Annotated in this window: 48 protein-coding genes (2 of these 48 only partly in view); 22 read left to right on the top strand and 26 right to left on the bottom strand. The window is 67.6% G+C overall.

All coding sequences use genetic code 11. The annotated features are described in order from the left end of the window. On the bottom strand, window positions 1-227 hold the 5' portion of the coding sequence (locus tag QTI45_RS20105) for a bestrophin-like domain (protein ID WP_286655638.1). It extends 625 nt beyond the left edge of the window; the window shows 227 of its 852 coding nt (coding positions 1-227); the start codon lies at window positions 225-227; its stop codon lies off the left edge, out of view. Window positions 228-611: 384 nt separating this feature from the next. Here QTI45_RS20105 and QTI45_RS20110 point away from each other — a divergent pair, with 384 nt between their 5' ends. After that, window positions 612-2,453, top strand: a complete 1,842-nt coding sequence (locus tag QTI45_RS20110; RefSeq protein ID WP_286655639.1) for a putative nucleotidyltransferase substrate binding domain-containing protein — start codon at window positions 612-614, stop codon at window positions 2,451-2,453. Further along, on the top strand, window positions 2,450-3,079 hold the full coding sequence (locus QTI45_RS20115) for a 3'-5' exonuclease (RefSeq protein WP_286655640.1): 630 nt from the start codon (window positions 2,450-2,452) through the stop codon (window positions 3,077-3,079). The genes QTI45_RS20110 and QTI45_RS20115 overlap by 4 nt, the downstream gene beginning before the upstream one ends. 2 nt (window positions 3,080-3,081) lie before the next feature. Here the strand turns inward: QTI45_RS20115 and QTI45_RS20120 are convergent, their stop codons facing one another. From QTI45_RS20120 to QTI45_RS20135, 4 genes are all read right to left on the bottom strand, one after another. After that, the gene (locus QTI45_RS20120; protein ID WP_286371761.1) at window positions 3,082-4,806 is read right to left on the bottom strand and encodes a cation acetate symporter; all 1,725 of its coding nucleotides are present in this window, start codon (window positions 4,804-4,806) and stop codon (window positions 3,082-3,084) included. Then, entirely contained in the window at window positions 4,803-5,111 is a 309-nt protein-coding gene (locus QTI45_RS20125) for a DUF485 domain-containing protein (RefSeq protein ID WP_286371762.1), read from the bottom strand. The genes QTI45_RS20120 and QTI45_RS20125 overlap by 4 nt, the downstream gene beginning before the upstream one ends. 133 nt (window positions 5,112-5,244) lie before the next feature. Then, a complete protein-coding gene (locus QTI45_RS20130) occupies window positions 5,245-5,994 on the bottom strand; it encodes a response regulator transcription factor (protein ID WP_286655641.1) in 750 nt (249 codons plus the stop codon). Next, complete coding sequence (locus QTI45_RS20135) at window positions 5,991-7,958, bottom strand: hybrid sensor histidine kinase/response regulator (RefSeq protein WP_286655642.1); 1,968 nt, start codon at window positions 7,956-7,958, stop codon at window positions 5,991-5,993. The genes QTI45_RS20130 and QTI45_RS20135 overlap by 4 nt, the downstream gene beginning before the upstream one ends. Window positions 7,959-8,107: 149 nt before the next feature. On the opposite strand from QTI45_RS20135, the gene acs reads away from it, so the two are divergent. After that, on the top strand, window positions 8,108-10,093 hold the full coding sequence (acs, locus tag QTI45_RS20140) for an acetate--CoA ligase (protein ID WP_444813299.1): 1,986 nt from the start codon (window positions 8,108-8,110) through the stop codon (window positions 10,091-10,093). 6 nt (window positions 10,094-10,099) lie between these two features. On the opposite strand, the gene QTI45_RS20145 is transcribed toward acs, so the two are convergent. The 5 genes from QTI45_RS20145 to mdeB are packed head-to-tail and all read right to left on the bottom strand — an operon-like array spanning window position 10,100 to window position 16,188. After that, window positions 10,100-10,558, bottom strand: coding sequence for a RidA family protein (locus QTI45_RS20145; protein WP_286371765.1), 459 nt, complete (start codon window positions 10,556-10,558; stop codon window positions 10,100-10,102). After that, window positions 10,555-11,745, bottom strand: coding sequence for an amidohydrolase family protein (locus QTI45_RS20150; protein WP_286655643.1), 1,191 nt, complete (start codon window positions 11,743-11,745; stop codon window positions 10,555-10,557). Before QTI45_RS20150 ends, QTI45_RS20145 begins: the two co-directional genes overlap by 4 nt. Beyond that, window positions 11,742-12,566 carry a 2-oxo-tetronate isomerase gene (otnI, locus tag QTI45_RS20155; RefSeq protein WP_286371767.1) on the bottom strand — a complete coding sequence of 275 codons (825 nt, stop codon included), beginning with the start codon at window positions 12,564-12,566 and terminating at the stop codon, window positions 11,742-11,744. The genes QTI45_RS20150 and otnI overlap by 4 nt, the downstream gene beginning before the upstream one ends. An 18-nt stretch (window positions 12,567-12,584) precedes the next feature. Next, window positions 12,585-13,481: an L-threonate dehydrogenase gene (gene ltnD / locus QTI45_RS20160; protein WP_286655644.1), complete on the bottom strand. Its 897-nt coding sequence runs from the start codon at window positions 13,479-13,481 to the stop codon at window positions 12,585-12,587. A 49-nt stretch (window positions 13,482-13,530) separates the two neighbouring features. Beyond that, window positions 13,531-16,188 (bottom strand): alpha-ketoglutarate dehydrogenase, encoded by a 2,658-nt coding sequence (gene mdeB, locus QTI45_RS20165; RefSeq protein WP_286655645.1) that lies wholly within the window; start codon window positions 16,186-16,188, stop codon window positions 13,531-13,533. A 105-nt stretch (window positions 16,189-16,293) separates the two neighbouring features. Here mdeB and QTI45_RS20170 point away from each other — a divergent pair, with 105 nt between their 5' ends. Then, window positions 16,294-16,782 (top strand): Lrp/AsnC family transcriptional regulator, encoded by a 489-nt coding sequence (locus tag QTI45_RS20170; RefSeq protein WP_286371770.1) that lies wholly within the window; start codon window positions 16,294-16,296, stop codon window positions 16,780-16,782. A gap of 47 nt (window positions 16,783-16,829) precedes the next feature. Then, complete coding sequence (locus tag QTI45_RS20175) at window positions 16,830-16,982, top strand: hypothetical protein (RefSeq protein ID WP_286371771.1); 153 nt, start codon at window positions 16,830-16,832, stop codon at window positions 16,980-16,982. 16 nt (window positions 16,983-16,998) lie between these two features. On the opposite strand, the gene mltA is transcribed toward QTI45_RS20175, so the two are convergent. Next, window positions 16,999-18,135, bottom strand: a complete 1,137-nt coding sequence (gene mltA, locus QTI45_RS20180) for a murein transglycosylase A (RefSeq protein WP_286655646.1) — start codon at window positions 18,133-18,135, stop codon at window positions 16,999-17,001. Between mltA and QTI45_RS20185 the strand changes: the two genes are divergently transcribed. After that, window positions 18,134-18,271 carry a hypothetical protein gene (locus QTI45_RS20185; protein WP_286655647.1) on the top strand — a complete coding sequence of 46 codons (138 nt, stop codon included), beginning with the start codon at window positions 18,134-18,136 and terminating at the stop codon, window positions 18,269-18,271. The two genes, mltA and QTI45_RS20185, sit on opposite strands and share 2 nt — an antisense overlap. Window positions 18,272-18,476: 205 nt before the next feature. Continuing rightward, a complete protein-coding gene (locus QTI45_RS20190) occupies window positions 18,477-19,127 on the top strand; it encodes a YiaD family glycine zipper/OmpA-like lipoprotein (RefSeq protein ID WP_286371774.1) in 651 nt (216 codons plus the stop codon). Window positions 19,128-19,131: 4 nt separating this feature from the next. Here QTI45_RS20190 and QTI45_RS20195 read toward each other — a convergent pair whose 3' ends face one another. The 4 genes from QTI45_RS20195 to QTI45_RS20210 are packed head-to-tail and all read right to left on the bottom strand — an operon-like array spanning window position 19,132 to window position 26,758. Continuing rightward, complete coding sequence (locus QTI45_RS20195) at window positions 19,132-19,758, bottom strand: response regulator transcription factor (protein WP_286371775.1); 627 nt, start codon at window positions 19,756-19,758, stop codon at window positions 19,132-19,134. Window positions 19,759-19,768: 10 nt separating this feature from the next. Beyond that, window positions 19,769-21,814, bottom strand: a complete 2,046-nt coding sequence (locus tag QTI45_RS20200) for a two-component system sensor histidine kinase NtrB (protein ID WP_286371776.1) — start codon at window positions 21,812-21,814, stop codon at window positions 19,769-19,771. 5 nt (window positions 21,815-21,819) lie between these two features. After that, window positions 21,820-22,635 (bottom strand): carbon-nitrogen hydrolase family protein, encoded by an 816-nt coding sequence (locus QTI45_RS20205; RefSeq protein ID WP_286371777.1) that lies wholly within the window; start codon window positions 22,633-22,635, stop codon window positions 21,820-21,822. A gap of 22 nt (window positions 22,636-22,657) precedes the next feature. After that, on the bottom strand, window positions 22,658-26,758 hold the full coding sequence (locus QTI45_RS20210) for a YhdP family protein (protein ID WP_286655648.1): 4,101 nt from the start codon (window positions 26,756-26,758) through the stop codon (window positions 22,658-22,660). Between the two features lie 25 nt (window positions 26,759-26,783). Between QTI45_RS20210 and glnE the strand changes: the two genes are divergently transcribed. Together glnE and QTI45_RS20220 are read left to right on the top strand one after the other, a co-directional pair. Next, entirely contained in the window at window positions 26,784-29,567 is a 2,784-nt protein-coding gene (glnE, locus tag QTI45_RS20215; RefSeq protein WP_286655649.1) for a bifunctional [glutamate--ammonia ligase]-adenylyl-L-tyrosine phosphorylase/[glutamate--ammonia-ligase] adenylyltransferase, read from the top strand. Further along, window positions 29,560-30,585 carry a septal ring lytic transglycosylase RlpA family protein gene (locus QTI45_RS20220; RefSeq protein ID WP_444813296.1) on the top strand — a complete coding sequence of 342 codons (1,026 nt, stop codon included), beginning with the start codon at window positions 29,560-29,562 and terminating at the stop codon, window positions 30,583-30,585. Before glnE ends, QTI45_RS20220 begins: the two co-directional genes overlap by 8 nt. Before the next feature lie 36 nt (window positions 30,586-30,621). Here QTI45_RS20220 and QTI45_RS20225 read toward each other — a convergent pair whose 3' ends face one another. After that, window positions 30,622-31,479, bottom strand: coding sequence for a ferritin family protein (locus QTI45_RS20225; protein WP_286371780.1), 858 nt, complete (start codon window positions 31,477-31,479; stop codon window positions 30,622-30,624). A gap of 129 nt (window positions 31,480-31,608) precedes the next feature. On the opposite strand from QTI45_RS20225, the gene QTI45_RS20230 reads away from it, so the two are divergent. Beyond that, window positions 31,609-32,232: a glutathione peroxidase gene (locus tag QTI45_RS20230; protein ID WP_286371781.1), complete on the top strand. Its 624-nt coding sequence runs from the start codon at window positions 31,609-31,611 to the stop codon at window positions 32,230-32,232. 286 nt (window positions 32,233-32,518) lie between these two features. On the opposite strand, the gene QTI45_RS20235 is transcribed toward QTI45_RS20230, so the two are convergent. Next, window positions 32,519-33,130: a glutathione S-transferase N-terminal domain-containing protein gene (locus QTI45_RS20235; protein WP_286371782.1), complete on the bottom strand. Its 612-nt coding sequence runs from the start codon at window positions 33,128-33,130 to the stop codon at window positions 32,519-32,521. 122 nt (window positions 33,131-33,252) lie between these two features. Here QTI45_RS20235 and purB point away from each other — a divergent pair, with 122 nt between their 5' ends. Both purB and QTI45_RS20245 read left to right on the top strand, forming a co-directional pair. Further along, entirely contained in the window at window positions 33,253-34,632 is a 1,380-nt protein-coding gene (gene purB, locus QTI45_RS20240; protein ID WP_286655650.1) for an adenylosuccinate lyase, read from the top strand. Window positions 34,633-34,795: 163 nt separating this feature from the next. Next, entirely contained in the window at window positions 34,796-35,356 is a 561-nt protein-coding gene (locus tag QTI45_RS20245) for a YaeQ family protein (RefSeq protein ID WP_286655651.1), read from the top strand. A gap of 8 nt (window positions 35,357-35,364) precedes the next feature. Here QTI45_RS20245 and QTI45_RS20250 read toward each other — a convergent pair whose 3' ends face one another. Both QTI45_RS20250 and QTI45_RS20255 read right to left on the bottom strand, forming a co-directional pair. Further along, window positions 35,365-35,664 (bottom strand): DUF2007 domain-containing protein, encoded by a 300-nt coding sequence (locus QTI45_RS20250; RefSeq protein WP_286371785.1) that lies wholly within the window; start codon window positions 35,662-35,664, stop codon window positions 35,365-35,367. A gap of 5 nt (window positions 35,665-35,669) precedes the next feature. Then, window positions 35,670-36,119: a DUF3717 domain-containing protein gene (locus tag QTI45_RS20255; protein WP_286655652.1), complete on the bottom strand. Its 450-nt coding sequence runs from the start codon at window positions 36,117-36,119 to the stop codon at window positions 35,670-35,672. 415 nt (window positions 36,120-36,534) lie between these two features. Here QTI45_RS20255 and QTI45_RS20260 point away from each other — a divergent pair, with 415 nt between their 5' ends. The 3 genes from QTI45_RS20260 to QTI45_RS20270 are packed head-to-tail and all read left to right on the top strand — an operon-like array spanning window position 36,535 to window position 38,167. After that, on the top strand, window positions 36,535-37,272 hold the full coding sequence (locus QTI45_RS20260) for a TerC family protein (RefSeq protein ID WP_286371787.1): 738 nt from the start codon (window positions 36,535-36,537) through the stop codon (window positions 37,270-37,272). A 55-nt stretch (window positions 37,273-37,327) separates the two neighbouring features. Beyond that, window positions 37,328-37,792, top strand: a complete 465-nt coding sequence (locus QTI45_RS20265) for a hypothetical protein (RefSeq protein ID WP_286371788.1) — start codon at window positions 37,328-37,330, stop codon at window positions 37,790-37,792. Between the two features lie 18 nt (window positions 37,793-37,810). Then, on the top strand, window positions 37,811-38,167 hold the full coding sequence (locus QTI45_RS20270) for a phage holin family protein (protein WP_286371789.1): 357 nt from the start codon (window positions 37,811-37,813) through the stop codon (window positions 38,165-38,167). Window positions 38,168-38,188: 21 nt separating this feature from the next. On the opposite strand, the gene QTI45_RS20275 is transcribed toward QTI45_RS20270, so the two are convergent. Further along, window positions 38,189-39,760 carry a M48 family metalloprotease gene (locus QTI45_RS20275; protein ID WP_286655653.1) on the bottom strand — a complete coding sequence of 524 codons (1,572 nt, stop codon included), beginning with the start codon at window positions 39,758-39,760 and terminating at the stop codon, window positions 38,189-38,191. A gap of 66 nt (window positions 39,761-39,826) precedes the next feature. On the opposite strand from QTI45_RS20275, the gene moaC reads away from it, so the two are divergent. Then, window positions 39,827-40,315, top strand: a complete 489-nt coding sequence (moaC, locus tag QTI45_RS20280; RefSeq protein ID WP_286655654.1) for a cyclic pyranopterin monophosphate synthase MoaC — start codon at window positions 39,827-39,829, stop codon at window positions 40,313-40,315. On the opposite strand, the gene QTI45_RS20285 is transcribed toward moaC, so the two are convergent. After that, entirely contained in the window at window positions 40,316-41,224 is a 909-nt protein-coding gene (locus tag QTI45_RS20285) for a hypothetical protein (RefSeq protein WP_286655655.1), read from the bottom strand. A gap of 238 nt (window positions 41,225-41,462) precedes the next feature. Between QTI45_RS20285 and pilV the strand changes: the two genes are divergently transcribed. From pilV to QTI45_RS20315, 6 genes are read left to right on the top strand one after another with little or no spacing between them, the layout of a single operon-like run. Continuing rightward, window positions 41,463-42,068 (top strand): type IV pilus modification protein PilV, encoded by a 606-nt coding sequence (pilV, locus tag QTI45_RS20290; RefSeq protein ID WP_286655718.1) that lies wholly within the window; start codon window positions 41,463-41,465, stop codon window positions 42,066-42,068. Further along, window positions 42,065-43,129 carry a PilW family protein gene (locus QTI45_RS20295; RefSeq protein ID WP_286655656.1) on the top strand — a complete coding sequence of 355 codons (1,065 nt, stop codon included), beginning with the start codon at window positions 42,065-42,067 and terminating at the stop codon, window positions 43,127-43,129. The genes pilV and QTI45_RS20295 overlap by 4 nt, the downstream gene beginning before the upstream one ends. Further along, complete coding sequence (locus QTI45_RS20300) at window positions 43,113-43,733, top strand: pilus assembly PilX family protein (protein ID WP_286655657.1); 621 nt, start codon at window positions 43,113-43,115, stop codon at window positions 43,731-43,733. The genes QTI45_RS20295 and QTI45_RS20300 overlap by 17 nt, the downstream gene beginning before the upstream one ends. Before the next feature lie 15 nt (window positions 43,734-43,748). Then, entirely contained in the window at window positions 43,749-48,140 is a 4,392-nt protein-coding gene (locus QTI45_RS20305; RefSeq protein ID WP_286655658.1) for a pilus assembly protein, read from the top strand. Beyond that, the gene (locus tag QTI45_RS20310) at window positions 48,137-48,613 is read left to right on the top strand and encodes a type IV pilin protein (RefSeq protein WP_286655659.1); all 477 of its coding nucleotides are present in this window, start codon (window positions 48,137-48,139) and stop codon (window positions 48,611-48,613) included. The genes QTI45_RS20305 and QTI45_RS20310 overlap by 4 nt, the downstream gene beginning before the upstream one ends. Next, entirely contained in the window at window positions 48,610-49,194 is a 585-nt protein-coding gene (locus QTI45_RS20315) for a GspH/FimT family pseudopilin (protein ID WP_286655660.1), read from the top strand. Before QTI45_RS20310 ends, QTI45_RS20315 begins: the two co-directional genes overlap by 4 nt. Window positions 49,195-49,727: 533 nt before the next feature. Here the strand turns inward: QTI45_RS20315 and QTI45_RS20320 are convergent. The 5 genes from QTI45_RS20320 to QTI45_RS20340 all read right to left on the bottom strand — a co-directional run. Further along, window positions 49,728-53,453, bottom strand: coding sequence for a fused MFS/spermidine synthase (locus tag QTI45_RS20320; protein WP_286655661.1), 3,726 nt, complete (start codon window positions 53,451-53,453; stop codon window positions 49,728-49,730). A gap of 111 nt (window positions 53,454-53,564) precedes the next feature. Continuing rightward, entirely contained in the window at window positions 53,565-54,077 is a 513-nt protein-coding gene (locus tag QTI45_RS20325) for a pilin (protein ID WP_286655662.1), read from the bottom strand. 203 nt (window positions 54,078-54,280) lie between these two features. Next, a complete protein-coding gene (locus QTI45_RS20330) occupies window positions 54,281-55,093 on the bottom strand; it encodes a 3',5'-cyclic-nucleotide phosphodiesterase (RefSeq protein WP_286655663.1) in 813 nt (270 codons plus the stop codon). A gap of 35 nt (window positions 55,094-55,128) precedes the next feature. Next, complete coding sequence (locus QTI45_RS20335) at window positions 55,129-57,396, bottom strand: CHASE2 domain-containing protein (RefSeq protein WP_286655664.1); 2,268 nt, start codon at window positions 57,394-57,396, stop codon at window positions 55,129-55,131. 69 nt (window positions 57,397-57,465) lie between these two features. After that, a protein-coding gene (locus tag QTI45_RS20340) for an FHA domain-containing protein (RefSeq protein WP_286371818.1) crosses the window boundary here: on the bottom strand, window positions 57,466-57,671 show its final stretch. 451 nt of this gene lie beyond the right edge of the window; only the last 206 of its 657 coding nucleotides appear in the window; the start codon falls outside the window, past its right edge; the stop codon is at window positions 57,466-57,468.

Consider the following 57,671-nt stretch of genomic DNA (forward strand, 5'->3'; position numbering starts at 1 on the left):
CCGATGATGAGGCCGAGCAGCGACAGCGTGGCCCCGAGGATCATCCGGAAATCCTCTCCGCCTTCCGCGCCGGCCGGCGTCCTCCTGCCCAGAATCCGCGCACCGAACTGGGTCGACAGCCACAAGAGGCAGAAACAGCTCAGAAAGAGCGCCAGCGACGCGGCGGTGATGCCGTCGAGCGCCTGGGCAAGGGAAGCACCGAAGGTCTTGAGTTCAGTCGGGAACATACGAAGATCAGGAAATTGCGAAGGCCGCGCGGCGCGCGGACGATCCGGCCGCTCCGGCCATGTCAGGCGGACGCAGCCGACGGACGCGCACACAAGGCATGCGCTTCACGCCACCGCGAGGGTTGTGGATGGGGACGGAGGCTGCCGCGCAGGATCGGCAGCATGGCGAACCGATCCCGGGAGATCGGTGCCGCGCGCGCCGCGCGGGGCGATTCGGGGTTCCGCCCGCAAGGAGCGCCGGAGTATACGAACGCCTGCCGGGCAGCCCCGCGCGTCGACCGGCCCAAGTGTGCGAAATTCAACGAAAGGGCCGACTGGCACGCTCCGCGCGAAAGCTTGACGCCACAGGGTGGTGCCGCGGCAGGCTTTGTTCGATCATCGGCCATGCCGAGCTCTTTCGATTTCGAGCATTCGCCCTTTGACTGCCTCACGGCCGAGGAGCGCGAGCGGGTGCGCGCCCAGGTCGACATCGCCTACTTTCGCGAGGGCGAAGCGATCCTCGAGGCCGGCATGGCGCCGACCCACCTGTTCGTCGTGATCAAGGGCTTCGTGCGTCAGTTCGCGCCGGGCGACAGCGAGCCAGTCGCCAGCTTCGGCCCGCACGACACCTTCGACGGCCGGAGCCTGGTGGCCGGGCAGGTCAGCGGCCGCTTCGTCGCCGCCGAGGAGGTGCTCGCCTACCAGCTCGCGCGCGAGGCGGTGAACGAGCTGATCGCGCGCAACGCGACCTTCGGCGCCCTGCTGTTCTCCGACCTGTCGAACAAGCTGGCCGCGATCGCGGGGCGCCGCGGGGAGCACGAACTGCAGTCGCTGGCACTGGCCCGTGTCGATGCGATTCCGATCCGGGCGCCGCGCTTCGTCGATGCTGATTGCGACGTGCTCTCGGCGGTGCGGCTCCTGCAGGCCGAGCGCAGCACCAACGTGCTGGTGCGAGATCTGTCCGGACCCACACCGCGCCTGGGCATCTTCACCGTCACGGCGCTGCAGCGCGCGGTGCTGCACGGCACGCCGCTCGACCGGCTGCCGGTGCGCGAGGTCAGCAGCTTCGGGCTGATCACTGTCGCGGCGACCGACCCGGTGGGCGACGCGCTGACCGTCATGGTGCGGCACAAGGTGCACCGCGTGGTCGTTGTGGCCGGCGACGGCGGCGCGGACATCCTGGGCGTGCTGGAGGCGCTCGACCTGTTCAGCTTCCTCTCCAACCACTCCTACCTGATCAACCGCGAGATCGCCGAGGCCCAGGACCTCGAAGCCCTGGCCCGGGCCAGCCGCCACGTCACGCAGCTGGTCGGCCTGCTGCACGGCGGCGGCACCCGGGTCGGCCAGATCGCCGCGCTGGTGCAGGCGCTCAACGCCCAGCTGTTCCAGCGTGCCTGGGAGCTGATCGCGCCGCCCGAACTGGTCGCCAACAGCTGCCTGTTCGTGATGGGCAGCGAGGGCCGCGGCGAGCAACTGCAGAAGACCGACCAGGACAACGGCCTGCTGCTGCGCGACGGCTATGCGCCGCCGGCCGATCTCGATGCGCTCTGCGCCCGCCTGACGCGCGCGCTGATCGATTTCGGCTGGCCCGAGTGTCCCGGCGGCATCATGGTCTCGAACCCGCAGTGGCGCGGCAGCCAAGCCGAGTTCGCCGAGCGCGCCTGCCAGTGGCTGCTGCAGGCCGACGGCGAGCAGCTGATGGCGCTGGCGATCTTCCTCGACGCCCATGCGGTGTGCGGCGATGCCGCGCTGCTGGCCGGCGTGCGGGCCCGGCTGTTCTCGCTGGCGACCGACAACGACGCCATGCTGGCGCGCTTCGCCGCGGCGATCGACGCCTTCGCCGAAGATCCGCGCTGGTGGCAGCGCCTGCTGAGCCTCGGCGAGCAGCCCGGCCAGCGCTTCGACATCAAGAAGCAGGGGCTGTTCCCTATCGTGCATGGCGTGCGCAGCCTGGCCCTGCGCGCCGGCCTCGGCGCCAGTTCCACCGCAGCCCGCCTGGAGGCCCTGGCCGCCGACGGCCACATCGAGCGCGGACTGGCGACCGATGTGCTGGAGAGCCTCTACTTCTTCATGGGCCTGCGGCTCAAGGCCGGCCTGGAAGAACAGGAAGCGGGCCACGAGGTGACGGGCCAGGTCGACCCGGCCCGCATGAGCAGCCTCGAGCGCGACCTGCTCAAGGACACGCTCGAGGTGGTCAAGCGCTTGCGCCGCATGCTGCGCATGAGTTTCCGGCTGGACGCGCTGTGACCCGCTGGCTCTCGGCCCTCAAGCGCGGGTGGCAGCTGCAGCACCTGGCCGATCCGCGCTTTGCCTTCATGTGGGACCCGCCGCCGGCCGACGAGTGGGTGGCGCTCGACTGCGAAACCACCGGGCTCGATCCGCGGCGCGACGAGATCGTGGCGATCGCCGCGGTGCGCATCCGCGGCAACCGCGTGATGTGCAGCGAGCGGCTCGAGCTGCTGGTGCGGCCCGAGCGCCGCAGCGTCGCGACCGGCAGCGTGCGCGTGCACCAGTTGCGCGAGCGCGATCTTTCGCAGGGCCTGGCGGCCGAGGCCGCGGTGCAGTCCCTGCTGCACTTCATCGGCAGCCGGCCGCTGGTCGGCTACTACCTCGAGTTCGACGTCGCGATGATCGACCGCGTCCTGTTCCCGATGCTGGGCCTGGGGCTTCCGCAACCGAAGATCGAGGTCTCGGCGCTCTACTACGACCACGTCAACCGGCGCCGCTCGCCGCATCTTCGCAACGGCGACATCGACCTGCGCTTCGCCGCCATCATGACGGCGCTGGACCTGCCGCAGCGCCCCGCGCACGATGCGCTGGACGATGCGGTGATGGCGGCGCTCGCCTTCGTCAAGCTGCGCGCACTGGACTGAAATCAGTGTCCCGATGCGCCCGAGGCTCCCAGCCCGGTCTCCGAGCGCACCTGCTGCGCCGGGAAGGCGGCCCGCTCCTGCTGCGCCTGACGGCTGCGGTCGGTGATCGAGAACAGCCAGATGCCGACGAACGCCAGCGTCATCGAGAACAGCGCCGGCGAGGCATAGGGGAACCAGGCCGAGCCGGCCGGATGACCCAGCGTGGCTTCCCAGACCGAGGGCGAGACGATGGTCAACGCCACCGACGACACCAGGCCGAGCGAGCCGCCGACGACCGCTCCGCGCGTCGTGCAATCCTTCCAGAGCACCGACATGAACAGCACCGGGAAATTGGCCGAGGCCGCCACCGCGAAGGCCAGCGACACCATGAAGGCGATGTTCTGCTTCTCGAAGGCGATGCCCAGCAGCACCGCCACCACGCCCAGCGTCAAGGTGGTGATGCGCGACACCTTGAGCTCGGCACGGCTGTCGGCCTTGCCCTTCTTGATCAGCGTCGCATAGAGGTCGTGCGACACCGCCGAGGCACCCGACAGCGTGAGCCCCGCCACCACCGCCAGGATGGTCGCGAAGGCCACCGCCGAGATGAAGCCATAGAAGACATTGCCGCCGACCGACTTGGCCACCAGCACCGCCGCCATGTTGGCCGCGCCGCCGCCGCCCTTGATGGTGCCGGTGGCGACGTCGGCGAACTCGGGATTGGTCAGCACCAGCGTGATGGCGCCGAAGCCGATGATGAAGATCAGCAGGTAGAAGTAGCCGATCCAGGTGGTGGCCCAGAACACCGACTTGCGGGCCTGCTTGGCATCGGGCACCGTGAAGAAGCGCATCAGGATGTGCGGCAGCCCGGCGGTGCCGAACATCAGCGCGATGCCGAACGAGATCGCCGAGATCGGGTCCTTCACGAAGCCGCCCGGGCCCATGATGCCCAAGCCGATGGCCGCAGCCTCGGCCGGGCTCTTGCCGCCGTTGGCCGCGATCTGCGTGCGCACCTCGACCGACCTGGCGAACAGCGCCTCGGGGCTGAAGTTGAAGGCCGCCATCACCATCAGCGCCATGAAGCTCACGCCGGCCAGCAGCAGCACCGCCTTGATGATCTGCACCCAGGTGGTCGCCGTCATGCCGCCGAACAGCACGTAGACCATCATCAGCGCGCCGACGATCACCACCGCCATCCAGTAGTCGAGCCCGAACAGCAGCTTGATCAGCTGGCCCGCGCCCACCATCTGCGCGATCAGGTAGAAGGCCACCACCACCAGCGTGCCCGAGGCCGCGAAGGCGCGGATCGGGCCGGGCCGGAAGCGGTAGCCGGCGACATCGGCGAAGGTGAACTTGCCGAGATTGCGCAGCCGCTCGGCCATCAGGAAGGTGATCACCGGCCAGCCGACCAGGAAGCCGATCGAATAGATCAGGCCGTCGTAGCCGGTGGCCATCACCGCAGCCGAGATGCCGAGGAACGAGGCCGCCGACATGTAGTCGCCGGCGATCGCCAGGCCGTTCTGGAAGCCGGTGATGCCGCCGCCCGCGGTGTAGAAGTCGGCCGCCGACTTGGTCTTCGAGGCGGCCCACTTGGTGATCCACAAGGTCAGCAGCACGAAGCCCGAGAACATCGCGATCGCGATCCAGTTGGTCGGCTGCTTGGCGGCCTGGCCGACATCGGCGCCGGCCGCCGCGGCGAGGGTAGAGGCGCCGCCCAGCAGCGCCGCCAGGGCGAGGTGACGCGCTTTCATCGCGTGGCCTCGCGGATGATCTCGGCCGTGAGCCGGTCGAACTCGCCGTTGGCGCGGCGAATGTAGAAGGCCGTGATCAGGATGGTGAAGACGATCACGCCGAGGCCGATCGGGATGCCGATGGTGGTCACGCCGCCGCCGATCGGCTGCGCCAGAAATGGCTTGTTGAACGCGATCAGTGCGATGTAGCCGTAGTACACCAGCATCATCAACGCGGTGAGCCACCAGCCGAAGCGGTTTCGCTTGCGTCGCAGCTCGAGGTACTTGGGATTGGACTGGATCTTGTCCACCACGGGGTCGCTCATGATTCGTCTCCTGGACTTCGGTCGGGACGATTCTGGGATGCGGCCTGCACGCGCGGGGCGCGCTGCAATCATTCGTCACATTGCGATGCAATGCGCGGATCTTTCGAGGCCGGATCGAGACCGATCGGCGGGCCTACTCCCACTGCACGTTCGCGGCGAACAGATAGCCGGCGCCGTACACGGTCTTGATGATGGCCGGCTCGTGCGGATCCCGTTCGATCTTCCTGCGCAGGCGCGAGATGCGCACGTCGATGCTGCGGTCGGTCGGCAGCAGGTCGCGCGCGCCCATGAGCTGTTCGCGCGTGAGGATCTGGTGCGGACGCTCGACGAAGCAGCGCAGGACCTGGGTCTCTGCGGTGCCCAGCAGATGCTCGCTGCCGTCGGGCGCGCGCAGCACGTTGGCGGCGCAGTCGATGCGCCAGCCCAGGAACGACGCATAGCGCCGCTGCCCCGTGGCCTGGCCCGGCGCCAGCCTGCGCCGGCGCAGGATGCTGCGCACCCGCGCCACCAGCTCGCGCGCCTCGAAGGGCTTGGTGACGTAGTCGTCGCCACCGAGCTCGAGCCCCATCACGCGGTCGGCCGGATGACCGCGGCCGGTGAGGATCAGCACGCCGGCGTTCGATGCCGCGGTGATGCGCCGCATGAGGTCGATGCCGTCCATGTCGGGCAGGCCGAGGTCGACGATGCAGAGGTCGGGCTTCTCGACCTGCAGCCGCCGCAGCACGCTGGCGCCGGTCGGGAAGCCTTCGCAGTTGAAGCCGAACTCGCCGAGCGTGGCGAGCACCAGCCGGGCCACGGCCGGGTCGTCCTCGATCACGAAGATCAGCGAGGGCGGGTGCGCCTCCTCGCCCGCCGCGCGGTGGGTGACGCCGGTGGTGCTCATGCTTCGCCCTCCTCGATCGCCTGCGCCAGCTGGGCGGTGTCGAAAGGCTTGGTCAGCATCGGGAAGTCGGCCTGCAGCGACAGGTCTCCCGGCGCATAGCCGCTCATGAGCACCACCGACCGGGCGCGGCCGCCATCGCGCGCCGCCCGCGCCACGGCACGGCCATCGACGCCGCCCGCCATCACGACGTCGGACAGCAGCAGTGCGATGTCCGGCGTGTGTTCGAGCAGGTTCAGCGCGCCGCTGCCGTCGTCGGCCTCGAGCACCGAGTAGCCCAGTTCGAGCAGGCTGCGCCGGATCACCCGCCGCACCTGCGCATCGTCGTCCACCAGCAGCGCCAGCCCCCTGGACACGGCCTGGGTCCCGGCGGCCTGGCCGCCGGCATCGTCGATGCCGTCGTCCGGCGCCGGGTCGGCCGCGGGCAGCCACAGCGACACCGTGGTTCCGCAGCCGGGCGCGCTGCGCACGTCGATCGCGCCGCCCGACTGCTTGATGAAGCCGTAGACCACCGCCATGCCGAGCCCGGTGCCGCGGCCCGGACGCTTGGTGGTGAAGAAGGGCTCGAACAGGTGCGCGAGGGTGTCGGCGTCCATGCCGGCGCCGTCGTCCTCGACCTCGATGCATACGCAGTCGCCCGCCGACAGCTGCAGCGGCGTGGCCACCGCGGCGTCGATGCGCGCGCGGCGCGCCCGCAGCACGATGCGGCCTTCGGCACCGGTGGCGTCGCGGGCATTGAGCACCAGGTTGAGCATCGCCTGCTCGAGCAGCGTGGCGTCGATCCAGGTCCACAGGTCCGGCGCGCCGACCTCGATGTCGAGCCGCAGGGTCTCGGGCAGCGAGCGCCGCACCAGCCGCGCCACGGTGTCGAGCAGCGCCCCCACATGCACCGCCGCGGCCTGCAGCGGCTGGCGCCGCGCGAAGCTCAGCAGGCCGCGCACCAGGCTGGCACCGCGCCGCGCCGCCTCGAGGGCGGGCTGCACATACTCGACCAGCGCCGGATCGGCGGGACGGGCCTGCTCCAGCGCCGCGAGGTTGCCGATGACCACCGTCAGGATGTTGTTGAAGTCGTGCGCCAGGCCGCCGGTCAGGTGGCCCAGCGACTCCAGCTTCTGGGCCCGCGCCAGCAGCGCCTGCGAACGGCGCTGCTCCGTGATGTCGAAGGTCAGCTCGAAGCAGCCGACCACGGCGCCCTCGGCGCTGCGCTGCGGAACCAGCGAGGTGCGCACCCACAGGCGCCGGGCATCGCTGGTCTGGAGCTCGTACTCGAGGCTCTGCGAATCGCCGGCCAGTGCGCGCAGCACCTGCGGCTTGACCCGGGCATAGACCGCATCGCCGAGGAAGGCCCTGGCGCTGACGGATTCGGGCCGGCTGGTGTCGACCCGGAACCAGTCGTGGTACCCGCGGTTGAGGTACCGGTAGACGCGCCGGTGGTCGAAGTAGGCCACCAGTGCGGGGATCGAATCCATGATCAGCCGCACCCGCTCTTCGCTGCCCTGCAGTTCGGCAGTGCGCGCCGCCACCCGGCTTTCGAGCTCGGCGTTGTGGCGGCGGATGATCTCCTCGGCGCGGCGCTGCTCGGTGATGTCGGAGTAGAGCGTGACGAAGCCATGGCCCGGCACCGGCTCGCCATGGATGCGCAGCACCCGGCCGTCGGGCCGCACCCGCTCGATCTCGTGCGGCGCGAAGTGGCGCGCCGCCGCCACGCGTTCGGCCACCAGCCGGTCGGGGTCGCCCGGGCCGTATTCGCCGCGCCGGGCGTTGAAGCCGATGAAGCTCTCGAACGGCGCGCCCAGGTAGGCCATGTCGTCGGTGAAGCCGAGCAGGCGGACGTAGGCCCGGTTCCATGCCACCAGCCGCAGGTCGGCATCGAAGATCGACAGGCCCTGGTCCAGCAGGTCGAGCCCGGTCTGCAGCGTCAGGTAGCGCTCCAAGGGGGCCGGCGCAGGCGCCGGCGTGCGGCTCACCGCAGCCTCCCGCAGAGCTTGCAAACATTCGTCATCTTTGAATGTGTCTCCTGCAACGTTCGTCGGACATCCTGTGGCCCTCATTGTTGACCACCCCGACGGAGACGAACATGACACGCGTCAACCCGCACCCGAATCAGGAGCCCGCCATGGACCCGACCGCTTCCCCCTCCGTGCCCGCCACGATGTACCAGCCCTCCGAGGCCACCGTGGGCCGCGCCCGGATCGCGGGCCGCGCCGCCTACGACCGGCTGGTCGCCGAGGCCGAGGCCGATCCCGGCGCCTACTGGGGCCGGCTGGCGCGCGAACTGCTCGCCTGGAAGCAGCCCTTCACGCAGGCGCTCGATGCGCGACGGGCGCCCTTCTTCGAATGGTTCGCCGACGGCACGCTCAACGCGTCGTACAACTGCCTGGACCGTCAGGTCGAGAACGGCCTGGGCGAGAAGACCGCGATCATCTTCGAGGCCGACGACGGCGCCGTCACGCGCATCAGCTACCAGGACCTGCTGGCGCGCGTCTGCCGCGCCGCCAACGTGCTGAAGTCGCTGGGCGTCGGCCGCGGCGACCGGGTCGTGATCTACATGGCGATGTCGATCGACGGCGTGGTCGCGATGCAGGCCTGCGCGCGCATCGGCGCCATCCATTCGGTGGTCTTCGGCGGCTTCTCGGCGCAGTCCCTGCGCGACCGCATCGCCGACACCGGCGCCGTGATGGTGCTCACCGCCGACCAGCAGGTGCGCGGCGGCAAGCAGCTGCCGCTGAAGGCGATCGTCGACGAGGCGCTCGGCCTCGGCGGCTGCGACAGCGTGCGCCATGTGCTGGTGACGCGGCGCACCGGCGGGGCGGTGCCCTTCCAGGCGCCGCGCGACCTGTGGATGGCCGATCTCGCGGCGGCCCAGGAGCCGGTCTGCAAACCCGAATGGGTCGATGCCGAGCACCCGCTGTTCCTGCTCTACACCTCGGGCTCCACCGGCAAGCCCAAGGGCGTGCAGCACGCCACCGGCGGCTACCTGCTGCACGCGGCCCTGACCTGCCAATGGACCTTCGACCTCGGGCCCGACGACGTCTTCTGGTGCACCGCCGACATCGGCTGGGTCACCGGCCATACCTACATCGCCTACGGACCGCTGGCGATCGGCGCGACCCAGGTGGTGTTCGAGGGCGTACCCACCTACCCGGACGCCGGCCGCTTCTGGAAGATGATCCAGGACCACAAGGTCAGCGTGTTCTATACCGCGCCGACCGCGATCCGCTCGCTGATCAAGATGGCCGAGGGCAACGACGCGGTGCACCCGCGCAACTACGACCTGGCGAGCCTGCGCATCCTCGGATCGGTCGGCGAACCAATCAACCCGGCGGCCTGGGAGTGGTACCACCGCCATGTGGGCGGCGGCCGCTGCCCGGTGCTCGACACCTTCTGGCAGACCGAGACCGGCGGCCACATGATCACGCCGCTGCCGGGTGTCACGCCGCTGGTGCCGGGCTCTTGCACCTTGCCCTTCCCGGGCATCGACGCCGCCGTGGTGGACGAGGCCGGCAACGAGCTGCCCTGGGGCCAGGGCGGCATCCTGGTCGTTCGCAAGCCCTGGCCCTCGATGATCCGCACGATCTGGGGCGACCCGGAGCGCTTCAAGGCCAGCTACTACCCGGAGGAATTCCAGGGCCGCTACTACCTGGCCGGGGACGGCGCCATGCGCGACAAGACGACCGGCTACTTCACGATCACCGGGCGCATCGACGACGTGCTGAACGTCAGCGGCCACCGCATGGGCACGATGGAGATCGAGTCGGCGCTGGTGGCGATGACCGACCTGGTGGCCGAGGCCGCGGTGGTCGGCAGGCCCGACGACACCACGGGCGAGGCGGTCTGCGCCTTCGTGGTGCTGAAGCGGCCGCTGCCCAGCGGCGACGAGGCGCGGCGCATCGCCGAGCAGCTGCGCAACTGGGTCGGCAAGGAGATCGGCCCGATCGCCAAGCCGCGCGACATCCGCTTCGGCGACAACCTGCCGAAGACCCGCAGCGGCAAGATCATGCGCCGGTTGCTGCGCACGCTGGCCAAGGGCGAGGTGGTGACGCAGGACGTCAGCACGCTCGAGAACCCGGCTGTTCTCGAGCAGCTGGGCCAGCCCTACTGAAGGGCCTCAGCGCTGCGGCAGGTACATCGTGCCCTCGACCTCCACCAGCACCTCGTCCCCGGGCAGGAAGCGCGACACCTCGACCACCGTGCTGACCGGCGGCTGGCCCGGGTAGAACAGGCCGCGCACGCGGTTGTAGGGCGCGTAGTCGGGCAGGCGGCGGAAGTACTGCACCAGCTTCACCACGTCGTCCATCGTGCCGCCGTGCTCGGCCGCGATCTGGCGGATGCGCTCGAGCACGAACCAGCTCTGGGCCACGATCGGCGCCTCGAAGACGTCGACCGACATCTGGCCGGTGGCGTAGCCCAGCGTGCGCAAGGCGGCGCGCGCCGCGTCGGGGATGTCGTCGTAGCCGGCCACCGCGCGCCGGGTCGACGGATCGACCGCGACCACGCCGCTCATGAAGACGAAATCGCCGACCCGTTTCGCGGCCGCGTAGTTGGCCATCGGCTTGCCCATGCTCATCGTTCGTTCTCCAGGGTGCGGCCGGCGCGGATGACGGTGCGCCGTCGGCCGCGCGGGTCCAGCAGTTCGTATTCGTCGGTCGCGGCCAGCAGCACCAGGTCGGCCGGGCTGCCCGGGGCGATGCGTCCGTCCCAGGCCAGGCCCAGCGCGCGCGCCGGGCTCACGGTGATGGCGTCGAGCCAGTCGGCGGCCGGCGCCAGGTGCGCCATCTGCACGCCGAGCCCGAAGGTCTCGACCAGGTCGTAGCCGCCGTAGGGATAGAAGGCGTCCTGCACGTTGTCGGTGGCAAGGCTCGGCCGCAGCCCCTCTGCCGCCGCTTCGCGCAGCCGCGTGATGCCGCGCTGCACCGGCGTGCGGTCCCAGGCGCCCTGCAGGTAGAGGTTGGTGCTCGGCAGGGCGATCAGGTGGATGCCGGCCTGCGCGCACAGCGCCAGCGTGTCGCGCGCAGCGGCGTCGTCCTGCACCGACAGCGAGCAGGCATGGCCGCAGCTGACGCGCCCCTGCAGGCCGCGCGCCAGCGTGAGCTGGGCGATGGTGCGCAGCCCGGTGGCGTCGGCGTCGAGCCCCTCGTCGACATGGAAGTCCAGCGCCAGGCCGTGCTCCTGCGCCTGATCGAACACCCGTCCGAGCTTGTGGGCGATGCCGTCGTTGCGATAGACGAAGGCGCCGAGCACGCCCCCGGCGCGTCGCACCGACCGCGCGATGCGCTCGCCGGCATCGCCCTCGGCGAACAGGTCGAGCGGCGTCAGCGCCACGAACTGCAGCTCGACGCGCCCGCGCCATTCGTCGCGCAACTGCTCGAACACCGCCAGCGAGACCGGCGCCTCGGCGCCGCCCCAGTCGAGGTGGCTGCGCAGCGCGCGCGTGCCGGCCAGCCAGGCCTCGGTGACGGCGCGCTGCATGCGCGGTCGCAGCGATTCGGCGGTCCAGGCCGCGCGGTGCGCCGCCATGCGCTCGATCGCCGCGAACAGGTTGCCCTCGGCCGCTCCGGCCTCGCGCACCGTGTAGTTCTTGTCGATATGGGCATGGGCATCGACCAGCGCGCTGAGCAAGGTGCCGCGTGCCGGCCGCGGGCTCGGGGCGATGGTCTCGATCCGGTCGCCGGCCAGCGTCACATCGAACACCTCGGCGCCGCCCGCCGCGAAGCCCCGCAGGCGCGGCGGGATGCGGACTGACTCCAGCCTCATGCGCGTGAGGTGCGTGGCAAGGCACGCAGCCAGCCGAGCCCGGCCGAGGTGCCGTCGGCAACCGCGCCGCGCCGCGGCCGGTACTCGCAGCCGACCCAGCCCTGCCAGCCGCATTCGGCCGACACCTCGTCGATGACGTCGAACAGGTAGGGATGGTTGAGCTCGCCGATGTCGGGCTCGTTGCGGTCGGGCACGCCGGCGATCTGGAAGTGGCCGACGCGGCCGGTCGGCAGGTACTTGCGGATCTTCATGGCCACGTCGCCCTCGACGATCTGGCAGTGGTAGAGGTCCATCTGCACCTGCAGGTTGAGCGCGCCGACCGCCTCGACGATCTCGTGCGCGTGATCCTGGCGGTTCAGGAAGAAGCGCGGGATGTCGCGCGTGTTGATCGGCTCGATCAGCAGGTCGCGACCGGCCTTGGCCGCTTCCACCGCGGCCCATCGCAGGTTCTCGAGGTAGGTCGGCTGCACCGTCTCGCGTTCCACGCCTTCGGGCACCAGGCCGGCCATGACGTGGATGCGCGGGCAGTCGAGCGCCGCCGCGTAGTCGATCGCCTTCAGGATGCCCTCGCGGAACTCGGCTTCGCGTCCGGGCAGGCAGGCCAGGCCGCGCTCACCGCGCTCCCAGTTCCCCGGCGGGCCATTGAACAGCACCTGCTTGAGCCCGTTGGCCGACAGGCGCGACGCGAGTTCGCGCTGCTCGTGCGCATAGGGGAAGAGGTACTCGACGGCGCCGAAGCCGTCCCTGGCTGCGGCCTCGAAGCGGTCGAGAAAGTCGAGCTCCGGATAGAGCATGGAGAGGTTGGCGGCGAAGCGGGGCATGGTTCGATGATAGGCAAGTCAGGCGGACTCGCCGCCGCGCGGCAGCTCGATGCCCGGGAAGATCTTGATCACGGCGCTGTCGTCCTCCTTCGCGAAGCCGGCGGTCGACGCCTGCATGAACATCTGGTGCGCGGTCGACGCCAGCGGCAGTGGAAACTTGCTGGCCCGCGCGGTGTCGAGCACCAGGCCGAGGTCCTTGACGAAGATGTCGACCGCCGACAGCGGCGTGTAGTCGCCGGCCAGCACATGCGCCATGCGGTTCTCGAACATCCAGCTGTTGCCCGCGCTGTGGGTGATGACCTCGTACAGCGCCTCGGCCGCCACGCCTTCGCGCAGGCCCAGCGCCATCGCCTCGGCGGCCGCCGCGATGTGCACGCCGGCCAGCAGCTGGTTGATGATCTTGACCTTGCTGCCCGCGCCGGCACGGTCGCCGAGCCGGTAGACCTTGCCGGCCATGGCGTCGAGCACCGCATCGGCGCGCGCATAGGCCTCGGGCCGGGCCGAGCTCATCATGGTCATCTGGCCGCTCGCGGCCTTGGCGGCACCGCCCGAGATCGGCGCGTCGATGTAGAGGATGCCCAGCGCGGCCAGCCGCTCCTCGAGCGCGATCGACCAGTTCGGGTCGACGGTGGAGCACATCACGAAGACGCTGCCGGGCTTCATCGCGGCGGCGGCGCCGTTCTCGCCGAACAGCACGTCCTCGGTCTGGGCGGCGTTGACCACGACCGAGATCACGACCTCCGAGCGGTGCGCGACCTGCGCCGGCGTGGCCCAGGCGACGCCGCCTGCTTCGGCGAAGCGCACCGCGGCGCCGGGGCGCGCGTCGCAGACGTGCATCTCGTAGCCGCGGTCCCGCAGCGTGGCCGCAATGCCCGCGCCCATGGCGCCCAGGCCGATGAGTCCTGCTTTGTTCATGAGGTGTCCTGGAAGGGTTCGCGCTTCGCGCGCGCCCATCATAGGGCCCTCAGCGCGATCCGAGCAGATGCCGCGCCGCGCGCACGATGCTCTCTGCATCGACGCCGAAGAAGTTGCGCAACGCGGCGCGCGTGTCGCTGCGGCCGAAGCCGTCGGTGCCGAGCGTGAGGAAGCGCCGGCCCTCCGGCAGGAAGGCGCGGACGCTCTCGGGCACGCTGCGCACGTAGTCGGTGGCGGCGATGATCGGCCCGCCGCCGGCGCCAAGCTGCCGCGCAATGAACGGCGTGCCCGGCTCGGCCTCGCCCGCCAGTGCCCGCGCCTCGCAGGCACGGCCGTCGCGGGCCAGCTCGCTCCAGCTCGTGACGCTGAAGACCTCGGCAGTGATGCCCTCTTCGGCCAGCATCTGCGCCGCCTTGACGACCTCGGTCAGGATCGCGCCGGAACCGAGCAGCGTGACCTTCGCCTCGGCGGATGCCGGCTGCGCGCCCTTCCAGCCGTCGAAGCGATAGCAGCCGCGCAGCACATCGGCCTCGGCGCCCGCCGGCAGGTCGGGCTGCGCGTAGTTCTCGTTCATCAGCGTGACGTAGTAGAAGACGTCCTTCTGCTCGACCGTCATCTCGCGGATGCCGGCGTCGACGATCACCGCCATCTCGCCCGCGAAGGCCGGGTCGTAGGCCTTGCAGTTCGGGATCGTCGCGGCAATGAGGTGGCTCGATCCGTCCTGGTGCTGCAGCCCTTCGCCGCCGAGCGTGGTGCGGCCCGAGGTGGCGCCCAGCAGGAAGCCGCGCGGCCGCTGGTCGGCGGCGGCCCAGATCTGGTCGCCCACGCGCTGGAAGCCGAACATCGAGTAGTAGATGTAGAAGGGCAGCATCGCCAGGCCGTGCACGCTGTAGCTGGTGGCCGCGGCGGTCCAGCTGGCGATGGCGCCGGCTTCGCTGATGCCTTCCTCGAGGATCTGGCCGTCGGTCGCCTCGCGGTACGAGAGCACCGAGCCGATGTCCTCGGGTGCATAGCGCTGGCCCACGCTCGAATAGATGCCGACCTGCTTGAACAGATTGGCCATGCCGAAGGTGCGCGCCTCGTCGGCCACGATCGGCACCACGCGCGGGCCGAGCGCCTGGTCCTTCATGAGATTGCCCAGCATGCGCACGAAGGCCATCGTGGTGCTCATCTCCTTGCCGGCGGGGCTGACCGCGAACTGCGCATAGGCACCGATGTCGGGCTTGGCGACCACCTCGCAGCCGGTCTCGCGGCGCGGCATGCTGCCGCCGAGCGCGGCCCGCCTGGCCAGCAGGTAGCGCATCTCGGCGCTGTCCTCGGCCGGCTTGTAGAAGGCCGCGGTGGTGGCCTGCTCGTCGGTCAGCGGCAGCTTGAAGCGGTCGCGGAAAGCGAGCAGGTCGGTGTCGTCGAACTTCTTCTGCGAGTGCGTGGTCATCTTGCCCTGCCCCGCGCTGCCCATGCCGTAGCCCTTCTTGGTGTGGGCCAGGATCACGGTCGGCCGGCCACGGTGAGCCGCCGCCGCGGCATAGGCGGCGTGGATCTTCACCAGGTCGTGGCCGCCGCGCTTCAGGTGGTCGATCTGCTCGTCGGTCATGCCTTCGGCGAGCCGGGCCAGCTGCTCGTCCTGGCCGAAGAAGGTGTCGCGGTTGTAGCGGCCGTCCTTGGCGGCGAAGGTCTGCATCTGGCCGTCGACCGTGTTGGCGAAGGCGCGCACCAGCGCACCCGTGAGGTCGCGCGCGAACAGGCCGTCCCAGTCGCTGCCCCAGACCAGCTTGATGACGTTCCAGCCGGCGCCCGCGAACAGCTTCTCGAGCTCGTCGATGATGCGGCCGTTGCCGCGCACCGGGCCGTCCAGGCGCTGCAGGTTGCAGTTGACCACCCACACCAGGTTGTCGAGCTTCTCGCGCGCGGCGAGGGTCAGCGCGCTCATCGATTCGGGCTCGTCCATCTCGCCGTCGCCGAACACGCCCCAGACCTTGCGCCCCTCGCAGTTCAGGAGGTTGCGGTGCGTGAGATAGCGCATGAAGCGCGCGTGGTAGATCGAGCTGATCGGCCCGATGCCCATCGAGCCGGTCGGGAACTGCCAGAAGTCCGGCATCAGGTACGGGTGCGGGTAGCTGCTGAGGCCGCGGGCGCCCTTGCCTTCGGTGAAGGCGGGCGCCGTGAGCTCCTGCCGGTAGTGGGTCAGGTCGTCTTCGCCGAGCCGGCCTTCGAGGAAGGCGCGCGCATACACGCCCGGCGCGCTGTGCGGCTGGAAGAAGACGAGATCGCCGCGGTGGGCGTCCGTGCGCGCATGGAAGAAGTGGTTGAAGCCGGTCTCGAACAGGTCGGCCGCGCTGGCATAGCTCGCGATATGGCCGCCGAGCTCGCCGTAGGCCTGGTTGGCGCGCACCACCATCGCGAGCGCGTTCCAGCGCATCAGCGAGGCCAGGCGCTCCTCCATCGCGAGGTCGCCGGGGAAGGCCGGCTGGGCCTCGACGGCGATCGTGTTGACGTACGGGGTCGACAGCTCGGGCTCCCAGCCGATGCGCTGGGCCCGCGCCAGCCGCGCGAGTTCGTCGAGCATCCAGCGCGCGCGCTCGGGACCGTGCGCCTCGGCCAGCGCGACGAAGGCGGCTCGCCACTCGGCGGTTTCGACGGGATCGGGGTCGTGCAGGGGCATATCGATCAGGGCGCGCAGCTGGTCGGGAGAAATCGGGGCGTTCATGGCCGCAATTTAGGCCGGGAGGCCTGAAATGAGGTGCTGTTTCAGGGCCTTCGACACCATTGCAGTGGCATAGAATTCTGCATTTTCGTCATTCGACGGCACTTCATGCAACTCGACGCGATCGACCTGCGCATCCTCGACGAACTCCAGCGCGACGGCGCCTTGTCCAACGTGGAGCTGGCGCGCCGCATCCACCTGTCGCCCTCGCCCTGCCTGGCGCGGGTGAAGGCGCTCGAGGCCGGCGGCGTCATCCAGCGCTACGTGGCGCTGGTCAACGCCGGAGCGCTGGGCCTGGGCCTCAACGTCTTCATCTCGATCAGCCTGAAGACGCAGAGCAAGCAGTCGCTGGCCGACTTCGAGCAACGCATCGCGGAGCATGACGAGGTGATGGAGTGCTATCTGATGACCGGCGACAGCGACTACCTGATCCGGGTCGCGGTGGCCGACATCGCGGCGCTCGAGCGCTTCATCCTCGAGCAGCTGACGCCGATCGCCGGCATCGAGAAGATCCGCTCCAGCTTCGCACTCAAGCAGGTGCGCTACAAGACCGCGCTGCCGCTGCCAGGAGCGCCGGAAGCCGTTCGCGCTCACTGATAATCCGGTCTCGTGCAGGCCGGTGCGCCAGCAAGGACGTCGGCTCTGTGGACATTTCTTTCGATCTCGTGTTCGGCTCGCTGACGCTGCTCGTCGCCGGCGCCGCCCTGCTCATCGCACCGCGCGAGCGACGGCTCGAATTCCTGCTTCACATCACGATCGTCACGACGCTGACCATCTTCGTGGTGAAGATGAACTGACCGCAGCGCGGAGACGCTACTTCGGCCAGAGGGCCCACAAGCGCAGCGGCTGGTTCACGCGCGCCGCCACCCGCCCCGCCTCCGCGCCGGTGCCCGCGAAGTAGTCGGCGCGCACCGCGCCGACGATCGCGCTGCCGGTGTCCTGCGCGATCACCAGGCGGGCCAGCGGCAGGGTCGGCCCCGGCGATGCGAGCCAGACCGGGGTGCCGTAGGGGATGCTGTCGCGGTCGACCGCGATCGAGCGCCCGGCCGTCAGCGGCACGCCCTGCGCCCCCACTGGACCCGACGCGGCATCGACCTCGTTCAGCGCCTCCTCGCGGAAGAACACGTAGCGCGGATTGCTCCACAGCAGCTGCGACACCCGCTGCGGGTTCTGCGCCACCCACATCTTGGTGTCGTCGGGCCACAGGCTGACCTTGGTCGCGCCCTGGCTCACCAGCCATTGCTGCACGCTGCGATAGGGCTGTTCGTTGGTGGCCGCGAAGGCCACGCGCACGGTTCGCTGCGAGCCGTCGGGCTCGGTGATGCGCAGCCGCCCCGAACCCTGGATGTGCAGCATCAGCACGTCGATCGGATCGGCCATCCAGGCGATCTCGCGGCCGCGCAGCGCGGCCTGGGCCTGCGGCAGCGTGTCGATCTCCTGGCGCGTGTACCAGGGCCGCTTGGCGACCAGGCCGGCGGGCACCTGGTAGAGCGGCACGGTATGGGTCGCGGTCGGGCGGCGGGAGGCGTCGAAGACCGGCTCGTAGTAGCTCGTGAGCTTGCCTTCGGTCGGCCCCACCAGCGGCTCGATGCGGAACGGCTGCAGCCGCTGCATCATCCATTCGCGCTGCTGGTCGGGCTCGGCCAGCGCGAGCTGGCGGACCTCGCGGCACAGCGGCGCGATGACGGCATTCGGCCGCGCGCAGTTGGCGACCATCGCCACCCAGCCCTCATGCAGCGCGTCCTCGTTGAAGCCCGGCAGTTCGGACCACGCCACCGGTGTCCAGCGGCTCTTGGGATGAGTCAGCGATCCGGTCAGGGGACCGAGATCGCGCGAGGGAGCCGGAGCCGGCGTCGCTGCCGGAAAATCGGGCTGTCGTGTGCTGACGCTGCAACCGGCGAGCGTTGCTACGATCGCGAGTCCCACCAGCCACCGGAGTCCTTTGTTCATGGGTCTGATTTTGCTTGAAGCCCTGGCGGCCGGAATCGTGCTGGTGCTGATCGTCTGGTGGACCATGTTCTCGGGCCGCAAGGGCGGCGAGCTCGACGACACGCGAGACAGCGACGGGCCTTCCAAGGGCGACTGATCCGAGGTAGTCCCGGGCCGCGTCGGGCTGTCGGCCGGCGCATTACAAGCTATGAAAACAATAGCGTCACAGCGATACTGGACGCCGCTTCCAAGCGAGCACCATGCCGTGAAGCGTTACATGCCGACACCGGCTTGACGGCGAATTGTCAAGTTTCGCTCGGGATAATGGTTCTCTTCGATTTGGATCACAAGAAGGGACCGACATGAAAAAATTCGTACTCGCCAGCTGCGCCGCAGCGCTCGTTCTCACCGGTTGCGCCGGCACCGGATTGACCGACACGCAACGCAACACCGGTGTCGGGGCCGGGGTGGGCGCGCTCGCCGGCGCGGCGATCGGCTCGGCGACCGGCGGCCGTGCGGGCACCGGCGCCGCGGTGGGTGCGCTCGCCGGCGCGGCGGGTGGCTACCTGTGGTCGCAGCGCATGGAAAACCAGAAGCGCCAGATGGAAGCCGCCACCAAGGGCACCGGCGTGGCCGTGACCCAGACCGCCAACAACGAGCTCAAGCTCGCGATCCCGAGCGACATCTCCTTCGACGTCGGCCGCTCGGCGATCAAGCCGAACTTCTCGCCGGTGCTCGACCAGTTCGCGAGCGGCCTGCGCAACAACCCGAATGCCGACGTGCGCATCATCGGCCACACCGACAGCACCGGCACCGACGCGATCAACAACCCGCTGTCGATCGAGCGTGCCGCCAGCACGCGCGACTACCTGGTGGCGCGCGGCGTACCGGCCGGCTCGATCCGCACCGAAGGCCGCGGCTCGCGCGAGCCGATCGCCGACAACAACACCGATGCCGGCCGGGCGCAGAACCGCCGCGTCGAGATCTACGTCGGCGAACGCCCGCAGGGCTGAGGCCCTAGACCCCTCGCAACAGGTTGGCCAGCTCCACGGCCGACTTGACCTCCATCTTCTCGAACACGCGCGCACGGTGGACCTCCACCGTGCGCACGCTGATCGCCAGCTGATCGGCGATCAGCTTGTTCGGCAGTCCCTCGACCACGCAGCGCATCACGTCGCGCTCGCGCTCGGTCAGCTCGTCGATGCGGCGCTTGAGCAGTTGGCGCGTGCGCCGGGCCTCGATGGCGCGCAACGAGGCGCCGAGCGCATGCTCGATGCGATCGACCAGGGCGTTGTCCGAAAAGGGCTTCTCGCAGAAGTCGAAGGCGCCGCGCTTGACCGCATCGACCGCAGTCGGCACATCGGCATGGCCGGTGAGGAAGATCACCGGCATGGTGTCGAGCAGGCCGCGTTCGGCCAGCCGGTCGAACAGCACCAGCCCGCTGGTGCCGGGCATGCGGACGTCGAGCAGCAGGCAATGCGGATGGTCGGTCAGCGGCTGTTCGGCCAGGCGGGCCTCGAAAGCCTCGGCGCTGGGGAAATGCTCGCTCACCAGCCGCCTCGAACGCAGCAGCCAGGCCAGCGCCTCGCGCACGCTGGCGTCGTCGTCGACGATGAAGATCAGTGAATCGATCAGGGGTTGCATGAGGTGAGAGTCAGCTGGCGGTCGCCAGGGTAAAACGAAAGATGGTGCCGCGCGGCCGCTGCGGCTCGTGCATCAGCACGCCGCCGTGCTGCTCGACCACCGTGCGGCACAGGCTCAAGCCCAGGCCCATGCCGTCGGGGCGGGTCGTGAAAAAGGGCGTGAAGAGGCGCGACGCCACTTCGTCGCTGATGCCGCAGCCCACGTCGGCGACCGAGAACTCGAGCCAGCGGCGCGCATCGGGGCCCGGGCTGCCGCTGGCGCGCACCACCCGCAGCCGCAGCACGCGCTCGCTCAGCTCGGGCATGTCCATCGCCTGCATGCCGTTGCGCGCCAGGTTCAACAGCACCTGCTCGACCAGGGTGCGGTCGCAGACCACGGCCGGCAGGTGATCCTCGAACGCAAGCTCGACGCGCACGCCCAGCTTGCGCGCCTGCAGCCGCACCAGCGGCAGCACCGCGTCGACCAGCGCCTGCGGCGTCACCGACTCGCGCGTGCGGTCGCGACGGCGCACGAAGTCGTGCACGCTGCGGATCACCTGGCCGGCACGATCGGCCTGCTCGGCGATGCGGCGCACCGCCATCGCGACCTCCTGGTGCTCGCCGGCCTGCGGTGCGCCGTCAGCGCTAAGCAGGTTGAGCGAACCGCTGGCGTAGCTGGCGATCGCCGCCAGCGGCTGCGTCAGTTCATGGCTCAGCAGCGAGGCCATCTCGCCGACGGTGGCCAGCCGCGCGCTGGCCTGCAGCCGCTCCTGGCTGGCACGCGAGAGCTCCTCGATGCGGCGCTGCTCGCTGATGTCGATGAAGGCGCTCATCCAGCCGGTCTGCGAACCCTGGGCGTTGATCAGCGGTGCCTCGAAGATCAGCACCGGGAAACGGCTGCCGTCCTTGCGCATGAAGACCGACTCGAAGCCTTCGCGCGGCGGCGTCGCGCCGGCCAGGCGGACCGCCTGCCGGCGCTGGTACTCGTGCGCCAGCTCGGTCGGCCAGTAGGGCACCTCCACATCGCTGTGCATCAGCTCCTCGGCGCTGAAGCCCACCATCTCGCAGAAGGCCGGGTTGACATAGGTGATGCGGCCCTGCAGGTCGCGCGCGCGCAGGCCCGTGATGACCGAGTCTTCCATCGCCTTGCGGAAGGCCAGCGCATCGGCAAGGTCGCGCTCGGCCCGCAGGCGCCGCCGCGTATCGCGCGCCAGCAGCACCAGCACCGACACCAGCGCGATCGAGATCGCAGTGACCAGCGCGGTCAGCATGTTGGGGAATAGGTCGGGCACGGCGCGCCAGCCGTCGATGCGCAGCATCAGGGTCACGCCCGGCAGGTCGATCAGCTGCTGCGAGGTGAACACCCGCGTGCCGATGCGCCGCGGCGCTCCGATCGCCACCAGCCGGGTTCCGTCGGCCTCGGTGAAGGCGACTTCCTGGCCGCGGCTGAGCATCGGCGCCAGCAGCTCCGTGAGCGTGTCGCGCAGCGAGTAGGCGGCCACCAGGTAGCCACCGCCTTCGACCGGCACGCACAGTTCGAGCACTTCGAGGCCGCTGCCCTGCAGCGCGGCCACGTAGTGGCTCGGCGAGTAGGCCGGCGCACCCAGCTTGCGGGCGGTCGAGCAGGCCAGCTCGACGTCCATCTGGTCGGGGCCGCGCTCGTTGTCGCTGAACACCCGCCGGCGATAGGGCGAGTCGACCGCGGCGAGCGGACGCAGCGCCGGGTCGCGCCATTCGAGGCGCAGCCACTCGCGATGGTCCCGCAGCAGGCCCGCGGCCCGGGTCTCCCACTGCTCGCGGTCGGCGCCGCCGGCCAGCGAGGCACGCAGCGTCTGCACGTTGCGCTGCAGGCCGTCGCGCAAGTCGGACACCGCATCGGCCGTGTCGCGGTCCAGCACGGTCTGGGTCTGCTCGACCTCGTGCCGGCCGGCCAGCCAGACCACCGTGACCAGCAGCGCCAGCACCAGGATCGCCAGCAGCACCCAGAGGAACCAGCGCCGCCAGACCGAGCGCAGGAATCGCAGCCGCGCGAACGCAGGACGCAGGACGCGGGCGACGGGCAATGCAGGCGTGGACACCGGCTTCAGATCACGCTGTGGGCCAGCGCGGGCAGCTGTGCGCGCGCAGCCTCGAGCCGGGCGGCGTCGATGTCGAACATGACCACGGCCTCGCCCTCGGCCTCTTGCGCCGCGATCGAACCCCAGGGATCGACCACCATCGACTGGCCCCAGGTCTGGCGGCCGTTCTCGTGGGTGCCGCCCTGCGCCGGCGCGACCACCCAGGCGAGGTTCTCGATGGCCCGCGCGCGCAGCAGCACCTCCCAGTGGGCGGCGCCGGTGGTGCGCGTGAAGGCGCTGGGCACGAGCAGCAGCTCGGCGCCCTGGCGGGACAGCGCGCGATAGAGCTCCGGGAAGCGCAGGTCGTAGCAGACGCTCATGCCGATGCGCCAGGCGTGGCCGTCGCGCGAGGGCAGGTCGAAGCACACCGGCTGCGTGCCGGGCGCGATCACGCGGCTCTCGTCGTAGCGCTCGCGGCCGTTGTCGAAGGAAAACAGGTGGATCTTGTCGTAGCGCGCGACGCGGGCACCGTCCGGCCCGTAGACCAGCGAGCTGTTGAACACGTGCTGGTCGTCGTCGGTCTCGATCGGCAGCGTGCCGCCGACGATCCAGAGGCCGAACTCGCGTGCCGCGTCGGCCAGGAAGCTCTGCACCGTGCCGGCGCCGGCGGTCTCGCGCAGCGCCAGCTTGTCGGTGTCGCGCCGTCCCATCATGCAGAAGTACTCGGGCAGCACCGCGAGCTCGGCGCCCGCCTCCGCCGCCTCGGCCAACAGGTCGTGGGCGCGCGCCAGGTTGGCCTCGCGGGCGATGGCCGACACCATCTGGATGGCTGCGACTTTCATGGCGTCTCCTGTTTGCCTGTTCTCAACGAGGGACCGTCGGCTCGGCCGGCGCACCCAGGGCCGCCGGCGACGAACGCCGCGGCACACGGGTGATCTTGGGGTCGGTCCAGGTGCCGTCGATCTGGAACTCCTGCGTGGCGGCGGCGATCAGCGGCCGGCTGAGCACCATCTGTGCCAGGAAGGTGCCGAGTCCGATCGCCGGGTTGATCGCGGTCGCCACCAGCGCCGCGGTGCCGGCGCTGATCTCGGGCACCACCACCACGCGGATGCTCTGGGTCTCGCGCGCGATGTCGGCCGAGCCATCCATCAGCACGGCGGCGTTGACGCCCTTCATCTGGAGATTGTTGGTGGAGGCCACGCCGCTGACGATCTTGGCGTCGCCGCGCAGGAAATCGAAGGCGAAGCCGGCACTGAAGACGTCGCGGAAGTCGAGCGTGAGGCGCCGCGGCAGGGCCTGCAGGCTCAGCACGCCGAGCAGCTTGGCGATGCCCGGGTCGGCCTTCAGGAACTGCCCCGATTCGACGTCGATCTTCAGCTGGCCGCCGAGGCTGGGGTAGTCGATCGAGAACGGGGAGCCGGTCCAGCTCACCTCGCCCTCGAGCCGGCCGCGGCCGCGCCGCACCACGTCCTTCATGCCGAAGCGGTTCAGCAGCGCCCCGGCATCCGCGATGTCGAGCTTGAAGTCCATGGCGGTGCGGCGCTGCTCGCGTGCGCCGCCGGCGCCGGACGGCGGCGCCGACCAGCTGCCCTGGGCATTGAAGGTGGCATCCGGGTTGCTGAGCGCGAGCTTGTTCAGCATCCAGTCGCGCCCGGCCCCGCCGCGGTTCACGGCGTCGATCTCCGCCCGCCCGAGCCGGCGACCGAAGAGTTCGAAATCGTCGACCACGATGTCGAGTGCCGGCAGGGTGCTCGGCTGCTCGTCGAGCAGCGACTCGACCGCGGTGGCTTCGCTGCGGGCGATCTTGAGCCGGGCCAGGCGCGCGTAGAGGCGCCCGGCCTGGGCATGGCGGTACTCGGCATAGCCGCTGAGCTCGACCGCATCGACGTTGGCGCGCCAGAGCTGGCCGTCGCGCGTGCCGCCGAGCACCACGTCGTGCAGCGTGCGGCCGCCGAACGCGAGCTCCTGCGCCCGCAGCGCGATCACCGTCGGCAGGTAGGCCAGCGCGTCGTCGGCGTTCTCGACATTCGCCACCGCCTCGGGCGCCTTGCCGGTGGCGGCGCTGAACAGCGACTGCCAGGCGCCCAGGTCGAGCCGTGCGAAGCGCATGTTGGCGAACACGCCGCGCTCGGGCGGCGGCGCGCTTTCGCCCGGCTCCAGCCCGATGCCGATGGCGCCGCGCAGCACGCGCGCCTCGCGGCCCGAGATGTCGCGCACGTAGCTGGCCGATCCGACCTTGCCGAGTTCGAGCGAGATCTGGTCGTGCACCAGCGGTGCGGCACCGGCCGCGCGGGCCTCGCGCAGCACCACCTTCTTCTCGACCCGCAGCGGCATCGCGTCCTCGGCCGCCTTGGCCATCGGCGCCGGCAATTGAAGTCCCAGGCCCTGCAGGCTGCTGGTCAGCAGGAACTCGGACGCGCCGTCATTCACCGAGAAGTTGGCCGAATAAGGCGTGCTGCCGCTCGCGTTCTTCGTCAGCCGGGCCAGCCAGTCGACCTCTTGGGCCGCGCGCAGCCCCTCGGCGGTCGCGGTGCCCTGGACGCGGATGTCCAGCGCCTGCTTGCCGACGAAGCGGCCGCTGCCGTCGATGCGCATCGCGCCGCCGAGCCCGCGGGCCTGCACGCCGGCCAGCGAGAACCCGCTCTCGGTGAAGTTCAGCGTGCCGCGCGCCTGGGTCAGGGCTGGCGCAGAGGCCGCGAGCTGCAGCTCGTTGTCGGCCAGCACGATGCTGGCCTGTACCTTGGTCTTGTCCATCGCCTCCAGCGGCAGCTCGAGGCGCAGCTTGTAGTCGGCGTTGCCGGTGGCGCGCATCTCCGCCAGGGTGCCGCCGACTTCGCCGGCGAGCGGCCCGCCGGCGCGCAGCAGTTCGCCGAGCGGGCCCCGGGCCTGCGCATCGACCTTGAGCAGCGGCGCATGGTGCGACATGTCGGCGATCTGGGCCTCGGCCCGGGTGACTTCGATCCCCTGGGCGCCGGCGATGCGGCCGCGGGCATTGCGCACCACCATGCCGGCGCGCTCGAACACCAGCTCGCCCGACAGGCCGGTGAGGGCCGGCCAGTGGGCGGTCGAACCCGGCATCGGCGGCGCGTAGGCATAGCTGACGTCGGCGACCTTCGCGGCGATGCGGAAGTCGCCGTGCTTCGGGTCCATGAAGGGCATGTCCCAGAGGTCGCCCCGGACCTTGAAATCGACCGAGCTGGCCGTGCCCTTGGTGATCGCGTCGCGCACGTAGTCGCGCGTGTGCTTCGGAATGTGCAGTGGCAGGTAGCGCCAGACGCGGGTTCCGTCGGCCCGCGTCAGCCGGCCCTGCAGGTCGAGCACGCCCGGATAGCGATCGGCGCCGCGCGAGGCCGCCGGGTCGCTGGTGCGCCAGCTGGCCTGGGCCTCGCCCTCGGCGTCGACGTTCGCGAAGCGCAGGTTCGACACCTGCATCTGCATCGCGCCGCGATCGACCTTCCATTGCAGCTGGGTCGACAGCCGTTCGAGCGGCACCACCGGGTCCTCGAACACGCCGGGCAGGTCGAGCGCGCCGTTGGCGATCGTCAGGCTGGCACTGCCGCCAGCTTGGCTGGCATCGAAGTCGACCGTGGCGCCGCGCACGCCGGGCCGGCCGGCCGGCTCGTGCGGCGTCGGCGCGGTCGTGCCGGCAGGCACTGGCGCCGCCGCGACCGCCTCGCCAGGTTGCGAGGCCACGCTGAACGCGCTCACGCGCCCCTTGGCTTGGTAGCTGGTGGGCTCGCCGGCCGCACCCTGCCAACTGGCCTCGATGCGCTCGACCAGGCCACGCGGCCGGTAGGCCTCGATCTGCTTGCGGATCGTGTCGCCCAGCGGCAGGCGGTCGGCGATCAGCGCCAGCGCCCCGAGATCGAGCCGGTCGGCACGCAGGGCGCTGCGCTCGGCGGTCCGGCCCTTGGCGTCCGTGCGCTGGAACCACAGGTTGCCGCCGGGCCAGCGCAAGTTGTCGGCGGTATCGAACTGCAGCCGGCTGGTGGCGAACTCCAGCAAGCCGTCGCCGCGCTTGCCGCTCAGGCGTCCGGTCACGTCGCGCAGCACCAGCGGCTCGAGCGCCTTGCCGAGCGAGGCATCGATGCGGGTCAGCGCCAGGTCGGCCGCGCCGCCCGTGAACTCGCCGTCGTTGACGTCGGCCCAGATGCGCAGGCCGCCCGAGGCTTCCCGGATCCGGGCATCGAGGTCGACATGGCGGCCCAGGCGCGTCATATCCATATAGGGCAGGTCGGCATAGATCTGGCCGTCCCAGGTGCGCCAGTTGCCGCTGCGCACCGACAGCAGCGGCTGGCGGAACTGGCCGCGCAGCGTGAAGCGCTCGCCCCAGCCGGCGGGCGGCGTGGCGTCCAGGCGCATCGCGTGGCGCCGGGAGCCGTTGCGGGCCACGAACTGGACGTCGGTCAGCAGCAGCGGCGCCGTCTTGCGCTGCTCGTCGGTCCAGCGCACGGTGCCGCCCTGCACCACCACCTCGCGCTGGGCGAAGAACCAGTCGGCGCCGTCGCCGCCGCCGCTGGTGTCGTTCGACATGTCGAGCCCGGCGATATGGAGCTTGCCGAGCGCGTCGCGCCGCACCTCGACCTGGGGCCGCTCGATGTAGAGCTGCTCGAAACTGAGGTTCCAGAGCGAGCGCGGCGACACGCTCGCCACCACCCGCTCGAGCCGCAGCGCCGCCTGGCTGCGCTCGTCCATGAGCACCACGTCGCGCACTTCGACAGTCGGAAAGAGGCTTCCCGAACGGGCGGCGATCGCGCCGATGCGAACGGGTACGCCGATGGCGCGTGAGGCCTGCGCCTCGAGCGCGCCACGGTAGTCGCCGATTCGCGGCACAATCCAGAAATGTAGGACAGCGACTGACAGCGCAAGCAGGAGCCATGCACCGATCAGCAAACCCAACAACCAGCGCGCCGTCGCAGCGGTGATCTTGAGCAGACGTGAAGGGGAAGACGTCGTGTCGTTCATTGAGGATCGCGCTGTGTCAGGAATTATGACCGCCAGCTCCCAGCCGGGTTCCACCGGCGCCGAAGCCGCCGCGCATCGGTCGCCATCATCATCCGAATCACCGCCGTTGTCGGACTCTTCGCGTTTCGTTCAGCGATTGCGCCGACGCTACGCGGGCGAGCTCTCGCTGCTGCCGCCGGGCGAGCCGCGGCGCACCCACATGACGGAGGCCTACCGCGCGCTGCGCGAGCGCGGCGATCCCGCCGCCGACGCGCTGCGCATCGTGCGCCAGCTGGTCATGGAGCGGCTGGTCACCCTGGACTGCGACCGGCAGGCCCCGCTGGCGGTGGTGACGACCGCAGTCACCGAGCTGGCCGAGTTCGCGCTCGACGTCGCCTGCCGCGAAGCCTGCGCCGAGCTCGACGAGGCGCACGGGGAGCCGCTCGCGGCCGATGGCCGGCGCGCGCAGCTGTGGGTGGTCGGCATGGGCAAGCTCGGCGCCCGCGAACTCAACGTGTCGAGCGACATCGACCTGATCTACCTCTACGACCACGACGGCGAGACCGGCGGCAACGCCGAGGGCCGTTCGCGGCTGGCCAATCAGGAGTACTTCGCCCGCGCGGTCAAGCGGATCTACGCGCTGGTCGGGGACACCACGGAGCACGGCTTCGTGTTCCGGGTCGACCTGGCCTTGCGTCCCAACGGCAATTCCGGGCCCAGCGTGGTCTCTCTCGACGCCCTGGAAGAGTATTTCCAGGTCCAGGGCCGCGAATGGGAGCGTTTCGCCTGGCTCAAGAGCCGGGTCGTCGCACCCGCGGCGGTGGTGGCGGACGGCTCGGCGCAGGCGCTGCGCGGTGTCGTGCTGCCCTTCGTCTTCCGGCGCTACCTCGACTACAGCGTGTTCGATTCGCTGCGCACGCTGCACCGCCAGATCCGCGAGCAGGCGGCGCGGCGCAGCGCCGGCCGGCCCGAGCGCGCCAACGACGTCAAGCTGTCGCGCGGCGGCATCCGCGAAATCGAGTTCACGGTGCAGCTGCTGCAAGTGGTGCGCGGCGGCCAGTTCCCTGAACTGCGCACCCGGCCCACTCTCGACGCGCTGCAGCGCCTGGCGCGCGCCGGCCTGATGCCGCAGGATACGGCCGATGCGCTGGCTGCGGCCTACGAGTTCCTGCGCCGGGTCGAGCACCGCATCCAGTACCTGGACGACCAGCAGACCCATGTGCTGCCGGTCAACGACGACGACCTGCGCTGGATCGCGCAGACCCTCGGCTATCCCGACTGCTGCGCCTTCCTGGCCCAGCTCGACACCCACCGCGAATTCGTCGCCCAGGAGTTCGACACCCTGCTGGGCGGCAAGAAGCCGTGCTCCGGCTGCAAGGGCGGAGCGCAGGCCGCTTCCCCGGTCGATCTGGCCGACCTGATCGAATCGCTGCCCGAGGCCTTCGCCGAGCGCATCAAGGCCTGGGCCGAGAACCCGCGGGTGCTGGCGCTGCGCGACGACACCCGGGCCCGCCTGCGCCAGCTGGTGCAGCGCACCGGCCAGTGGCTGCGCGAGCCCGACAGCGACGCCCAGGGCAAGATCAGCCGCCATGTCGACGCCGCGCTGCGCTGGGCCGACTGGATCGAGCCTCTGCTGCGCCGCGACAGCTACATCGCGCTGCTGGTCGAGCGTCCCGCGGTGCAGGAGCGGCTGCTGCGCCTGCTCGGTTCGGCCAAGTGGCCGGCGCGCTACCTGATGCAGCATCCCGGCGTGATCGACGAACTGGCCAGCAGCGCCATGCTGTCGGGGCGCTTCGTCGCGGCCGACTTCGAGCGCGAACTCGAAGACCGCCACCGTTCGCTGACGCAGACCGGCGAGGCCGACGAGGAGCGCCTGCTGAACCTGCTGCGCCACGCCCACCATGCCGAGCTGTTCCGCACCCTGGCGCGCGACGTCGACGGCCGCATCACGGTCGAGCAGGTGGCCGACGACCTGAGCGCGCTGGCCGATGCGGTGCTGCGCGTCACGTCGCGCTGGTGCTGGCCGCAGGTGCGCAATCCGCACCGCGAGCAGCCGCGCTTCGCGATCATCGGCTACGGCAAGCTCGGAGGGAAGGAGCTGGGCTACGGCAGCGACCTCGACATCGTGTTCGTCTACGACGACGAGGACGAGCGTGCCGGCGAGGTCTACGCGGCCTATGTGCGCAAGCTGATCAACTGGCTCACGGTCAAGACCCGCGAGGGCGACCTCTTCGAGATCGACACCGCGCTGCGCCCGAATGGCAACTCGGGCATGCTGACCACCAGCTTCGAGGCCTACGAGAAGTACCAGCTCGGCCGCGGCAGCAACACCGCCTGGACCTGGGAGCACCAGGCCATGACCCGCGCGCGCTTCGTGCTCGGTGCGCCGGCGCTCGCCGAGCGCTTCGACCGCGTGCGCGAGGCGGTCATCACGGCACCGCGCGACCGCGAGGCCCTCAAGGCCGAAATCGTCGCGATGCGCGAGAAGGTGCGCACCGCGCGCCCGGTCAAGGCCGAGCGCTTCGATGTCAAGCACAGCCCGGGCGGCATGGTCGATGCCGAATTCGCGGTGCAGTTCCTGGTGCTGTCGGAATCCAAGGCGCATCCCGAACTGGTGCCCAATGTGGGCAACATCGCGCTGCTGCAGCGGGCGGAGGCCGCCGGCCTGCTGCCGGCAGGCGTCGGCCAGGCGGCCGCATCCGCCTACCGGGAGCTGCGGCGCGTGCAGCACCGGGCCCGCCTCAACGAGGAACCGACCCAGGTGCCGATGAGCGCGCTGGTGGCCGAGCGCGAAGCCATGCTGGCCTTGTGGAGGGCCGTGTTTGGCTGAACCTGGCCCCCACGTCGTGGCGTCGCGGATCGCCGTCTGGATTTCGGCTGCGGCGCTGGTCCTCGTCGCCGGCTGCGCGAGCGGACCGCGCGGCGGGCGCGACGGCGCCGCCGCCAATCCGCCCTCCGGCCTCGGCCAGGTGCCCGACGCCGAACCCCGCGTGGAGGCGATCCGCAGCAGCGGCGGCACCAGCAAGCCCTACGTGGTGCTCGGCCGGTCGTACACGCCCATCGTCGACGACCGGCCGTTTCGCGAAAGCGGCCTTGCGTCCTGGTACGGCACCAAGTTCCACGCCCAGTCGACCGCCAGCGGCGAGCCCTACGACATGTACGCCATGACGGCAGCGCACAAGACGCTGCCGCTGCCCAGCTACGTGCGGGTGCGCAATCCGGCCAACGGACGCGAGGTGATCGTGCGCGTGAACGACCGCGGTCCGTTCCACGAAGACCGGGTGATCGACCTGAGCTACACCGCCGCGCTCAAGCTCGACCTGCTGCGCGGCGTCGCACCGGTGGAGATCGAGCGCCTCACCAACGAGGACATCCGCACCGGGGCCTGGCGGCGCGGCGATGCGCCGGCGGTGGCGCAGCGCACGCAGCCGCCGGTCGCCGGCGCCGCGGAGCCGGTCGCCGTGCCATCGACGATGACCACGCCGGTGGTCGCCAGTTCCCGCTTCGACGCCATGGAGATCAGCGCGCTGCCGCCGATGGCTCCGCTGGCGCTGCCGCCCGCCGCACCGGCGCCGGAAGCCGCGCCGCGCGCGTCAGGCAGCGCCGGCCCGGGGCCGGGCTACTGGGTGCAGCTGGGCGCCTTCAGCCAGCGCGACGGCGCGCAGCGCTTCCAGCAGCAGGTCGTGCGCGACATGCCGCTGCTGACCGGCACGCTCAACGTCTTCAGCGAAAACGGCACGCACCGCCTGCAGTCGGGGCCCTTCGCATCGCGTGAACTCGCGCGCGACACCGCCGAGCAGATCCGCAACGGATTGCAGCTGGCCCCGGTGATCGTCGAGCGGAGATAGAGGCGGCCGGCGCAACCGGGCAACCCGGGGGCGAGCTCAGGCCCCCTGGTATTCGGGCTTGGGACCCAGTGAAGCCGCCAGTTCCTTGCGGTAGCGGTTGAGCTCCTGCACGGTCTTGAAGCTGCGGTTCATCAGCAGGCTCAGGTTGTGCAGGATGCGGTCGCCGACCTTGTTCTCCCAGACGGCGTCGAACTTGATCTGCTTGTCGAGCCAGTGCTCGAGCCAGTCGGGATCGGGCACGCGGCTCTGGATGGTGTCGTTCGGGAACAGCGCCTTGTTGACGTGCAGGTTGGTCGGATGCAGCGCCTGCGCGGTGCGGCGCGCGCTGGCCATCAGCACGCCGACCTTGGTGAAGGCCGAGCGAGCCTCGTCGCCGAACTTCTCCATTGCGCGCTTCATGTAGCGCAGGTAGGCGCCCCCATGGCGCGCCTCGTCCTGGCTCAGCGTGGTGTAGATGTGCTTGATGACCGGCTCGGTGTGCCACTCGGCGGCACGGCGATACCAGTGGTTCAGGCGGATCTCGCCGCAGAAATGCAGCATCAGGGTTTCGAGCGGCGGCGCCGGATCGAAGTCGAAGCGCACCTCGTGCAGTTCCTGCTCGGTCGGCGCATGCTGGGGGCTGAAGCGCTTGAGGTATTCCATCAGCACGAGCGAGTGCTTCTGCTCCTCGAAGAACCAGATCGACATGAAGGCCGAGAAGTCGCTGTCATGACGGTTGTCGCGCAGGAACATCTCGGTGGCCGGCAGTGCCGCCCATTCCGTGATCGCGTTCATCTTGATGGTCTGGGCCTGCTCGTCGGTGAGCCGGGTTGCGTCGAAAGACTGCCAAGGAATATCCTTGTCCATGTCCCAGCGGACAGATTCGAGTTGTCTGAAGAGTTCCGGATAGAGCATCAATGTCTTTCTTAAGCCGACGGATTTTAGTCGGCCGGCCCGACAAGCACGTGACAGGCGCGCGATGATGCGAATCCGCACGTCCAATCTCGGCGAATTCGAGATCCATTTCACTCGGGGAAGACAGCCATGCGAATACCCTTCGGATCTTTACTGCCTTTATGCGCCGCCGCGGCACTGGCGGCGGTCCTGCCGTTGCGGGCCGGCGCCCAGGCGGCCGCCGCGCCCGGCTGCCCGGCCATCCTGCAACACACTTTCCCCCGGCTCCAGGATGAAAAGCCGCAGTCCTTGTGCCAGTACGCGGGCAAGGTCGTGCTGGTGGTCAACACCGCGAGCTTCTGCGGCTTCACCCCCCAGTACAAGGGCCTCGAGGCACTCGACAGCAAATACCGGGCGCGCGGGCTCGTGGTGCTGGGCTTCCCGTCGAACGATTTCGCCCAAGAGGCCGGCTCGAACAAGGAAATCGCCGATTTCTGCGAAAGCACCTTCGGCGTCAAATTCCCGATGTTCGCGAAATCCTCGGTCCGGGGGCCCGATGCCAGTCCGCTCTTCAAGCAGCTGGCCCAAATCTCCGGGACCACGCCGAAATGGAATTTCTACAAGTACCTGATCGGCCGCGATGGCAAGGTCGTGGACTCCTATTCGAGCATGACCGCACCGGACGACCGCGCCTTCGTCCGGGAGATCGAGAAGCAGCTCGGCGCAGCGCCGGTGGCGGCGGCGAAGCCTTCTTTTGAAACACGTTCGAACTAGTCACAAACGCTTACTTCTCTCTGGGAACCGGCCCACCGACCTCGCGCTCATACCGATTCCGGGCGCGATGGCCCGGTCGGTTTTCATGTTGCGAGGTCTTCCGGGCGCCTGTCGTCTGGTTGAAATCCCGAGGCGATTCTTCTCCTCCTCCCTCCCTCCCTCCTTCGCGTCGGGGCGCCTCGTAACATTTTTATGCCTGCCTTCACGAACGGGCTTGGCTGCGCCGGCCTCGGGAAGCAAAAAGCCCCGCGTGCGGGGCTTTTTCATTGGGCCGCTGGGGGCTCGGTCAGGGCTTGGTATCGGCGAAGCTGGGGCGCAGCATGAGCTTGTCGAACAGCTTGGCCAGATTGGCGTGGTCGGCACGCCAGTCGATCTCGGGAAACCGGAAATCGAGCCAGCCCAGCACGCAGCCCACGGCGATGTCCGACAGGCTCAGATGGATGCCACTGCAGAAGGGCTTGTCGCCCAGGCCCTTGGCCATCGCCGCGATGCCGTTGTCGATCTTGCCGCGCTGGCGGTCCATCCAGGCCTGGCTGCGCTCGCTGTCCGCGCGGTGCACCCAGGTGGCCTCCATGCGCAGCAGCAGGCCGGCGTCCATCACGCCATCGGCCAGCGCCTCCCAGGTCTTGACCTCGGCGCGCTCACGGCTCTGCTGCGGGATGAGCTTGCCGACCGGCGACATCGTGTCGAGGTATTCGACGATCACGCGCGAGTCGAACATCGCCTCGCTGCCGTCCATGATCAGGCAGGGCACCTTGCCGAGCGGGTTGGAACTGGAAATCGTGGTATCGGCAGACCAGACGTCTTCGATCACGAACTGGTAATCGAGCCGCTTCTCGGCCATGACCACGCGCACCTTGCGCACGTACGGGCTGGCAGCGGATCCGATCAGTTTCATGCAGGCACTCCCCCATCAGGGTCATCGTTGTAGCGCTTTGATTCTAGGGGAATGCGCGTCACGGAATGCTGAGCGAAGCCCTGCGAAATTGCTTCGGCCCTGCCGCAACCTAAAATTCGCCCATGAGTTTCTCCACCGTCTCCGCCCTTTCCCCCCTCGACGGCCGTTATGCGGCCAAGCTCTCGACGCTGCGTCCGCTGATGAGCGAACAGGGCTACATGCACCGCCGCGTGCAGGTCGAGGTGGCATGGTTCATCGCCCTCTCGGATTGCGGCTTCGCCGAATTCAAGCCGCTCACGGGCGGCGCCCGCAAGTACCTGCTCGGCCTAGTCTCCAATTTTTCCGAGGCCGACGCGATCGCGATCAAGCAGATCGAGAAGACCACCAACCACGACGTGAAGGCGGTCGAATACTGGATCAAGTCGAAATTCGAGGCCCGGCCGGAACTGCTGGCAGCCTCCGAATTCGTCCACTTCGCCTGCACCAGCGAGGACATCAACAACACCAGCCACGCGCTGCAGATCCAGGCCGCCCGCGAGAAGGTCATGCTGCCGGCCATCGACGGCCTGATCGCCACCCTGCGCGACATGGCGGCCAAGTTCGCCGACGTCTCCATGCTCTCGCGCACCCACGGCCAGACCGCCAGCCCGACCACCGTGGGCAAGGAGCTGGCGAACGTCGCGGTGCGCCTGTCCAAGGCGCGCGAGCAGATCGCCGCGGTCCAGTTGCTGGGCAAGATGAACGGCGCGGTCGGCAACTACAACGCCCACCTGGCCGCCTGGCCCGAGTTCGACTGGGAAGGCTTCAGCCGCAAGGTGGTCGAGACGCCCGCGCCGCTGGGACTGGGCCTGAGCTTCCAGCCCTACAGCATCCAGATCGAGCCGCACGACTACATGGCCGAGCTGTTCGATGCCGTGGCGCGCGCCAACACCATCCTGGTCGATTTCTCGCGCGACATCTGGGGCTACGTCAGCCTGGGCTATTTCAAGCAGCGGCTGAAGCCGGGCGAGATCGGCTCCTCGACGATGCCACACAAGGTCAACCCGATCGACTTCGAGAACGCCGAAGGCAACCTGGGCCTGGCCAATGCGGTGCTGCGCCACCTGAGCGAAAAGCTGCCGATCAGCCGCTGGCAGCGCGACCTGACCGACAGCACCGTGCTGCGCAACATCGGCGTCGCTTTCGGCTACGCGACGCTGGCCTATGCCAGCCTGGCGACCGGCCTGGGCAAGCTCGAGCTCAACGAGGAAGCGCTGGCCGACGACCTCGATGCCGCCTGGGAAGTGCTGGCCGAGCCGATCCAGACCGTGATGCGCCGCTTCGGCGTGCAGGGCGCCTACGAGCAGCTCAAGGAAGTCACGCGCGGCAAGACCGTGACCGCCGAGGCGCTGCATGGGCTGATCCGCTCGCTCGAGATTCCGCAGGACGAGAAAGACCGCTTGCTGGCGATGACCCCAGCCAGCTACACCGGCAAGGCCGCCGAACTGGCCCGGCGGGCATGAGGGCCCCCACGTTCGGCACTTCGTGTCCTCGCTGCCCCCCGAGGGGGCTGATTCGCCTTGGGGCGGCCCGGCGGCGAATCGACGCCCCCACGCTCGGCACTTCGTGTCCTCGCTGCCCCCCGAGGGGGCTGATTCGCCTTGGGGCGGCCCGGCGGCGAATCTGATGGCACTCAAATCCACGATCTTCAAGGCCAGTCTCGCGGTCGCCGACATCGACCACAACTACTACGCCGACCACGCGCTGACGCTGGCGCGCCACCCGAGCGAGACCGACGAGCGGATGATGATCCGCCTGGTCGCGCTGGCACTCAACGCCCACAAGCTGCAGGATGTGTGCAACGGCGACGGCACGCTGGCCTTCGGCGCCGGCCTCTCGAACCCGGACGAGCCCGATGTCTGGCTGCGTGATTTCACCGGCCAGGTGAAGCTCTGGATCGAGGTCGGGCAACCCGAGGACAAGCCGGTGATCAAGGCCTGCGGCAAGGCCGACGACGTGATCGTCTACTGCTTCAACCACGCGGCCGAGATCTGGTGGCGCGGGATCGAGAACAAGCTGACCCGGCCGCAGAACCTCAGCGTGTTCAGGGTGCCGACCGCGGCCTCGCAGTCGTTGGCCGCCCTGGCCCAGCGCTCGATGCAGTTGCAGGCGACGATCCAGGAAGGCGCGCTGATGCTGGGCGACGGCAGCCGCAGCATCGACATCGAGCCGGTGCGGCTGCGCTGAAGGGCCGGCTACGGCATCGGCGCGCCGCAGCGCCAGCACTGCTCGAAACCGCCTTCGACCAGTTCGCCGCAAGCGCATGCCCAGCGGCGCTGCGGCCGGTGGCGCAGTTCATGAAGCAGGCGCTCGGCGAGCGCGAACTGGGCCTCGTCCTCGACCCAGATCTCGGGCAGGCACTGGTCGGGCGGCAGCTGCCCGGCCGCGGCCCCCAGGTACTCGCGCTGCACCGAGGCGTCGATGCCGTCGTCGCGCAGCATCTGCACCCACAGCGTCGCGATCGCGAGGTTCGGGGCTTGGGCCAGGCGCCGCATCGCGTTCAGCCGGCCGGATCGGGCGGCGTGTTCTCAGGCCGCACCTGGCTGGCCTCGCGGGCGCGCTCGGAATATTTGTTGAAGCGCCAGGCGCTGTCCTGCATCGTGATGCGGCGCCAGGTCGAGCGCTTCTCGGCCGGCGTCATGGCGGGCCAATGCTGCACTTCGTCGAAGCTGCGGCCGCAGCCCTTGCATTCGTCGTCGCCCTGGCTGGTCGAACAGATCGCGATGCAGGGCGTGTCGGGCGTGCTCTGGTACCAGGCCATCCAGGCAGCCCAGGCAGCGGCCGGGAAGCCGACTTCGTCGACCTCATCCTCGTGGTGGAACACCATCAGCGCGTAGACCTCGGCCAGCGCCCGCAGCTCGGGCGCCAAGGTGATGCCGTCGGGCGAAGGCTTGCGTTCGCGCCAGAAGTTGATGGCGGCCTCGATGTCGGTGATGTGAATGGCGGCCATTGAAGTGACGGAAAAATGCGAGCGGCGATCATAGTCCGGGCAATGTCCCGCAACGGTTGAAGGAATTGAGTGCTATGAAATTCGTAGCAAAAAACCCTTCCATGGCAATGGATTCCAGCGCATTTCTTTCAAGAGGCACTTCGATCCGGGTTGCAACGCAGCGGCCTCGATGCTCTAATTCCGCCACGAAGGGGAGTAGCTCCCGCTTGCTCTTAAGGAGTGGGTTCGCCAGGTCGTCAATACGAAGCACAACACTTCCGGCCTGTCGGGCAGCCGCGTGCTGTCATGCAAGACCTTCGATATAAGCCCTCGCGGGTTTGATCGAAGCGTTGCAAGCCCCCGAGACTCCGTTCTCTCATACGACGCCTCAACCGATCCACGCGAGCGGGAGTGAAACGAAAACAGAGAGGACTTCATGGAGCAATTTCTAACCCCCGAATTCTGGGTCGCCGTCGGTCAGATCATCATGATCGACATCCTGCTGGGCGGCGACAACGCGGTCGTGATCGCGCTGGCCTGCCGCAAGCTGCCACCCGCGCAACGCACCAAGGGGATCCTGTGGGGCACCGCCGGCGCGATCCTGCTGCGCGTGATCCTGATCTTCTTCGCGCTGACGCTGCTGGCGATCCCGTTCCTGAAACTGGCCGGTGCCATCCTGCTGCTGTGGATCGGCGTCAAGCTGCTGGCCCCCGAGCATGACGACGCCCATGGCAACATCGCCGCCAGCGACAAGCTCTGGGCCGCGGTCAAGACCGTCATCATTGCCGACCTGGTGATGAGCGTCGACAACGTCATCGCGATCGCAGGCGCGGCGCAAGGTGCCGGTGAAGGCCACCAGATGCCGCTCGTGGTGTTCGGCCTGCTGGTCAGCATCCCGATCATCGTCTGGGGCAGCCAGCTGGTGATCAAGCTGATGGACCGCTTCCCGATGATCATCACGCTGGGCGGCATGCTGCTGGGCTGGATCGCCGGCACGATGGCGGTGTCCGACCCGGCGGTGGCCAATGCGGCTGCCTGGACCTGGGTGCCCAAGATTCCGCAGAGCGACGTGGTGCGCTACGCGGCCGGCGTCATCGGTGCCCTGCTGGTGCTGGTGATCGGCAAGTGGGTGGCCTCGCGCCGTCCGAAGCCGAGCGAAGCGGTAACCGCCTGATTCCCCTGTTCCGTCGATGTCTCTGCTACTCCAACCGATCCAAGAAGGAGCCAACATGGAAAAGGTCATTCTCTACGTAGACGACGCCGCCTACGCGCGCGAGTTCCTCGCGCGGGCGCCAGCCGACGCAGGGAGCGCCGGCGTTCAACAGTGGGTGCTGGTGGCCTGCGCACCGCGCATGACCCACCGCATCAGCAAGTGGGTCAGCCACAGCGCACGCGAGAACTGGCGCGCCAAGTGGTTCTCCAAGGTGCAGGAGCAGTTGCTGCCGGTGCTGGAGCTGGGCGGGTCGCAGGTGACGCCGGTGCTGGCCAAGGGCCCGCTGACGGAGCTGACGAAGCGCCTGAAGATGGAGCACGGAACCGCGCGGGTGGTCGATGCCCGCCGGCCGAAGATCGGGGTCGACCTCGAGCCGGTGGCGCCCGACGTTCCGCCGGCCGGCCAGTCGGGATGGGCGCTGCCCGGCGCGGTGATCGGCATGGGCGCGCTGCTGGTGCTGGCCAACGAGCTGTCCGAGTAGCCGGGGCGCACCCGCCGGATGCGACTTCTGCTCAAGTGGCTGCTCAGCGCGCTCGCGCTGTTGGCGGTGGCCTACCTCTACAGCGGCGTGCAGGTCACGAGCTACACCTCGGCGCTGCTGGCCGCGGCCGTCATCGGCCTGCTCAACATGTTCGTGCGGCCCGTGCTGGTGGTGCTGACCTTGCCGGTCACCATCGTCACGCTGGGCCTGTTCCTGTTCGTGATCAACGCCCTGCTCTTCTGGGCCGCCTCCGGGCTGCTGTCGGGCTTCCATGTCGACAGCTTCTTTGCGGCGCTGCTCGGCTCGCTGATCTATTCACTGCTCGGCGTGCTGATCGAGTCCGCGCTCGGCGGGCTGTTCACCAAGCCGCGCTGATCGCCGGCCTCCGCCCTCCCCCTATCTCTGCTGTTGCCTCGCCTCGGCGGCCTGCTCCCTGAGCAGCGCGTCGATGGCGCGGGCGCGGGTGTCGACGATCGACGCCTCGTAGTGGTCGATCTGCACCGAGCCGGGCTTGCGGATCAGGTCCTGCGCCGCCTTGAAGCGGTCGCGCGCCGCCGCGAGGTCGAGCGTGGCGACGTTGGATTCGGCATCGGCGCGGATCGCGCTGACCGGCTCGTTGTTGGCACCGTACAGGTTGGCGAGCGTGCGCCAGGCGCTGGCGTCGCGCGGATGGGTGGCGACCCAGTCGCGCAGCGGCGGGATCATCGGCGCCGGGTTGTGGGTGGCGACCGCGGCCTGCGCCGCCAGCATCATCTCGGGCCGCTCCCTGGCCTTCGGGTTGAGCAGCGCCGCAGCGGCCGGCGCCGCGCCCGCCGCGAGTTCGATTTCGGCCGACAGCAGCCGGGCAAGGCGCGCCGAGGGCGGATCGCCAGCGGTGCGCGCGACCAGTTGCTGGACCAGCCCGCGGGCCGCCTTGAAGTCGCGCAGTTCGCTGGCCGACAGCGCGGCAGCATAGAGCATGCCGGCCTGCTGCGGCGGCGAGCCGCGCGCGAATTCGCTGCCGGCGGGCGCATCGGCCCATTGGCGCAGCACGTCGACGCCGGGACGCGTGAGCACGCGAGCGCGGGCGGCGATCATCGCGTGGTCCATCACCAGCGGCAGCGCGGCCGAGGTCCCGGGCTTGAACTGGAACCGGCCCTGCATGTCGGCGATCCGCTCGCTGTTGAGCGGGTGGCTGCGCAGGTAGGGATAAGAGCCGTTGTCGTTGAGCCTGGAGGCGTACTGCAGCTTCTCGAACATCGCCGCCGCGCCCTGCGGCGCGTAGCCGGCCTGGGTCATGACGCCGAAGCCGACGCGGTCGGCCTCGCGCTCCATGTCGCGCGAGAAGCTCAGCTGGTTCTGCATGAACATCGCCTGGCTGCCCATGATCATCGCCTGGCCGGCGTCGCCGCTGCGGCTCTTGGTGGCGGCGATCGCGCCCAGCACCAGCGCGGCCAGCATCAGTGGCATCTGCTGGCTCTGCTTGGTCATGATGCGGGCGATGTGGCGCTGCGTGACATGGGACAGCTCATGGCCGAGCACGGTGGCCAGTTCGTCCCGGCTGCCGACCGCCGCCACCAGCCCCAGGTTGAGCCCGAGGTAGCCCCCGGGCAGTGCGAAGGCATTGATGTTGCGGTCGCGCCCCAGCAGGATGGTCCAGGCGAAGCGCTCGTCGAGTTCGGGCGTGAGTTCGCCGCGCACGCGCGCCGCCGCGAGCAGGCGCTGCCAGATGTCCTGGACATACTCGACCAGCACCGGATCGTCGATGTAGTCGGGGTCGCGGTACAGCTCGCGGGCGATCTGGTCGCCCAGGTGGCGCTCGGCGCTGGCGGTCATCTCGCCGCCGTCGCCCATGCCGGGCAGCTGGGCCTGAGCGCGCAGCGGCAGCGCGATCTGCGCGGCGACCAGCAGCCCGGCGCACAGGCCGCGCAGCAGCCGCCCGGCGCGGTGCGGCGCGGGGGAAAGGGGTTGGGGGTCGATGGGCGTCATCAAGCGTGGCATTCCTGGTCCATGGCTCGGCCTCGTATGATGCTGCACTCCGCGGAACGTTCACAGATGAGTTCACTCACCCATTTCGATGCCCAGGGCCAGGCGCACATGGTCGACGTGGCGGCCAAGCCGGCGACCCACCGGGTGGCCGTGGCGACCGGCCGCATCGAGATGCTGGCCTCGACCCTGGCGCTGATCGAATCCGGCACCGCCAAGAAGGGCGACGTGCTCGGCATCGCCCGCATCGCCGGCATCCAGGCGGCCAAGAAGACCAGCGACCTGATCCCGTTGTGCCACCCGCTGGCGCTGACCCGCGTGGCGGTGGCCTTCGCGCTGGCCGACGGCGGCACGCCGCAGGTGGCCTGCACCGCCACGGTCGAGACCGTCGGGCCGACCGGCGTCGAGATGGAGGCGCTGACCGCCGTCCAGGTGGCGCTGCTGACCATCTACGACATGTGCAAGGCGGTCGACCGGGGCATGCGCATCACCGACGTCCACGTGCTGGAGAAGCACGGCGGAAAGTCGGGCAGCTGGGTGGCGGGCACCGCACCCTGACTAGCCTGAACGCTTGAGCCTGCGCATGAAACGCCGCTCCCACAGCTTGTCGGCGAAGAACTGAAGGGTCTTGCGCACACGTTGACGACCGTTGCGGGCGTCGTAGGGTGACCGGATGTCCGCGCCCAACTGCCTCGCCCGAACGCTGAGCAGCGTCTCGGAAACCACGCAGCGCAGCTTCATGCGCATGTCCGCGAAGTTCTCGGCGCTCAGCGGGCTGGCCTTGTACCAGCCGCCGCGCCACTTGAACTTGCGCTTGTTCTCTTCCATCTGCGTCGGATCGGCCACCATGAAGACCAGCCGCGTCTCGGCGTAGCCGGGGTCGACATGGTCGCGGAACAGCTTGCGGGCCGGCTCGAAGCTGTCGTGCACCAGCGAATCCAGGAACTCGTTCCCCGGGGACAGCGTGACCAGGCCCTTGCGCAGCGTGTTGTTCATCGCGAAGCCGTAGGTCACGATGTATTCGAGCTGCGGCCCCAGGGGAGTGTTGACCGAGCGCACATAGTCGTTGACCTCGCCCAGGATCCAGGGGCCCGCGTGCGTGCTGAGCCGCTCGATCTCCTGGCCGAATCGCGCCGCCCGCTGCGGGCTCCAGCCCTGGTGGCGGGCCACCGTGTCGTTCGTGAAGATCCAGACCTCGGGTTCCTCGCTGTGGGCCAGAACGGCCGCAACGCCTGCGTCCCAGCCGGAGAACTCGCGGTTCGAGTTGTCGCCCGGGATGACCCGTGCCGTCTCGAAGCCGAAGCCGGTGTAGGTCTCTTCGCCGTCCGTCCTGGCGTTGTCGACGATGACCAGGCCGACGCGGTCGCCGGGCCTCGCGAAGGCCTCGCGAAACCGGGCCAGCAGCTCGATCGAAGGCTCCCGGCGCGCGTTGCCGAACTCTAGGTGGACGAACGCGTAGTGGGTCATGTGCACAAAGGCGAAAGGGTCGGTTGCAGCGCAGCAATTACAGCATAACCGTGTTAAATGAGTCGTTTTGTAATACGCGAAAGCAGCCATCGCCTGGCTCGGGAAATGCGACTTAGTTGTCAACTGCAAAAAACTTTCACGCCCAGCGGTCGCATTCGGAGGACGGACGGAAGGCGTATGCGCAGTCAGCCCGTTTAGCATTTGCATACATTTAGAAACGAGTAGAACGTTGAGCAGAATGCCTCGCCATCCTCATCGCATAGCGAACGCCGACCAACAGGGCGGGTTTACCCTTATCGAAGTGCTGGTCGCTATCGTGGTGCTCTCGTTCGGCCTCTTGGGCATGGTGGGTCTGCAGGCAGCCTCGTTGCAGGCGAACAGGGACGCGCGCCTCCAGTCGTCGGCGACCGTGCTGGCGCGGGAGCTGGCTGAAATGATGAGGGGCAACAAGAACCAGGCGATGCTCGCGACCGCCAATCCCTATCTCGGGCAATTCACCAGTCCGCTGGCGCCCGAGACTCCCTCGTATTGCATGAAGGTCGGGTCCAGTTGCGCCACGCCGGCAGACGTTGCGACCGCCCAACTGACCGAATGGCTGGCGCGGGTTGATGCTGAACTGCCTGGTGCACAGGTGACCGTCTGCAACGACGCCACCCCGTTCAAGGCTTCCGACCACCTCCCCCAGTGGACCTGTACCGATGTCGCCACCGACCCTGTCGTGGTCAAGATCGGATGGACGCGCGCGGGGACCAAGACGGGAGAGAACGTGGACGGCAAGGTGAAGATGGACAGGGCAACCAGGCCTTCCGTGGTGCTGTCGGTCACCGCAGGGAGCGACCAATGACTTACCGTTGGCAACCCAGGCGTGGACGCCTCGATACGATTCAACGGCTTCGAGCCGCCCGTTCGCGCGGCCTGACGTTGATCGAATTGCTGGTCGCCATGCTGTTGGGGCTGATCGTCGTCATGGCCACCGTGGCGGCGCTCACGGTGGCGCGGCGCGGCTTCACGACGGTCGACGCGGCATCGCAACTGCGCGACAGCGGCCGCTTCGCCAGCGACCTGATCCAGCGAATCGGGGTCCAGGCCGGCTACCTGGACGTGGCTTTCGCGGCCGTGCAGCGCAAGACTGCGGGCAACCCGGCGCCGAACGTCAGTGGCTTCAACAATGCCACGGTGGATGCCGCGGATCCTTTGGGTTCCTCGATCGCGCGCAGCACTTCCGTGGTGGGTTATGGAAGCGACATCCTGATCCTGCGCTATCAGGCCAGCCAGCTGCATACCTTCTCGGACGACGCCACCCTGAAGTCCGTTTCGGATCAGACCATGATCGATTGCGCCGGGAACCCGGTGGCGACCGTGGCAGACCTCGACAGCGCCGACGCCCGCGACCAAAAGATGGCCAGCATCTTTCATGTGGACCTCAAGCAAGGCGAACCCACGCTGATGTGCACCTACCCCGATCCGGCCGTGCCGGGCAGCTTCAAGACCGCGTCGCTGGTGCAGGGCGTCGAACAGTTTCAGGTGCTGTACGGCGTCGATGGCGTCACGCCGGGCACGGCCCCGGCGAGCGGAGCGCCCCATCCGGACCTGCCGACGGCCTACCTGAGGGCAGACCAGATGGTGGTGTCGGGAGATGCGGCCGGCACCAACGCCAACTGGCGTCGCGTGCGCAGCGTACGCATCGGCATGGTGCTTCGCAGTGCACCTGGTGCCACCCAGATCAACGAGGCAACCGACCTCTATCCCTTTGGCGTCGCCAAGGACGCCGCCACCTCCGGCAATGTGGGCGGAGTCTTCAAGTCGACCGATGACAAAGGCAGCACCTTCACGACCCCCGTCGACAACCGGTTGCGGCAGGTCGTGACCTTAACCATCCATTTCCGCAATGACCAGAGCCTTTGACATTCGGCCCGCCCGCCCCGCGGCGCGCGTTCCGGCGGCCGCCCGGCGCGAGACCGGTGCTTCCCTGATCGTCGTCCTGCTGATTCTTGTCGTCGTCTCGATCCTGGGCGTCGGCGGTGCCCAGATCGCATCGATGGCGGAGCGCGGCGCACGCAATGACCGCGACATGCAGATCGCGTGGCAGGCGTCGGAGGCCGGCTTGATGGACGCCGAATTCGACATCGGCCCGGGTACCTCGAGCCGCCGGGCGGTGTTCGGCTCCGGCAAGAACGTCACGGCCTTCGTCCCGAATTGCGGCAGCGATGCGTCGAGCAAGAACAAAGGCCTCTGCACGCTGGCCGACACGGGCAAACCGGCCTGGCTGACGGTCGATTTCGTGACCGGGACGAACGTCGCTCAGTACGGCGACTACACGGGGCGCTCGTTTGCGTCCGGCAACAGTGGTCCGCAGCCCTTTCACAAACCGCGCTACATCATCGAGCCGATTCGCGACCCCGGCAATCGCGACCTCTCCGACACCAGCTACATCTATCGCGTGACTTCCATGGGCTTCGGACCCCGCGAAGACATTCAAGCCGTCAGCCAGACCATCTATCGGAACTGAATCGTGAGAAGTGCAATGAACAACAAACAAGCTCGCACTTCCGGTTCCGGATGGTCGGTCGGGCACATGCTGGAGACCGCCACCCATCCCCGGCTGTGGTCGGGCCGCCAGCGGGTGTTCGCGATGGTCGCGCTGCCGCTGGTCTCGCTCGCCGTGGCCATGAGCGCCATGAGCGATGGAGCGCCGAAGGCCTTCCAGTCCATCGCGCTGTCCAGCGATCCGCTCTATGCCGCCACCTCCGGCGACAAGCCGGCTCTTGCCCTGGCCCTCTCCGTCGAATTCCCGACCGTGGGTGCCCAGTACGTACGCGGGCCGCAGGACTCGACCGACGACACCTACAGCAACGCCAACGAATACTTGGGCTACTACGATGCCGAGGCTTGCTACACCTACGTCAACGCACCGACCGAAACACCTGCCACCGGACTGACCGCAGCGGACTACAAGCGCTTCAATCGCAGCGGCGCCGCGGTCAACCGGAAATGCGCTGACGCCTTCAGCGGCAACTTCCTCAACTGGGCGAGCAGTTCCGCCATCGACATGCTGCGGCTTGCGCTCTCGGGCGGCGACCGCTACATCGACACCACGAACCTCACCATCCTGCAGCGCGCCGTCATCCCCAATGGCGATCCGACCTGCATGTGGAACAGCACCAACTTCCCGGCCAAGCAGCTGCAGCGTGCCGGCGGGACCAGCGGTTCGGCCTTCTGGGGCGCGGTGCCGCAGGCGATGGCCACGGCCGCAGGTGCCAACGACATCTGGGTCGGGAACGCCTTGAACCGCATCTATTTCGGGACCGCACGCGGCGGCAGTTGCGGTGACAAGAGCAGCTACAGGCTGGGGGTCGCCACGACGGGGACCGGCATCGGTCCGGTCAATGCCTCGAGCACCAAGCCGGCAGACGCGAGCAATGATTGCGCGGGGGAGAACGGCACCTGCAGCTTCACCGGCATCAAGCAGGTCTGGTATGGGGCTGGCTCGAACTGGAAATACGCGATGGCCAGCGGCGGCGTCCAGTGCACCAATGCCATCTTCGGCGACCCGATCGTCGGCACCGCCAAGCGCTGCTATACGCGCGACTTCAACGATGGCTCATGGACACCGACCGGAAGCTCTGCGGGCCTGAACTCGGACGGATTCTTCTATTCCCGCGTGGAGGTCTGTCAGCGCACGACTGATGGCGAACTGATCGACGATCGCGACTACAAGCTGTGCACCAAGTACCCGAGCGGCAACTTCAAGCCGGGCGGCGTGGTGCAGAAGTACAGCGACCAACTGCGGCTGGCGGCCTTCGGCTACGCGATGGAGCAGACAGCGAGCTACGACAACGGCCGCTACGGCGGTGTGCTGCGCGCCCCCATGAAGTACGTGGGCACGAAGACCTTCGACATCAACGGTCAGGAGAACACGCCAACGGGCGGTAACCCGAAGGCTGAATGGAATGCCACCACGGGGGTCTATTTCGCCAACCCGGAGGGCGACACGACACAAGCGACACCGATCTCCGGCGTGATCAACTATCTCAACAAGTTCGGCCGCACCGGGCCGGTTCCGGGGCGCTACAAGAAGTACGACCCGGTCAGCGAGCTCTACTACGAAACATTGCGCTACCTGCAAGGCCTGCAGCCGAGTACCGATGCGATCAGCGGCCTGACGACCGACATGTACGACGGCTTCCCGATCTACACCACGTGGACCGATCCCTACGGCGACGGAAGATCTGCCACCGGCAAGTACGGTTGCCTGAAGAGCAACATCGTCGTGATCGGTGACATCAACACGCACGATGGCAGTCGCTTTCCCAGAGCGAGCGTCAGCACGAACATTCCCGATCTCGGCTACTGGACGTCCGTCGTGGGGGACTTCGAGCGAGGCACGGTGAGGAACTACACAGACGGGCAGGGCGCCACGCGCCAGACCGGCAATCCCAACACCGCCAATGGCAACCCCAGGAGCGATGCCATCATCGGCTATTCCTACTGGGCCCATACGCAGGACATCCGTGGCGCAGGCTGGACCGACCAGCCCACCAAGCAACGCCCCGGCCTGCGCGTGAAGACCTTCGTCTTCGACGTCAACGAGTATGGCGAGCAGAGCGTCGAGGCGACTCGGCGCAATCGCAACCAGTTCTTCACCGCGGCCAAGTACGGCGGCTTCGAAGCCGACCCCTCGAACAAAGAACAGGCCCCATTCAACACCTTCGGCAACCCCTTCAAGCGCCAGGATGAGACCGTCGACAACAACGTCTGGCAGGACTCGACTCGCCCCGGCGAGGCCAGCGCGTACTACATGCAAAGCAATGCGCGGGGCGTGCTGAATGCGTTCGAGAACATCTTCGGCCGCGCCTCCAGCAGTGCCCGCAGCATCGCCGGCGGCGCCATCCAGTCCAAGGCGCTGACGCGCGAGGGCACCACGATCTACCAGGGCGCGTTCGACACCTTCGACTGGAGCGGCGACCTGTTCGCCATTCCGATCTCGGTTGACGATGGCAACAACGTTTCCATCGGTTCCACGCCGACCTGGACGGCAGCGTCCAGACTCTCGGCGCTGCCGGACCCGGCCGCGACGCGGAACATCGTGGTTGGCAACGGGTCTGGAGCGGCCACCGTCGCGTCCAACTTCGTATGGACCAACGGCATCTCGAGCGCCTTGCAGACGGCGCTGAACAAGCCCTCTCCGACTGCGGCCGAGGATGGTTTCGGCCAGGCTCGCCTCAACTATCTCCGGGGCGCGCGCGACGACGACGGCGGCAAGTTCCGCAACCGGAGGGGAAAGCTGCTGGGCGACATCGTCAACTCGAGCGTGGTCTACTCCGGCCCTCCTTCCTCGGTGATCAGCTCTACAACCTACGCCGGATTCCAGAAGGACTATCTCGCCCGCACGCCGGCCGTGTTCGTCGGCGCGAACGACGGCATGCTGCACGCGTTCAACGCCACCACCGGCGACGAACTGTTCGGGTACATCCCGAGCTGGGTCGGCCCGCACCTGCCGGCCCTGACGAGTCCCGACTACATCCAGAATCACCGCAGCTATGTGGACGGCCCCCCCACGGTTGGCGAGGCCGAGGTTGGCAACGCCGGGACCAAGGCCGACTGGCGAACCGTGCTGGTCTCCGGCACGGGCGCTGGAGGCCGCGGGGTGTTCGCCCTGGACGTGACGGATCCGACGGCCTTCTCCGCATCGAAGGTGATGTGGGAGTTCACGACGGCCGACGACGTCGACATGGGCTTCGTGGTGGGTCAGCCACGCATCATCAAGCTGCGCACGAGTGCCGCGGCGGCGACGCCGACCTACAAGTGGTTCGCCGCGGTTGCCAGCGGAGTCAACAGCTTCCAGCCCGACGCCGCCGGCACTTTCAGCGACACCGGAAAACCCGCCTTGTTCCTGCTCGACCTGTCCAAGGCGGCAGGCGAAGCCTGGGTCCTGGGTACGAACTACTACAAGATCTCGATCCCCGTGGACGAAACGCTCGCCGCCACACGTTCGCCGGGCGTGCTGAACTTCCGCGAGGTGTTGAACGCGAACCGTGTCACCACGCAGATCTTCATGGGCGACCTCCACGGCCGCATGTGGAAACTTGATTTCCGCACCCACGGCAGCGGCGAATGGACCACCGAGAAGCTCTTCGGCTTTTACAGCGGCACGACACCGCTGCCGCTGTTCATCGCCAAGGACGGTTCAGGCAACCCTCAGCCGATCAGCATGGCCCCCACGCTGGTGGCCAGCGAAGCGCCCAGCGGCATCTATGTGGCGTTCGGGACCGGCAAGTACCTCGAAGCCGACGACCGCACATCGACGGCGCAGAACTCCTTCTACGTCGTGTACGACAATGCGACCACCACGCCCGACAGCTCCAGCCCCACCAGCATCATCAGCGGCCGGGCCCGCCTGAAGGCCGGATCCTTCGATTCGTCCACGGGCAATGTGAGCGTGGACCCCTTCGTCTGGGGCCGACCGACCACCGACACCGACGCGACACATCGCTCGGGCTGGTACATCGACTACCCGACCAATGGCGAGCGCCAGATCAGCAGCGCCACGCTGGTGGGCGACACCCTAATCTTCGGCAGCCTGATCCCGGGCGCGACCGGCGGAGTGAACACCTGCGGCGTGGCGGGCGGCAGCGGACGCGAGTACCGGCTCAACGTGGACACCGGCGACGGCCAGTCCAGGGTTTCGACGGTTGGCATCTTTGGGCAGCCCCTGGTGACCGAGCTGGAGTCGGCCAGCCTGATCACCAAGAGCGACAACACCGGCCGTCGCACTCGAACCATCAAGAGCACAGTCTTCAACCAGGGCTCGAGCGGCATCGGGATATCCACCACCCAGACGACCACGATCATCGCGGGCCGGCTGAGCTGGCGGCAGATAAACAATTACCAAGACCTGAAGAACGCCACACCATGAGCAGCACAAGAAGGCATCGAACCGGCGCGCGGGGGTTCACGCTGATCGAGTTGATGATCGTCGTTGCAGTCATCGCGATCCTCGCGGCGATTGCTTACCCCGCCTACACCGACTCAGTGGTCAAGGGCAAGCGCGCCCAGGCTCGAACCGCGCTGCTGGATCTCATGCAGCAGCAGGAGCGCTACATGACCCAGAACAACACGTATCTGAAGTTCGCGGCTTCGGCCGACGGAAGCGCCACCTTCAAAGTTTTTTCGGGCGACAACGACGCGAGTCCGGCCTATTGGTTGACGGCGGTCGAGTGCGAGAAAGCGGGCGGCGGCAATTTTGGCATGAACGAGTGCGTCAAGCTCGTCGCGACACCCACGCATACCGATGCCGCCGTAACGAGCTTGAGTCTGACGAGCAGCGGCGTGAAAGAGTGCACCGGCACTGCAGTCACGAACAACAATAAGAAGCTTTGCTGGCCATGAGCACAGATCGACGGATACCGCGTGAGCGCGGTTTCACTTTCATCGAGCTGATGACAGTCATCGCTATCGCCGCCGTTCTGCTTTTTGTGGCAACTCCAAGTTTCGTCACGTTTCAGCGCAACTCCGAACTCACATCGGCAACCAATTCTCTCGTGGGCGCCATGAACGCAGCCAGAGGCGAGGCAATGAAGCGCGGCATGAGCGCGATGGTGATCCCCAATACCGGCACCGATTGGGACAGCGGATGGACGGTGTTCGTGGATTCCGATCGCAGCAACAACTACGACGCCAACACGGACATCACTATCTACAAGCAAGACCCTCTGCCCACCTACTTCACCACGACGGGGAAGACAGGATCGGGGGATGCTGTCGAATACGTCATGTTTGACCCATCGGGCTATAGCAAGACAGTTGGCTCGGCCGCTTTTCAGTCATTGACGATGTCGCTAGCTCGCAATGACCTCTCAGCGAACGACAAGGCCGAGCAGACTCGGATTCTGGTGGTGGCCGTGACCGGACGAATCCGGGCCTGCAGGCCTTCGACGGATACGACCTGCGTTTCGACCGCGACCGAGTAGCTTCGGTGCGACAGCCGCCGTCAGGCACACACGCCTAGCGAAGAGCCCTCGCTGCATCGCAGGCAGCCGAGCGATCCCCCTTCAACGCGGCGGGCGGTCCTTAGAGCATGTCTCCACGTAGCCAATAGGTGGACATCATGGACCCGTTCAGCCCGCTGCTCACCAGCGTCAAGGCATGGCCCTGAAGGCGCGTGTCTCACCATGTGCACCGCACATGCGACATCGGTCGCCGTGATCGCGATGTCGCACGGCCTCGCGCCAATCGAGTGCGCCCGCTGGACAGTCGGCGCCGCTTCGTGCCGCTTGGCAACCCGGTAACCCGGTGGCTCCGGCGAAGTTGGGAAGTTGGTCGCACCGCCTGGCGAGGAGCCGCACTTCCTCGCTTTGCCACGTTGCCACTTCCGACCTTGCGCGCCGCTTTGCGCAGCGCCATCGCAGTGCATGGCTGGCATGCATCGTTCAGACATTCGCGATCAATTGAAGGACGTGACTCAAGACGGCATGTCCTCGCTCGCTTCACGGGCCGATCCGCGCTACGGTGCGCCCACTGGCAATGAACCTCGCGGCTTTGAATCCAACAATTGGAGAGGCTTTGGCTCGAAGCTGCCGAGCAGTTGGATGTTGCTCTGCACCACGTCGCGCAGGACGTTCCCCTTGGGCGTGGAGTGTTCAAGGTAGAGATTCCGGTCCGTCGATACCAGAAGTTGCATGCTGGGGTCGAAGCTGGAGATCAAGTTGTCAACTCCGACCGGCGAGAGCACTAAGTGCGATTTGAGTTCATGCAGTTTCCGATCGCCGTTCGCGCCGAGTTTTGAATCAGCCAGTGGTTTCTCACCTGGCCAAAGCATGGATTCAGGATCGTTAGAGGCGACGATGATTCCTTGCCCGCCTCGCACGTACAACCATACGTACTTGAACTCCGAGCGCACCGAACCCAGCACGTAGGTCAGGTCGATCGGGGTCATGTGGTGCAACTGAACCCATTGTTGAAGAACTCCCGCAGGATTGAGGCGTGTTTTCGCAAGGGCATAGAAGTCCTTGTTGTACAGGTTTGCGGCGCCAGCGAACCAGATGCTCGTGATTTCAATACTGATTAAGTCGAAACGGCGTGATTGCGTCAGGAGAAAGTTGCGGCCGTCAGTGTTGTACAAGGAGACGCCATCTCGCTTTGTGACATGGTGATTGATGTTCTCAAAATACCGATCCGCCAACGACACGATGTCTTTCGAGGTCTCGGCAACGTCGATAAGTGCGAAGTTGGCCTCGTGCAGGACTCGGGTCGTCATACCCGTGCCATAGCCAATTACTAGGGCGGTATCCCGGCGCGCGGTATGCAGCAGCGGAAAAAGAGCGAAAGACTCTTGCGCCACCATTTCGCCGCCGGTCGCATTGTTACCTTGAAATTTTCCATTGGTAAGAAGCGTCAAGATGCCGTTAGGAGCTTGCGTTACCGACGTCATTCCGCCTTCGACGCTCTCAGCGTGGTCGATCACTTTGCCCCAACCCTGAGGTGCAAAATAAACGTTGCTTCCAGTCGACAGGTCGTCGTAGTTCCACTGTTTTGGGAAAAACAGGAGAGCGACCACTGCCAGGACCACCGGAGACCAGCGCCAAGGCGCAGCGCGCATTGACCGAAACGAGCGCCATGAACCCTCGTTGCGCACCGTCAGCGCCAACGCTCCAAGCACCAGTGCGACGAGTGCGAGGATCAAGGAACTGTTGTTCGACCCGAAGGTCGGCAACAGCCAGAAACCTACGAGCAACACCCCCCCGATATTGCCTAGAGTATTCAGTCCGCTGGCCACGCCGAGGCCCCGTGCGCCCCCTTTTGGCGAAAGCCAGTCCGAAGCCAAGCTCATGGCGGCTGGATAACTCATCCCGATGAATAGAGCGACAGGCAGCATGGCAGTCGCACACACCATGGCCCTGATTGTCTCCCTCGCAGCGAAGTCAAATTGAACCGGGTAAATGCTGAAGCTCGCGAAGTACGACGGAATATCGTCCCAAATCTGCGCTGTCGCTGCGATCGTCAGTGCAATCCCACATTGGGACCACGCGACCAGATCGAGCCTCTCGAACCTGTCCATCAAACGTTCGCCACAATAAGATCCTAAGCCTAGGCCGGCAAGAAACATCGCGAGCATGAGGGCAAATGCGTAGACGCTATTACCCGCGACGACCGCCAACAGATGCATCGAATTGACTTCGAGCCCCAGCGTAATCGCACCACCCACGAGAAGAACGCAGAGCGCCGTCATTCCGACTCGCCGGCCCACCGGCACGACGCTCCCGGGGTCGATCGTTGATTGTTCGACTTGGGATTCAGGCAAGTTCGATCGCTTCATGCGATCGATCACGTACAAGGCGATCATCAAGCTCATCACAGCCGCGATGTACGTACCGCCGTTGCGGCCGACCGCCGGCAGCAGCCAATAGCCGGCGATGATGGAGCCCGCGGCTGCCCCCGCGACATTCGCTCCGTACAGAGGTGCAATCGCGCTGCGACTCGACACGCCGAGACTCCGCAGATGCTTGAACATCAACGGCATCGTCGCGCCCATGAGCGTCGTCGGAATACCCAGGCAAATGACCCCCAAGCCGACTCGAAGCGCACTCAGCCAAGCCGCATCGGGAGCGGTATCCAAGGTCAATTCGACATAGATCCACTGGATAAGCACGAACAGCTGCGGCGTGATCGCGGCATACAGACCGATTAGTGCCTCGCAATTGGCATACACCTTCAGCGGATGACGCGATCGATCGGCAAGATGGCCCCCGATCCAAGCCCCCAGTGCCATGCCACCCATATAGGTCGCGAGAACCGTGTAGCTAGCCAATGCCGTGCTGCCAAATGTGACTGCGAGTGCCTTGGCGTAGACCACTTCGTAAATCAGGCCCGCCAGGCCTGACATGACAAAGACCCCAATGATCCAAAAGGGAGCTCTCACGGGTCCGGCAAGCTCCGAATGTGGCAACTGCCCATCAAAACCGCGCAGTTGCGTGGCCGGCATGCGAATAAGTCCCCAGAACACTGTCCCCGCGATCAAAACGCTCCAAGCCGAGAGTGCGCGGACGAAGCCGAAGTTCAGCGACAGCCATTCCGGCGCCACGCGAAGCAACACGGTCCATGCAAGAAATGTTGCACCGGACAAGTAAATTGGCATTGCCACGGACGAAGATTCTCGAAGACGTGTCGGCCAAATTAGGGAAGTTCCCAGAAAGGCGGCGAAAGGCAACGCTACGATCAAATCAAGTACGTAGTGCTCACCAGTCGCAAGAGTGGCCCATGCGGTCGCAGCCACTAACAGCGAGGAGAAAAATATGGCAATTCTGTGTCGCAAGCCAATCGACAGCAACCAGATCAAAAGCGCGCCGGTCAGATGCATTGACGGCATACCGTTTCTGTAAGCCGGTGGAATGACGACCTGCGCGGCTGCAACCTCCAGCGCACCGGGCATCTGACCCGGAAACCGGCCATCGAAAAAGGCGTAATGCGGACCACTCAAGGGCAGCAGTGCGTACAAGAACCAGGCAGCAGCGAACGGAAGCACCAAAGCTCGCCAGACATTGAGCTTGGCTATTGCGTCTTTCCTGATCGCGAGTCCAACAATGGCAAAAAAAGCAACAATCAGAATTGCGTACGATGTCGTTGTAAAGGTCTGAAGAAGTGGCACCCCCTTTGAATTGACGGCTGCAGGCCAAATACCAAACCCGCCAAATGCGCCATCAATGCGATAGACAAAATAATCCCAGGTAGCCGGAAATATTATCCGATTTGTCGAAAGTGCCGCATTGGTAGAAATAGACAGCGCGCCCAGCAATACCGATATGCGCAAGTAAATGGCACCCCAGGACTCGGTGCCGCGTGTATTCGGACGCATCACATCAAATATCGAACTGCAAAGAACCAGCGCACCCAGCGGAGCCAACGAAACACACACTACGGACATCGCCGAATGTACGCCCTGCCCATTTTCGAATCCCATGAGGTACCCGCAAATGGCGAATCCAAGTCCGAGCGCCAGTCCGAGCCAGACAGGACGTGGGTTGGTTATTTTTCCGCCAATCCAGAGTACGGCTGCGGGCACTCCCGCAAATGATCCGATGAAGTTGATCCAGTCCAGCCAGCTCGACGATGGCACGAAAGCCAAGAAGGCAGGTCTGCCCGTGAGCAATAACTGCATGGTTTCCGCGCCCACAGCCATTGCCAGAGCGACGGTTCGCCAATGGCGAAGACCGACTGTCACGTCTTGGGTCATCTGATCTCGTTTCATTTTTCGGCCGGATTCTTGTTGACAGAGCAGCTCGACCAACAAATATCAAAAAGAAAAAAAGGCGCCACAGGCGCCTTTTATGACTCGCGACTGCGCTTACTTGCGGCACTCCGCGGGCACGTACTTAGCCTGGATGCTGCCAGAGGTTCCGACGTAACCAGAGGTGGAACCACCGGACTTGCAGTTCCAGGAGATGCTGCCTGCGGTCGGAATGGTCGAAGAGGAGGCAGCGCCAGACAGTGCAGTGCCGGAGGTCGGGCTGCCGTCAACAGGGGAAAGGATCAGAGTTGCTCCGCTGTCAATGGCGCTTGCATAAGTGATGGTGATTGCGCCGTTACTCGGGGTGATTCCAACGCTGGCGACGTTCTTCGTAGCGGCCGGTGCAGTCCAGCCCGAATCGAAAGCAGCACCGTTTGCAGCGTTCTCCGCCACAGCGGTCTTGGCACTGGCGGCCAACGACAAACCTTCGCTCACTTTGGCGCGGACCGTATAGTCCTGATATGCCGGCAGCGCCACAGCAGCCAGGATACCGATGATCGCGACAACGATCATCAATTCGATAAGGGTGAAGCCGGCTTGTGCGCGGCGGGCGATGGTGCGATGGTTCATTTACTCACTCCAGGTTGGTTAAGAGAGCCCGAGGCGGCCCCCGGTGCGGTCGAGTAACCGCAGCATCTGTGCCATCCTTGAGTCCGCCGTGCCAGCCCGCTTTTCCTGCGCATTTGTTCACGTTCTAGTTACAACGTGTGACGAAAACTGTTGCAAGGTTCCGACGTGTGATGACATTTTTGTCATTCACCTGCCAAGCCTCGTCAGACCACCAGCACCTCGTTCGCCTTCAGCCAGCGGATATCCCATCCCGCCACGCCCGCGCCCTGCATCCTCGAGCCATGCGCGATGCTGTCGATCTGGCTCATGATCTCGCCCGTCTCTGCCGGCTTGGTGTGCGTGATGTAGATCGGGTAGTTGTGCCCGGGCGCGATCTGCGAGAGTTCGTCCGCCAGGGTGGCCGGCGACAGGTGCAGGCTGCGCTGCGCCAGCGCCTGCTCCCGGTTGCTGAACGCGGTCTCGATCACCAGCATCGCGACATCCAGCTGGTTCACGCGGGTCCAGAACTGCGCGTTGCGCTCGGTGTCGCCGCTGAACACCCAGTGCGCCCCGCCCTGCGCGCAGCGCACGGCAAAGCCGCAGGCCGGCACCGTGTGCACGGCCGGCAGCACCTCGATGTGTTTCAGCGCCCGCGAACCCAGCTGCAGCTCCTGGCCGATCACCAGATCGTGAAAGCTCACGAACGGGGCCTCGCGACTCGGAATGCTGGCGAAATCGGGCCAGATGACGTTGTTGAACACATGCGCCCGCAGCGCCTCGATGGTCGCGCGCAGCGCATGCACGCGCAGCGGCCGGGTGCGGCGGCTGGCGATGGCATCGATCATCAAAGGCAGGGCCGCGACATGATCGAGGTGCGAATGCGTCAGCACCACGTCGTCGATCTTGGCCATCTCGTCGAGCGTGAGGTCGCCGACGCCGGTGCCGGCGTCGACCAGCAGGTCGCAATCGACCAGGAAAGAGGTCGTGCGGCAGTCCTTGGCGATGGCGCCGGAGCACCCCAACACACGCACCTGCATTCGCGAGACCTTTTGACTTTCCAGCCCGCAGGCCGCTACTTCGAATCGAACCGGGTTGCGCCGTCCCACTCAGGGTCCACAGGCTGCAATGACATCGAGGCTAAACGCTGCGCATACAGCTGGTAAAGGACTTTTTTGGCATCCGCGGCGGCGAGAGGCGCGAGCATAGCCTGTCCTTGTAACCAATTTTGTCCGCGGTAAGCCGAAAGCACGCAATGCCAGCGCTCAAGGTCCAGCCGCGACTGCGCGCCCACATTTTCCGGTCTTCCGATGGGCGTGAAGACCCGCACGGTCCGGGCCTTGCCCTGGACTCGGACCGTGTCGAGCTCCTGCCAGACGAAGCCGGGCGCCGCGCGGCGGGTCGACTCGCTGGCGACGATGTCGACGCCGTAGTGCACGCCCAGGCCCTCGAGCCGCGACGCCAGGTTGACCGCATCACCGACCACCGTGTAGCTGCGGCGCACCGCCGAGCCCATGTCGCCGACGCTCATCACGCCGGTGTTGATGCCGATGCCGACCTGGATCTGCGGCAAGCCGCCCATGCGGCGGCTGGCGTTGAGCTCGCCCACCGCGGCCACCATTTCGACCGCCGCCTGGACGGCCAGCTCGGCATGGTCGGCCGCCTCGACCGGCGCGCCCCAGAACGCCATCACGCAGTCGCCCATGTACTTGTCGACCGTGCCGCGACGGGCGCTGATGATTTCGCTCAGCCGGCTGAAGAAGACGTTCAGGAAGGCCTGCAGGTCGGCCGGGGCCAGCTGCTCGGCCAGGCGCGTGAAGCCGCGCATGTCGCAGAACATCACGGTGAGTTCCTTGTTTTCCGCCCGCATGCTGTAGCGCTGCGGATCGGCGCGCATCTCGTCCACCAGCTGCGGCGGCACATAGGTGCCGAACAGCCGGGCCAGGCCGCGGCTCGAACGTCCCTCGACAAAATAGCCCCAGCTCATGTTGAGCACGAAGGACAGCGCGACCATCACCAGGGAGGCGGCCAGCGGCAGCACCAGGCCGGCGCCGAGGTAGAGCCAGGTGTTGAGGCCGATCAGCACCGCGCAGATCAATGCCGCCACCCCGACGGCGCGCGCCGCCGCGCTCAGCGAGAGGCCGAAGGCCAAGGCCAGTCCGGCCGCCAGCAGCATCACCAGTTCGTAGCCCTGCGCGTAGTCGGGCTCGGCGGGGATCCGCGAATCCAGGAGCCCCGAGATGATGTTGGCGTGCACTTCCACACCGGGGAAGTCGGCACCGACCGGCGTCGAGCGCAGGTCCTGCAGGCCCGGCGCGGTCGAGCCGACGAGCACGATCTTGCCCTTGAGTTCGCCGGGAGCGAGCGCGCCGTCGATCACCTCGGAGGCGGAAATGTGGCGGAAGGAGCCACCGAGCGGGCCGCCCGGGCCGCGGAACGGCACCAGCACGCTGGCGCTGCCGTCGACCGGCACGCGCGTGCGATCGGCCCCGGTCGAAAGCAGCAGCGCTTCCAGGGGCGGCGGGCCGGCGCCATGCCCGGCAGGCGCAAGGAGCGGCGCCAGGCCGGAATAGCCCAGCGCCAGGCGATGGACGACCAGCGCCAGCGATTCGTAGTAGCCGGGCTCGGCACTGGCCCCTTCGTAGCGCGCGATCAGCGGCACGGAGCGCACCACGCCATCCACGTCCCGATCCAGCACCACGTTCAGGAAACCGCCCGCCGGCGCCGCCTCTGCCAGGACCGGAATGCTGCCGACGAAGCCGTTCCAGCGCGTCGTGTAGTCGCGTCCTTCGGGGAAGGCGCCGGCCGGCAGCACCGGCGCCGGCAAGCGGCCCTTGGCGCGGGGCTCCGCGGAACGGGTGAAATAGAAGCCGAGGGCCACCCGCCGATCGGCGAGCGTCTTCGCGAAGACCGCGTCGCGATCGAGGAGGTGCGCGAGTCCCTCGATCTCCTGCGTGAGGCCCGGCCGCTCCCGCTGCGCCTCTTTGGCGAGCTGGCGCAGCGCCGCCAGCCCCGAGCTGGCATCGGGCTCGACGAACAGCACGTCGAACCCGAGCACCCGGGCCTGCTGGCGCTCCATGATCTCGGTGGTCAGCCGGGCCAGCTGGTCGCGGCCCCAGGGCCATTGGCCGAGCCGCTGCAGGCTGGTGTCGTCGATGTCGACGATGACGATGCGCGGATCGAGCGTGCCCGGCAGGGTGGCGCGCAGGCGCACGTCGTAGATGAAGCGGTCGAGCCGCTCGAGAAAGGGCAGCTGCCAGGCGCCCAGCACATGCGCCAGGGCCAGCAGCACCGGCAGCAGCGTGATCGCGATGCGCGCGCCATGGCGCCGCAGCGCTTTCATTCGCGCTCCCGCGGCCGGCACGTCGTGTGCTCGCCGCAGCGGCCTTGCGGGCGGAAGTTCAGGGCGCGGTCAGACGACGACGAACTGCATCCGCGTGCCGCCGAGTTCGAGCACGTCGCCGTCCTGGAGCGCCACGGCCTCGCTGCCGAGGGGTTCGCCGTTGAGCTGGGTTTCGCCGTCGATCGGCGCCACCACGTAGCCATGCAGCCGGCGCGTGACCGCGGCGACCGCCAGGCCGGGCTTGCCGATGGTGGTGACGACTTTCTGCAGCGAGA

Source organism: Variovorax saccharolyticus, assembly GCF_030316765.1.
In the GTDB taxonomy this organism is placed as follows: domain Bacteria; phylum Pseudomonadota; class Gammaproteobacteria; order Burkholderiales; family Burkholderiaceae_C; genus Variovorax; species Variovorax saccharolyticus.

Coding starts and splice junctions, on each gene's coding strand:
- QTI45_RS20110 (WP_286655639.1), top strand. CDS start 612: ATGCCGAGCTCTTTCGATTTCGAGCATTCGCCCTTTGACTGCCTCACG.
- QTI45_RS20120 (WP_286371761.1), bottom strand. CDS start 4,806: ATGAAAGCGCGTCACCTCGCCCTGGCGGCGCTGCTGGGCGGCGCCTCT.
- QTI45_RS20125 (WP_286371762.1), bottom strand. CDS start 5,111: ATGAGCGACCCCGTGGTGGACAAGATCCAGTCCAATCCCAAGTACCTC.
- QTI45_RS20130 (WP_286655641.1), bottom strand. CDS start 5,994: ATGAGCACCACCGGCGTCACCCACCGCGCGGCGGGCGAGGAGGCGCAC.
- acs (WP_444813299.1), top strand. CDS start 8,108: ATGGACCCGACCGCTTCCCCCTCCGTGCCCGCCACGATGTACCAGCCC.
- QTI45_RS20145 (WP_286371765.1), bottom strand. CDS start 10,558: ATGAGCATGGGCAAGCCGATGGCCAACTACGCGGCCGCGAAACGGGTC.
- QTI45_RS20150 (WP_286655643.1), bottom strand. CDS start 11,745: ATGAGGCTGGAGTCAGTCCGCATCCCGCCGCGCCTGCGGGGCTTCGCG.
- otnI (WP_286371767.1), bottom strand. CDS start 12,566: ATGCCCCGCTTCGCCGCCAACCTCTCCATGCTCTATCCGGAGCTCGAC.
- ltnD (WP_286655644.1), bottom strand. CDS start 13,481: ATGAACAAAGCAGGACTCATCGGCCTGGGCGCCATGGGCGCGGGCATT.
- mdeB (WP_286655645.1), bottom strand. CDS start 16,188: ATGAACGCCCCGATTTCTCCCGACCAGCTGCGCGCCCTGATCGATATG.
- QTI45_RS20170 (WP_286371770.1), top strand. CDS start 16,294: ATGCAACTCGACGCGATCGACCTGCGCATCCTCGACGAACTCCAGCGC.
- QTI45_RS20185 (WP_286655647.1), top strand. CDS start 18,134: ATGGGTCTGATTTTGCTTGAAGCCCTGGCGGCCGGAATCGTGCTGGTG.
- mltA (WP_286655646.1), bottom strand. CDS start 18,135: ATGAACAAAGGACTCCGGTGGCTGGTGGGACTCGCGATCGTAGCAACG.
- QTI45_RS20190 (WP_286371774.1), top strand. CDS start 18,477: ATGAAAAAATTCGTACTCGCCAGCTGCGCCGCAGCGCTCGTTCTCACC.
- QTI45_RS20195 (WP_286371775.1), bottom strand. CDS start 19,758: ATGCAACCCCTGATCGATTCACTGATCTTCATCGTCGACGACGACGCC.
- QTI45_RS20205 (WP_286371777.1), bottom strand. CDS start 22,635: ATGAAAGTCGCAGCCATCCAGATGGTGTCGGCCATCGCCCGCGAGGCC.
- QTI45_RS20210 (WP_286655648.1), bottom strand. CDS start 26,758: ATGAACGACACGACGTCTTCCCCTTCACGTCTGCTCAAGATCACCGCT.
- glnE (WP_286655649.1), top strand. CDS start 26,784: ATGACCGCCAGCTCCCAGCCGGGTTCCACCGGCGCCGAAGCCGCCGCG.
- QTI45_RS20225 (WP_286371780.1), bottom strand. CDS start 31,479: ATGCTCTATCCGGAACTCTTCAGACAACTCGAATCTGTCCGCTGGGAC.
- QTI45_RS20230 (WP_286371781.1), top strand. CDS start 31,609: ATGCGAATACCCTTCGGATCTTTACTGCCTTTATGCGCCGCCGCGGCA.
- QTI45_RS20235 (WP_286371782.1), bottom strand. CDS start 33,130: ATGAAACTGATCGGATCCGCTGCCAGCCCGTACGTGCGCAAGGTGCGC.
- purB (WP_286655650.1), top strand. CDS start 33,253: ATGAGTTTCTCCACCGTCTCCGCCCTTTCCCCCCTCGACGGCCGTTAT.
- QTI45_RS20245 (WP_286655651.1), top strand. CDS start 34,796: ATGGCACTCAAATCCACGATCTTCAAGGCCAGTCTCGCGGTCGCCGAC.
- QTI45_RS20250 (WP_286371785.1), bottom strand. CDS start 35,664: ATGCGGCGCCTGGCCCAAGCCCCGAACCTCGCGATCGCGACGCTGTGG.
- QTI45_RS20255 (WP_286655652.1), bottom strand. CDS start 36,119: ATGGCCGCCATTCACATCACCGACATCGAGGCCGCCATCAACTTCTGG.
- QTI45_RS20260 (WP_286371787.1), top strand. CDS start 36,535: ATGGAGCAATTTCTAACCCCCGAATTCTGGGTCGCCGTCGGTCAGATC.
- QTI45_RS20265 (WP_286371788.1), top strand. CDS start 37,328: ATGGAAAAGGTCATTCTCTACGTAGACGACGCCGCCTACGCGCGCGAG.
- QTI45_RS20270 (WP_286371789.1), top strand. CDS start 37,811: ATGCGACTTCTGCTCAAGTGGCTGCTCAGCGCGCTCGCGCTGTTGGCG.
- QTI45_RS20275 (WP_286655653.1), bottom strand. CDS start 39,760: ATGACGCCCATCGACCCCCAACCCCTTTCCCCCGCGCCGCACCGCGCC.
- moaC (WP_286655654.1), top strand. CDS start 39,827: ATGAGTTCACTCACCCATTTCGATGCCCAGGGCCAGGCGCACATGGTC.
- QTI45_RS20285 (WP_286655655.1), bottom strand. CDS start 41,224: ATGACCCACTACGCGTTCGTCCACCTAGAGTTCGGCAACGCGCGCCGG.
- pilV (WP_286655718.1), top strand. CDS start 41,463: ATGCCTCGCCATCCTCATCGCATAGCGAACGCCGACCAACAGGGCGGG.
- QTI45_RS20295 (WP_286655656.1), top strand. CDS start 42,065: ATGACTTACCGTTGGCAACCCAGGCGTGGACGCCTCGATACGATTCAA.
- QTI45_RS20300 (WP_286655657.1), top strand. CDS start 43,113: ATGACCAGAGCCTTTGACATTCGGCCCGCCCGCCCCGCGGCGCGCGTT.
- QTI45_RS20305 (WP_286655658.1), top strand. CDS start 43,749: ATGAACAACAAACAAGCTCGCACTTCCGGTTCCGGATGGTCGGTCGGG.
- QTI45_RS20310 (WP_286655659.1), top strand. CDS start 48,137: ATGAGCAGCACAAGAAGGCATCGAACCGGCGCGCGGGGGTTCACGCTG.
- QTI45_RS20315 (WP_286655660.1), top strand. CDS start 48,610: ATGAGCACAGATCGACGGATACCGCGTGAGCGCGGTTTCACTTTCATC.
- QTI45_RS20320 (WP_286655661.1), bottom strand. CDS start 53,453: ATGACCCAAGACGTGACAGTCGGTCTTCGCCATTGGCGAACCGTCGCT.
- QTI45_RS20325 (WP_286655662.1), bottom strand. CDS start 54,077: ATGAACCATCGCACCATCGCCCGCCGCGCACAAGCCGGCTTCACCCTT.
- QTI45_RS20330 (WP_286655663.1), bottom strand. CDS start 55,093: ATGCAGGTGCGTGTGTTGGGGTGCTCCGGCGCCATCGCCAAGGACTGC.
- QTI45_RS20335 (WP_286655664.1), bottom strand. CDS start 57,396: ATGAAAGCGCTGCGGCGCCATGGCGCGCGCATCGCGATCACGCTGCTG.